At 64.0% G+C, this 57,529-nt stretch carries 49 protein-coding genes, 1 tRNA gene and 1 pseudogene; 24 read left to right on the plus strand and 27 right to left on the minus strand.

The features are described 5' to 3' along the window. The 5 genes from FHS75_RS04640 to FHS75_RS04660 all read right to left on the minus strand — a co-directional run. A partial coding sequence (locus tag FHS75_RS04640; RefSeq protein WP_218845145.1) for a hypothetical protein occupies positions 1 to 505 on the minus strand: 505 nt, incomplete at its 3' end. A 51-nt stretch (positions 506 to 556) separates the two neighbouring features. After that, a complete protein-coding gene (locus FHS75_RS04645) occupies positions 557 to 1,453 on the minus strand; it encodes a hypothetical protein (RefSeq protein ID WP_179406585.1) in 897 nt (298 codons plus the stop codon). Between the two features lie 201 nt (positions 1,454 to 1,654). Next, on the minus strand, positions 1,655 to 3,796 hold the full coding sequence (locus FHS75_RS04650) for a hypothetical protein (protein ID WP_179406586.1): 2,142 nt from the start codon (positions 3,794 to 3,796) through the stop codon (positions 1,655 to 1,657). 372 nt (positions 3,797 to 4,168) lie between these two features. Beyond that, a complete protein-coding gene (locus FHS75_RS18235; RefSeq protein ID WP_425325957.1) occupies positions 4,169 to 4,567 on the minus strand; it encodes an HNH endonuclease signature motif containing protein in 399 nt (132 codons plus the stop codon). Positions 4,568 to 6,025: 1,458 nt separating this feature from the next. Next, positions 6,026 to 6,304 carry an integration host factor subunit beta gene (locus tag FHS75_RS04660; protein ID WP_179406588.1) on the minus strand — a complete coding sequence of 93 codons (279 nt, stop codon included), beginning with the start codon at positions 6,302 to 6,304 and terminating at the stop codon, positions 6,026 to 6,028. Between the two features lie 272 nt (positions 6,305 to 6,576). On the opposite strand from FHS75_RS04660, the gene FHS75_RS04665 reads away from it, so the two are divergent. The 4 genes from FHS75_RS04665 to FHS75_RS04680 all read left to right on the plus strand — a co-directional run bounded on the left by FHS75_RS04665 (position 6,577) and on the right by FHS75_RS04680 (position 11,745). Next, on the plus strand, positions 6,577 to 8,157 hold the full coding sequence (locus tag FHS75_RS04665) for a peptide MFS transporter (protein WP_179406589.1): 1,581 nt from the start codon (positions 6,577 to 6,579) through the stop codon (positions 8,155 to 8,157). Positions 8,158 to 8,222: 65 nt separating this feature from the next. Further along, positions 8,223 to 9,602, plus strand: a complete 1,380-nt coding sequence (locus FHS75_RS04670) for an amidohydrolase (protein WP_179406590.1) — start codon at positions 8,223 to 8,225, stop codon at positions 9,600 to 9,602. Further along, entirely contained in the window at positions 9,599 to 10,981 is a 1,383-nt protein-coding gene (locus FHS75_RS04675; protein WP_179406591.1) for an amidohydrolase family protein, read from the plus strand. The genes FHS75_RS04670 and FHS75_RS04675 overlap by 4 nt, the downstream gene beginning before the upstream one ends. Before the next feature lie 80 nt (positions 10,982 to 11,061). Then, positions 11,062 to 11,745, plus strand: a complete 684-nt coding sequence (locus tag FHS75_RS04680) for an NnrU family protein (protein WP_179406592.1) — start codon at positions 11,062 to 11,064, stop codon at positions 11,743 to 11,745. An 11-nt stretch (positions 11,746 to 11,756) separates the two neighbouring features. On the opposite strand, the gene dxs is transcribed toward FHS75_RS04680, so the two are convergent. From dxs to rpe, 7 genes are all read right to left on the minus strand, one after another. Next, the gene (gene dxs / locus FHS75_RS04685) at positions 11,757 to 13,679 is read right to left on the minus strand and encodes a 1-deoxy-D-xylulose-5-phosphate synthase (RefSeq protein WP_179406593.1); all 1,923 of its coding nucleotides are present in this window, start codon (positions 13,677 to 13,679) and stop codon (positions 11,757 to 11,759) included. Positions 13,680 to 13,755: 76 nt separating this feature from the next. Continuing rightward, positions 13,756 to 14,220: a Fur family transcriptional regulator gene (locus FHS75_RS04690; RefSeq protein ID WP_179406594.1), complete on the minus strand. Its 465-nt coding sequence runs from the start codon at positions 14,218 to 14,220 to the stop codon at positions 13,756 to 13,758. Positions 14,221 to 14,260: 40 nt separating this feature from the next. Further along, positions 14,261 to 14,935, minus strand: a complete 675-nt coding sequence (gene msrA / locus FHS75_RS04695; RefSeq protein WP_179406595.1) for a peptide-methionine (S)-S-oxide reductase MsrA — start codon at positions 14,933 to 14,935, stop codon at positions 14,261 to 14,263. Next, positions 14,932 to 15,087: a hypothetical protein gene (locus FHS75_RS04700; RefSeq protein WP_179406596.1), complete on the minus strand. Its 156-nt coding sequence runs from the start codon at positions 15,085 to 15,087 to the stop codon at positions 14,932 to 14,934. Before FHS75_RS04700 ends, msrA begins: the two co-directional genes overlap by 4 nt. Positions 15,088 to 15,230: 143 nt before the next feature. Continuing rightward, on the minus strand, positions 15,231 to 16,823 hold the full coding sequence (purH, locus tag FHS75_RS04705) for a bifunctional phosphoribosylaminoimidazolecarboxamide formyltransferase/IMP cyclohydrolase (RefSeq protein WP_179406597.1): 1,593 nt from the start codon (positions 16,821 to 16,823) through the stop codon (positions 15,231 to 15,233). Positions 16,824 to 16,903: 80 nt separating this feature from the next. Further along, entirely contained in the window at positions 16,904 to 18,784 is a 1,881-nt protein-coding gene (locus tag FHS75_RS04710; protein WP_179406598.1) for a heparinase II/III family protein, read from the minus strand. Between the two features lie 5 nt (positions 18,785 to 18,789). Then, a complete protein-coding gene (rpe, locus tag FHS75_RS04715; RefSeq protein ID WP_179406599.1) occupies positions 18,790 to 19,449 on the minus strand; it encodes a ribulose-phosphate 3-epimerase in 660 nt (219 codons plus the stop codon). Between the two features lie 339 nt (positions 19,450 to 19,788). Between rpe and FHS75_RS04720 the strand changes: the two genes are divergently transcribed. Next, positions 19,789 to 20,280 carry a DUF2141 domain-containing protein gene (locus FHS75_RS04720; protein ID WP_179406600.1) on the plus strand — a complete coding sequence of 164 codons (492 nt, stop codon included), beginning with the start codon at positions 19,789 to 19,791 and terminating at the stop codon, positions 20,278 to 20,280. 3 nt (positions 20,281 to 20,283) lie between these two features. On the opposite strand, the gene FHS75_RS04725 is transcribed toward FHS75_RS04720, so the two are convergent. From FHS75_RS04725 to FHS75_RS04740, 4 genes are all read right to left on the minus strand, one after another. After that, on the minus strand, positions 20,284 to 21,189 hold the full coding sequence (locus FHS75_RS04725) for a hypothetical protein (RefSeq protein ID WP_179406601.1): 906 nt from the start codon (positions 21,187 to 21,189) through the stop codon (positions 20,284 to 20,286). Continuing rightward, entirely contained in the window at positions 21,186 to 22,223 is a 1,038-nt protein-coding gene (locus FHS75_RS04730) for a diacylglycerol/lipid kinase family protein (protein ID WP_179406602.1), read from the minus strand. Before FHS75_RS04730 ends, FHS75_RS04725 begins: the two co-directional genes overlap by 4 nt. 74 nt (positions 22,224 to 22,297) lie before the next feature. Beyond that, the gene (locus tag FHS75_RS04735; RefSeq protein WP_229735656.1) at positions 22,298 to 23,635 is read right to left on the minus strand and encodes a lipopolysaccharide biosynthesis protein; all 1,338 of its coding nucleotides are present in this window, start codon (positions 23,633 to 23,635) and stop codon (positions 22,298 to 22,300) included. Between the two features lie 119 nt (positions 23,636 to 23,754). Continuing rightward, positions 23,755 to 25,233, minus strand: a complete 1,479-nt coding sequence (locus FHS75_RS04740) for a hypothetical protein (protein ID WP_179406604.1) — start codon at positions 25,231 to 25,233, stop codon at positions 23,755 to 23,757. A gap of 147 nt (positions 25,234 to 25,380) precedes the next feature. Here FHS75_RS04740 and FHS75_RS04745 point away from each other — a divergent pair, with 147 nt between their 5' ends. The 4 genes and pseudogenes from FHS75_RS04745 to FHS75_RS04760 all read left to right on the plus strand — a co-directional run bounded on the left by FHS75_RS04745 (position 25,381) and on the right by FHS75_RS04760 (position 32,066). Then, a complete protein-coding gene (locus FHS75_RS04745) occupies positions 25,381 to 26,388 on the plus strand; it encodes a D-alanine--D-alanine ligase family protein (RefSeq protein WP_179406605.1) in 1,008 nt (335 codons plus the stop codon). Between the two features lie 19 nt (positions 26,389 to 26,407). Continuing rightward, positions 26,408 to 27,214 carry an NTP transferase domain-containing protein gene (locus tag FHS75_RS04750; protein WP_179406606.1) on the plus strand — a complete coding sequence of 269 codons (807 nt, stop codon included), beginning with the start codon at positions 26,408 to 26,410 and terminating at the stop codon, positions 27,212 to 27,214. 50 nt (positions 27,215 to 27,264) lie between these two features. After that, positions 27,265 to 28,464 (plus strand): M20 metallopeptidase family protein, encoded by a 1,200-nt coding sequence (locus FHS75_RS04755; RefSeq protein WP_179407370.1) that lies wholly within the window; start codon positions 27,265 to 27,267, stop codon positions 28,462 to 28,464. 6 nt (positions 28,465 to 28,470) lie between these two features. Next, positions 28,471 to 32,066: pseudogene (locus FHS75_RS04760) on the plus strand (hydantoinase B/oxoprolinase family protein). 1 nt (position 32,067) lies between these two features. On the opposite strand, the gene FHS75_RS04765 reads toward FHS75_RS04760, so the two are convergent. Next, positions 32,068 to 32,361 carry a GNAT family N-acetyltransferase gene (locus FHS75_RS04765; RefSeq protein WP_179406607.1) on the minus strand — a complete coding sequence of 98 codons (294 nt, stop codon included), beginning with the start codon at positions 32,359 to 32,361 and terminating at the stop codon, positions 32,068 to 32,070. Positions 32,362 to 32,415: 54 nt separating this feature from the next. Here FHS75_RS04765 and FHS75_RS04770 point away from each other — a divergent pair, with 54 nt between their 5' ends. Next, complete coding sequence (locus FHS75_RS04770; protein WP_179406608.1) at positions 32,416 to 33,411, plus strand: threonine aldolase family protein; 996 nt, start codon at positions 32,416 to 32,418, stop codon at positions 33,409 to 33,411. After that, positions 33,408 to 34,331, plus strand: a complete 924-nt coding sequence (locus tag FHS75_RS04775) for a DMT family transporter (protein ID WP_229735655.1) — start codon at positions 33,408 to 33,410, stop codon at positions 34,329 to 34,331. The genes FHS75_RS04770 and FHS75_RS04775 overlap by 4 nt, the downstream gene beginning before the upstream one ends. Here the strand turns inward: FHS75_RS04775 and FHS75_RS04780 are convergent. After that, positions 34,232 to 35,071 carry an SDR family oxidoreductase gene (locus tag FHS75_RS04780; protein WP_179406610.1) on the minus strand — a complete coding sequence of 280 codons (840 nt, stop codon included), beginning with the start codon at positions 35,069 to 35,071 and terminating at the stop codon, positions 34,232 to 34,234. The two genes, FHS75_RS04775 and FHS75_RS04780, sit on opposite strands and share 100 nt — an antisense overlap. A gap of 56 nt (positions 35,072 to 35,127) precedes the next feature. Between FHS75_RS04780 and pepN the strand changes: the two genes are divergently transcribed. From pepN to FHS75_RS04810, 6 genes are all read left to right on the plus strand, one after another. Beyond that, positions 35,128 to 37,779 (plus strand): aminopeptidase N, encoded by a 2,652-nt coding sequence (pepN, locus tag FHS75_RS04785; protein WP_179406611.1) that lies wholly within the window; start codon positions 35,128 to 35,130, stop codon positions 37,777 to 37,779. A 1-nt stretch (position 37,780) separates the two neighbouring features. Beyond that, a complete protein-coding gene (pgeF, locus tag FHS75_RS04790; protein WP_179406612.1) occupies positions 37,781 to 38,551 on the plus strand; it encodes a peptidoglycan editing factor PgeF in 771 nt (256 codons plus the stop codon). 194 nt (positions 38,552 to 38,745) lie between these two features. Then, complete coding sequence (petA, locus tag FHS75_RS04795; RefSeq protein WP_179406613.1) at positions 38,746 to 39,312, plus strand: ubiquinol-cytochrome c reductase iron-sulfur subunit; 567 nt, start codon at positions 38,746 to 38,748, stop codon at positions 39,310 to 39,312. A gap of 11 nt (positions 39,313 to 39,323) precedes the next feature. Further along, positions 39,324 to 40,646, plus strand: coding sequence for a cytochrome b (locus FHS75_RS04800; protein WP_179406614.1), 1,323 nt, complete (start codon positions 39,324 to 39,326; stop codon positions 40,644 to 40,646). A gap of 28 nt (positions 40,647 to 40,674) precedes the next feature. Further along, positions 40,675 to 41,517: a cytochrome c1 gene (locus FHS75_RS04805; RefSeq protein WP_179406615.1), complete on the plus strand. Its 843-nt coding sequence runs from the start codon at positions 40,675 to 40,677 to the stop codon at positions 41,515 to 41,517. Between the two features lie 76 nt (positions 41,518 to 41,593). Continuing rightward, entirely contained in the window at positions 41,594 to 42,130 is a 537-nt protein-coding gene (locus FHS75_RS04810) for an adenine phosphoribosyltransferase (protein WP_179406616.1), read from the plus strand. Positions 42,131 to 42,152: 22 nt separating this feature from the next. Here the strand turns inward: FHS75_RS04810 and FHS75_RS04815 are convergent, their stop codons facing one another. After that, complete coding sequence (locus FHS75_RS04815; RefSeq protein WP_229735654.1) at positions 42,153 to 43,487, minus strand: malonyl-CoA decarboxylase domain-containing protein; 1,335 nt, start codon at positions 43,485 to 43,487, stop codon at positions 42,153 to 42,155. Between the two features lie 203 nt (positions 43,488 to 43,690). On the opposite strand from FHS75_RS04815, the gene FHS75_RS04820 reads away from it, so the two are divergent. Beyond that, positions 43,691 to 43,764, plus strand: a tRNA-Gly gene (locus FHS75_RS04820). Between the two features lie 19 nt (positions 43,765 to 43,783). Here the strand turns inward: FHS75_RS04820 and FHS75_RS04825 are convergent. Both FHS75_RS04825 and panC read right to left on the minus strand, forming a co-directional pair. Next, positions 43,784 to 44,308, minus strand: coding sequence for a hypothetical protein (locus FHS75_RS04825; RefSeq protein WP_179406617.1), 525 nt, complete (start codon positions 44,306 to 44,308; stop codon positions 43,784 to 43,786). A 178-nt stretch (positions 44,309 to 44,486) separates the two neighbouring features. Further along, the gene (gene panC / locus FHS75_RS04830) at positions 44,487 to 45,344 is read right to left on the minus strand and encodes a pantoate--beta-alanine ligase (protein WP_179406618.1); all 858 of its coding nucleotides are present in this window, start codon (positions 45,342 to 45,344) and stop codon (positions 44,487 to 44,489) included. Between the two features lie 95 nt (positions 45,345 to 45,439). Here panC and FHS75_RS04835 point away from each other — a divergent pair, with 95 nt between their 5' ends. The 3 genes from FHS75_RS04835 to pgmG are packed head-to-tail and all read left to right on the plus strand — an operon-like array spanning position 45,440 to position 47,948. Beyond that, positions 45,440 to 46,252, plus strand: coding sequence for a division plane positioning ATPase MipZ (locus FHS75_RS04835; RefSeq protein WP_179406619.1), 813 nt, complete (start codon positions 45,440 to 45,442; stop codon positions 46,250 to 46,252). Then, a complete protein-coding gene (locus FHS75_RS04840) occupies positions 46,249 to 46,548 on the plus strand; it encodes a J domain-containing protein (protein ID WP_179406620.1) in 300 nt (99 codons plus the stop codon). The genes FHS75_RS04835 and FHS75_RS04840 overlap by 4 nt, the downstream gene beginning before the upstream one ends. After that, complete coding sequence (gene pgmG, locus FHS75_RS04845; protein ID WP_179406621.1) at positions 46,545 to 47,948, plus strand: phosphoglucomutase/phosphomannomutase PgmG; 1,404 nt, start codon at positions 46,545 to 46,547, stop codon at positions 47,946 to 47,948. The genes FHS75_RS04840 and pgmG overlap by 4 nt, the downstream gene beginning before the upstream one ends. A gap of 53 nt (positions 47,949 to 48,001) precedes the next feature. Here the strand turns inward: pgmG and FHS75_RS17715 are convergent, their stop codons facing one another. Continuing rightward, positions 48,002 to 49,045 carry a BON domain-containing protein gene (locus FHS75_RS17715; RefSeq protein WP_218845147.1) on the minus strand — a complete coding sequence of 348 codons (1,044 nt, stop codon included), beginning with the start codon at positions 49,043 to 49,045 and terminating at the stop codon, positions 48,002 to 48,004. A gap of 253 nt (positions 49,046 to 49,298) precedes the next feature. Here FHS75_RS17715 and FHS75_RS04855 point away from each other — a divergent pair, with 253 nt between their 5' ends. Next, positions 49,299 to 51,761 carry a ligase-associated DNA damage response DEXH box helicase gene (locus tag FHS75_RS04855; protein WP_179406622.1) on the plus strand — a complete coding sequence of 821 codons (2,463 nt, stop codon included), beginning with the start codon at positions 49,299 to 49,301 and terminating at the stop codon, positions 51,759 to 51,761. A 61-nt stretch (positions 51,762 to 51,822) separates the two neighbouring features. Here FHS75_RS04855 and FHS75_RS04860 read toward each other — a convergent pair whose 3' ends face one another. The 4 genes from FHS75_RS04860 to FHS75_RS04875 all read right to left on the minus strand — a co-directional run bounded on the left by FHS75_RS04860 (position 51,823) and on the right by FHS75_RS04875 (position 54,497). Continuing rightward, positions 51,823 to 52,263, minus strand: coding sequence for an ExbD/TolR family protein (locus FHS75_RS04860; RefSeq protein ID WP_179406623.1), 441 nt, complete (start codon positions 52,261 to 52,263; stop codon positions 51,823 to 51,825). Positions 52,264 to 52,298: 35 nt separating this feature from the next. After that, positions 52,299 to 52,829, minus strand: coding sequence for an ExbD/TolR family protein (locus FHS75_RS04865; protein WP_179406624.1), 531 nt, complete (start codon positions 52,827 to 52,829; stop codon positions 52,299 to 52,301). A 120-nt stretch (positions 52,830 to 52,949) separates the two neighbouring features. Continuing rightward, positions 52,950 to 53,759 (minus strand): MotA/TolQ/ExbB proton channel family protein, encoded by an 810-nt coding sequence (locus FHS75_RS04870; protein ID WP_179406625.1) that lies wholly within the window; start codon positions 53,757 to 53,759, stop codon positions 52,950 to 52,952. A gap of 78 nt (positions 53,760 to 53,837) precedes the next feature. Continuing rightward, a complete protein-coding gene (locus FHS75_RS04875; protein WP_179406626.1) occupies positions 53,838 to 54,497 on the minus strand; it encodes an energy transducer TonB in 660 nt (219 codons plus the stop codon). A 347-nt stretch (positions 54,498 to 54,844) separates the two neighbouring features. Between FHS75_RS04875 and FHS75_RS04880 the strand changes: the two genes are divergently transcribed. Both FHS75_RS04880 and FHS75_RS04885 read left to right on the plus strand, forming a co-directional pair. Continuing rightward, complete coding sequence (locus FHS75_RS04880; RefSeq protein ID WP_179406627.1) at positions 54,845 to 55,699, plus strand: hypothetical protein; 855 nt, start codon at positions 54,845 to 54,847, stop codon at positions 55,697 to 55,699. Positions 55,700 to 55,771: 72 nt separating this feature from the next. After that, the gene (locus tag FHS75_RS04885; RefSeq protein ID WP_179406628.1) at positions 55,772 to 57,079 is read left to right on the plus strand and encodes a homoserine dehydrogenase; all 1,308 of its coding nucleotides are present in this window, start codon (positions 55,772 to 55,774) and stop codon (positions 57,077 to 57,079) included. A gap of 6 nt (positions 57,080 to 57,085) precedes the next feature. On the opposite strand, the gene FHS75_RS04890 is transcribed toward FHS75_RS04885, so the two are convergent. Next, positions 57,086 to 57,499: a hypothetical protein gene (locus tag FHS75_RS04890; RefSeq protein WP_179406629.1), complete on the minus strand. Its 414-nt coding sequence runs from the start codon at positions 57,497 to 57,499 to the stop codon at positions 57,086 to 57,088. Between the last annotated feature and the right edge of the window lie 30 nt (positions 57,500 to 57,529).

Here is a 57,529-nt window from a genome sequence, read left to right on the forward strand (position 1 = left end):
CAGAAGCTGATCCAGTAAATCCTTGTCGATTGCCATATCGATGGTCCTTTCCATTCCATCTATATGGCCTCGCGCACAAAATTACTGACAGGCCCCCCAGCCTTGCCTTGAAGCTCTCTATCATGGTCTCTCTAGCCAAGGCTTCAGCCTCCCTAGGGACTATCAGGCTATCGTGGATCGGAAGGGAAGGAACGTCATGGTCATAGGCCAGGACCTCCATGCTCTCCATCAAGACCTCGCTCTCGATGAACTGACGCTCTCCCCAGCCTACAGCCACACTGCTACCGTCCTCTTGGAGGATGGGAAGACGCTCTAGGATTGCGTCTCCGGTCTTGGTGATAGGGTACTGCTTGCTTAGGTCTATCCCATGCTTGGTCAGGAACTCTTCTCTTACTTCCTTGCGCCAACCCCTGTGACGCTTCCCGTTGTCCAAGGTCATGTTGACCCATCTCTTCACGATTTCCCTCGGTATCCCGTGGACCTCGTAGGGGTCATCCTGTTCCATCACTTCTCTAGGGATATGCCCTAAGCCAGCTAAAATGGTCAGGTGGCTTGCTTAGATGTCCAGCTCCACACTCGGCAGGCCGTTGATGGTGATGGTCTTGCGAACGCCCTTATTTTCAGTCTGGTAGTTGGGTGATCCAGTCGCATAGAACCTACCTCCCTGCTTCCATCCATGATCGTCTCTTAGCTCATCATTCGCGAATATGCGTTGGAGCTGGACCCTAGGCCCGAAGGGTTCGATGGTCTGCCCACGGAGGTAGTCGTTCAGCCTTACCAAGCGGTTGTTCAGCTTCTCAACTTCAGGGTCCTTAAGGTCCACAGGAAGCGAGGAACGCCGCTCCGCTCTTGCCCGTTTCGGAGGCTTAGGCCCCCTGAGGATGAGATGGACCTTACGCTTCCTCTCGACCAACTCGGCAGCCTCAGCGTCCCTGCTGAAATGATCGGCCCAGTTGGTGTGGCTTATCCCCCGCTCAGCGAAGCGTAGACGCAGGCTGTCCGACGCACGGAACCTAGAGGCTCGCTGGCCAGTGACCTGCCAAGTCCCTCCGGTAAACTCGCTCTTCGTGACACGCTGACTACCCCTGTGGAACCAGACAAGGGAGCCATCCACCATCGCCTCTGCGATGAACCTGAAAACATCATAGCCGACGGCTTCTCCCGTGAACCCATTGGGTCTTACAGCCCTGTAGACCCAGCCCCCATCAGGCATAGGGTCTCTGTGCAGGAGGTCGGCTATAAGACCCCCAAACGCCTCCCTTTGCTTGTTTCGTGGCGGTCGGGGCTGCCTGTCCCGTAGGAGGTCAGTCAGTAACTCGTCACACAACGCGATGGCCTCAGGAGACGAAGGGCGGTCCAAGAGTTCAGCATAGGTGGCCAGCTCGTACTGCCTTTCCAGAGGCATGAGAGAAGGCTCAGCCTCAGGGGTCGGAGTGTCGGGTACGGTGGGCATGATTAGAGGGCCTTAATGATAGCACAATCAAAGGGAAAGGCGTTGGGGCGTGGAGAGGTGGCCCCAAGGGATGAGGCATGTAATTGAACAGGCATATGAGGCTCATACACGCCCCTAGGAGGCCGATAGAGGACCCTGAGCTAGTCCGGGTGCCAACTATCGTTCTTCGCGCTCCTAGGGGCCTGTATGGAGCCTTTTAGGCTAGTTCCTGATTTGCTGTACTAGAGGGCTGAGCAAGCTGCGTCCGTATTCCCGGTGATCGTCGCTCAGTCTATCCAGTGCATCGGTCGCAATCGCTTGAGCCTCCGTTCGGCTGGACGTGTTGCCGATGGAAGCGATAGCACTCGCCAGTGTCTCCTTCGCGGCAACGGGCAGCGAGTTGTCTCCCCGGACCGATGACAAGGTGTCCGTAACTCGCTGCTGATTGGCCTTGGCGGTTGCCTCATAAGCCAGAGGGTTGCGGATGGCCTCGTATGCGGGGTCCTGTCTGACTACAAATTGACCCTCGCTAACGAAGGTCTCCGCAGTTGCTCCGGGATTGGCCTTGAAGAATTCTGCGGAGGCTGCGTCCCTAACGTCCTGTGGAACGTCGCTGAGCGTCTCCCAAGGGCCTTGGCGTGTGACAGGTACGGAGACGGCTCTGGCTCCCTGAGGCGAATTGGAGACCGGGGGTGTCCAGTCAGCATCACGCTTGAGCACGCCCTTGTCAGCCATAGACGCAAGACGGTCTATGAGAGCGTTCCCAGCGTTGCCCTTCATGAGCTTGGCAGGGTCATCTAGGTAGGCTTGGAACTGCGAAGGGCTGATAGCCCCGTCAGTAAGGGCCTTCAGTGCCCCAGCGTCCTGTTGAGAGGGCAGGAGGCCAGTCCTCTCGTAGATGGTGCCTCTCCAGCCACCTGAGGGCCTAATGTCATCGCGTGCGTTCGCAATCGAGACTTGGCGACCCTCGTTCGTCAGGAGTTCTGTCTCCCTTTGAGCTGCCTTCTGCGCATAATAGGGAGCGTCCAGCGCATCGGTTGCCATACGGGTGAGGTCTGTAGCGCCCTCTCGCTCAGCTCTCGCGGCCTGTACCTGAGGGAGCTTCTCGAAGCGGGGGGCTTCCTTGGCCAGCGATACTGCCTTGTTACGGGCCTGCCTTGCACTGAGCCACGACATCATGGAGCGACCCATGCTGCCCCCTACAGCGCCTCCAAGAGGTCCCCCGAGCTTCCAGCCTGCCGCTGAGCCTATGGCATCGCCTAGGGTGTCTGAGAGGCGTCCACCGGAGCCATTGCGCCCTTCCGGGACATAGGCCCTCAGGCGACGGGACTTCTCGATTGCATCCGCCACTGCGTCTCCTGCGGGTGTCCCGTCTCGCAGAGCTGAGACTTCGCTATCGGACAACAGGTGGCGCTTGGCCATCGCAGACTGAAGGCGAGACTTGACGGAGGGAGGAAGGTCCATTGCCTTCAGCTCCTTCACGGGAAGATAGGACGCCTCCAGCTCGTCGATGCGACCTAGGAGAGTAGCTCTCTGCGACATGGAGAGCTTTCGCTCTGCGCTGTCCACGAGCATCGTCTGAACGAGCTTGTCGAGGTCCTTGGCGACCTCCGCGTCCGCAACGACATGAGGGTTGGACGATTGGGACCGAGCGAACAGTGCCTGTGAGAGGTCCGGAAACAAGCGCCGCGCTACAGGGCTGAGGACAGCCTGACCGGCCTTCGCTGCCCCGTGAAGCGAAGCGCCCCCTGCGGCTCCTACAGCAGCGCCACCAAGTGCGCCGTCCAGCCGCTCGCTAACCTCGCCTTCATCGGACCCGAAGCCATAGGCTCCGCCGTAGGCAGCGCCAGTCGCTGCGCTGGCTCCCAGTTTCTTCAGGAGGCTTGCGGACTTAGCGGCACGGATAGCGCCGCCAATGGGGACCAGTGCCCCTGCAACGCCCCCAGCGCCATAAGACCAAGGCTCTTGATCTTGCGCAGCGTCCAGCTTCTCACGGTTTGAGGCAAGGTTGTCCCTGTATGCATCCGAGAAACTGGAGCCGTCCCATATGGTCCGCTCATTGCCCCCTAGGATCGTATCGGCAACGGCCCCGGCTTCATCAAGGAAACCGAAAGTCGCTGTGTCTCCGAAGCCTAGAATGCCTGCCTCGGTAGAGTTCGTCCTGGGGGAGGCCGGACCTTGATGCCCCAGTGCGTCTCCTACGGGCACTGGAGCGCCCTCAGAGGTCCTGAGGCTTTCCTGATAGGCAGCCTCCTGATCGGCTATCCAAGTGTCGCTGAAGCGGCCTGTAGAGGCATCGTAGGCGTTTCCTCCGAAGCCGTCAGGCGCATAGATTTCCTCTTGGGTGTCGTCGATAGGCTCCAAGAGGTTGGGCTGCGTTGGGACGGGTGGTGCAGACGAAGGACCGTGTGGGGGACGCTGGGGAGTAGGCTCTGTAGGCGCTTGCTGCTTGGTCCTGTCCCTGCCTCCGTCTAGGTGAGTGACGGGCTTGCCGAACTCTTGCTCAGCTCTTTCCGTAACCTGATCGGGCGTAACGTCATCGGGGGCGTTCTGGTAAATGTGTGTGGTGCCGTCAGCAAACGTGACGGTGATAGCTCTTGGCATCGTGTGTTAGTTTTCCATGCATGGAGGGCTGTGGCCTCTCCCAGCTCGCCTTGCGCCATAGGGGTATGTGCGCACAGTTGGCGCGAGGCGCGGGTGTGAGAGGTTGGGTGAATTGTGGTGTGGCGGTAGGGCCTAAGCGGCGTCAGGGTCTGCCTTCCAGCGGTGTATCCATCGGCGTCCTGTTTCTGAGTGGACCCCAAACTTCCGGCTAAGCTCAGCGGCTTTACAGCCAGTGGCTCGCCAGTGAGAGCGTGCAGCCTCCCGCAGAGAACGCCCTCTTTCCGAGTTAGTCAGTTTACTGTGGTCTGCCGCAGATAGGACCTCAAGGTGGTCACGGTGGCAACATTCCCTGTTGCCGCATCTGTGATGAACCTGACCGCCCGGAGGGATACTGTCTGGACCATATTTCGAGAGATAAGCGAGACGGTGTAAGCCAGTCGATATTCTTGGTCCTTTGCGGGAGCGCATCAGTACATAGCCATCCTTGTCACGGGCGGCGTGGGTAGTCGGAACAATGCACGGTCGGTCCATATGTGGATGAGGAACCCGTTTGAAACCAAGAGGACGGAAGGGCCTTCCCCGCTTCGCGCTGCTCAAGACAGGACCTCCATGCTCTCAGGGTGGTAGTGCCTCAGGAGGCGCTTGGCCCACTTGCGGCGCTGTGTGATGCCACCGGGACCTCTGACGATAGCGAGAGCCTCTGCGGTGGCCTTAGCTCCCTCAGTGTCCTCAGCGGCGATGGTCCCTTCGGCTTGGAGCTTGGAGACGAGTGTCTCCGCTTCGATCCTTGCGGTTGTCTTGGCGACTGCGGCTGACTGGTGATCCCAGCCGCCCTTAGGGGTGCCGGGGCGTTGACAGGTGCGAGCCATGTTCTTGGGGTTGCGTCGGGAAGCCAGTTCCTTGGCGTAGGCTGAGCGTTCCTCAGGGGTCTTCAGGGTGTCCCATATGCCTGCCTTCCGATTGGGACTCCGAGGCTTACGGGCGGCAGGGGGTGGAGGCGTCATCGGCTCGGCTAGGGCCTTCTCGACGAAGCTGGCGATGGTTGCGGGGACCTCGGGGCGTGAGACACGCGGAGGCTTCCGCGAGCGCGTAGGCGCTGCGAAGGATGGTTTTGGCATGATATGAGTAGGTTCTTGGGGTTGGAGCGCAGGGAGACGGACGGGCAGACATGAGGGCCTGACCGTGGTCACACGCGCTGGGGTTGATCTTAAATGAGGGGTTTAGAGGTCAGGCAACAAGGCGAACCCCTTTGTGGGAATATAGGCAGTTTATTCGGAACCGCAGATTTCCGTGGGTTAGCGGAGGGTGCGGATAGGCTCCTTTGAGCCGCGTCTTGTTGCCTCTGTGGGTATATCCGGCTTTTAAACCGCGACTGCCTCTGAGGCAGGCAACAAGACCATCCTCTCTGGGTATATGGCTCTTTTAGTCCGAAAAGTGCCCGAGGCCTCGGTTTTCTGCGGGTTTCAGGCGCTGAGGTCTCAGGCGTCTCAAAGAGGCGTGTTGTTGCAGCTATGGGTAAATATGACTTTTATTCCGCTTCGTAGATCATTCACGGTTGCGGAAGGTCCTGATGCCTTAAGGACGGACACGGGAATATTCAGGTTCGAGCGTTCTTTCCTGAACGACAGAATATTGCCAAAATTCGGCTCTACGGCGTAATAAAGTCCTTTAGGTAGTCCGGGGTCGCGGGGTGGTGTTTTGGGTGAACGCGGGGACCCGAAGGCAGTCCCTGAGGACCCTGAACTGACGGACGCGAGAGGCAATGCGATAGGCAAATGCCCCACCCGAATTGCCCCACCCTCAGTTATCGTTGCCGCTAGTGCCTGAAATTGTCTTGAAACACAGGGGGTTAGGCAACCCGCACGAGCAAGGCTCAAGGGATTTTAAGTCCCCTGCGTCTACCATTCCGCCACGTCCGCGACCGGAACCGGAAAGCTTGCGATCTGGCAGATAGTGTCGGGGCGGGCAACCGCCTCGCACGTCCGGCGCTCACATGTTGAGGCGCTGGCGCATTTCCTTGCCGGGCTTGAAGTAGGGGACGCGCTTCGCCGGCACGTCGACCGTTTCGCCGGTACGCGGATTGCGGCCCTTTCGGGCGTCTCTTTCGCGCGTCGAGAATGCTCCGAATCCCCTGAGCTCGACCCGGCCGCCACTGGCGAGCTGCGCCGCGATCTCGTCGAAAAACGTGTCGACCGCACGCTCGACGTCGTCCGCGCGCAACTCGGGGTTCTCTTTGGCGAGCGCGGCCAGCAGTTCGGACCGGATCATTGGATACCCCCTGTTTGAAGCCCACGCCGTGTTTGAAACGGCAATCGCGTAAGCTTCGACAAGTGCCGACAATGCCATGCAAAAGTAAATTGCGCAATGGCCGATAGGCCTTGATCGCGTGCTGCGATGCTGTCTTCGCCGAGCCCGGCAAGGGCTGCAACAATTGCTTCACATGATGCCATTTGCCGCTAGGTTTCCGCGTCATGACAGGCATTCCTCCGGGCAACCGGTGATCGGAAGCCGAATGAATTGCAAAAGGATCATACGGGTCGATGGCAAGCCAGTACGCCGAGAGCGGCGACGCCCAAGGGACCATCCTGGGCCACCCCAAAGGGCTTTTCGTGCTCTTCTTCGCCGAGATGTGGGAGCGCTTTTCCTATTACGGGATGCGCGCCCTGCTCATTTTCTACCTCACCAAGCACTGGCTTTTCTCGGACGAGCAGGCCGGAATCATCTACGGCGCCTATACCGCGCTGGTCTACATCACCCCGGTGGTCGGCGGTTACCTCGCCGATAAATACCTGGGCCAGCGCAAGGCAGTGCTGTTCGGCGCTGTCCTGCTTACCCTCGGTCACTTCTTCATGGCTTTCGAGGGCGAACCGCGTGCCGGCAATGCCGACAATCCGATCATCTACGTTTTCTGGCTGGCGCTGGCGCTGATCATCGTCGGTTCCGGATTCCTGAAGGCGAACATCTCCGTCATCGTCGGCCAGCTCTATCCGCGCACCGACACGCGGCGCGACGGTGCCTACACGATCTTCTACATGGGAATTAACCTTGGTGCCGCGATCGGCTCGCTGATGTGCGGATACATCGGCGAAACCTATGGCTGGGCGTACGGCTTCGGGCTTGCCGGCATCGGAATGCTGCTTGGCCTCGTCGTGTTCATGTGGGGCAAGCCGCTGCTGCTGGGCCGAGGCGAACCGCCACGCCCGCTTGCGAAAAAGACCGAGTGGACGATGTATGCCGCCGGCATCGGCATGGTCGTCATCTGCTGGCTGGCCATCCAGTTCCAGGACCTCGTCGGCTATGTGCTGGGCGGCTTCGGAGGCGCGCTGGTCCTTTACGTGCTCTACACGGCGGTGGCGAAGCTGCCTTCGGACGAGCGCGACCGCATCTTCGCGGCGATGTTCCTCATTCTGACCTCGATCGTGTTCTGGGCGCTGTTCGAGCAGGCGGGCTCCTCGCTCAACTTGTTCACCGACCGCCACGTCGATCGCGGAGGCGTTCCGGCGTCGGTGTTCCAGTCGATCAACGCGATCTACATAATCCTGCTCGCGCCCATTTTCGCGACGGCGTGGCAGGTGCTCGGTCGCAAGGGGCTGGAACCGTCGGCGCCGTTCAAGTTCGGGCTGGGCGTCGTGCAGGTGGGACTTGGCTTCCTCGTTCTCGTCTGGGGCGCGCGCTCGGTCGGTATCGACGTTCCGACGCCGGTTGTCTTCATCTTCCTGATCTACCTGCTGCACACTACCGGCGAGCTCTGTCTGTCGCCTGTCGGGCTTTCGGCGATGAACCGTCTGGCCCCGGCGCACATGGCATCGCTGATCATGGGCACCTGGTTCTTCGCATCGGCGACCGGCAACTTCGCCGCCGGCCTCATCGCGGCCGCGACAGGAGCCGAAGGCGTAGGGGAGGAAGCGGGCAAGAACGTGGTGCTCGACGTCTACTCGACCGTCGGCTGGGTGGCGATCGGCGTGGGCGTGGGCGTTCTCGTCATCAGCCCGCTGATCAAGAAGCTCATGCACCTCGACACGCTGCGCGACGACAATGTCGGCGACGATCTTCGCGGACAGAGCGAAGCCGGGCTCGAGCCGCAGGAAGCCGGCATGCATCCGGAAACGCGTCCCAGCTGATCCGGTCACTTGAATCCGCGGCGTCCCCATGAACGGGACGCCGCCGTACTGCAGGGGTAGAATCTATGCGGGCAAAGCCCTCGATCGGCAGGATGGCGCCGTGCCTCCTGGCCGCTCTCGCCCTGTCGGCGTGCGCGACGACGGGAACGACGAAGAACAGCTCGGCTGCCACCAACGGCGGTGCACCCTATTCGTCGACCTACCGTGCCTATCCCGGCGCGCCGACCGCGCTTGTCGGAGCCACCGTCTTCGACGGGGCCGGCGGACGCATCGAGAACGGGACGGTGCTTTTCGCAGGCGGTGAAGTGGTAGCGGTCGGCGGCGCGGATCTTGCCGTCCCTTCCGGCTACACGCGGATCGATGGAACCGGGAAGTTCGTCACTCCCGGAATAATCGATGCGCACTCGCACCTCGGCGACTATCCGACTCCGTCGGTGGACGCGCATTCCGACGGCAACGAGGCGACAAGTCCGACGACGCCAGAAGTCTGGGCCGAACACAGCGTCTGGCCGCAGGATCCCGGCTTCAGCCGCGCGATGGCCAACGGCGGCATTACCAGCCTGATGATCCTGCCCGGTTCGGCGAACCTCATGGGCGGGCGTTCGGTGACGCTGAAAAACGTGCCTTCGCGCACGGTACAGGGCATGAAGTTTCCCGGCGCACCCTATTCGATGAAGATGGCCTGCGGCGAAAACCCCAAGCGCGTCTACGGCAGCCGTCGCCAGGCTCCCTCGACCCGCATGGGCAATTTCGCGGTCAATCGGCAGACATGGCTCGACGCGAAGAAGTACGCGGAGGAAGACAGCCCCGATCGCGATCTCGCCAAGGAGACTTTGGTGGGCGTGCTCGACGGGGAAATCCTGATCCAGAACCACTGCTACCGCGCCGACGAGATGGCGCTCGTTCTCGATATGGCGAAGGAGATGGGCTACAAGGTCGCTGCCTTCCACCATGCCGTTGAGAGCTACAAGATTGCCGACCTCCTGCGCGAGGCCGACGTGTGCTCCGCCGTCTGGGCGGACTGGTACGGTTTCAAGATGGAAGCCTACGACGGAATTCCGGAAAACGCCGCGCTGATCCACAAGGAGGGCGCCTGTGTCGTCATCCACTCGGATAGCGAGAACGGCATCCAGCGCCTCAACCAGGAAGCGGCGAAGGCGCAGGCCGACGGACGCCGCATCGGCATCGACATTCCCGATGCGGAGGTGATTCGCTGGATCACGCTCAATCCCGCCAGGGCAATGGGCATCGATGCGCGGACGGGAAGCCTGCAGCAGGGCAAGATGGCCGACGTGGTGCTGTGGAACGGCGACCCCCTCTCGATCTATTCGCGGCCAGAGAAAGTGTGGGTCGACGGAGCGCTGATGTACGACGCGCTCGACAGGAAGCGTCGCCCGGTCAGCGATTTCGAACTCGGCCAGCCCGGAGAAGGAGACGTCAAATGAGGATCGCGAGCGCTATCGCGTCGGCCCTCGCCGCTCTTTCCCTCGCTTCGGCAGCATCGGCGCAGGACTTCGCCATCACCGGCGCGACTGTCGCGACCGGGGACGGGTCGGAACCAATCGAGAACGGAACCGTCGTCGTTCGCGGTGGTCGGGTGGTCGCCGCAGGGAGCGGTGTCGCGATACCTGCCGGCATCCAGGTCTACGACGGATCGGGGACCTGGGTGACGCCGGGACTCTTCGCTGCCGCCACCGACCTCGGACTGTGGGACGTCGGCGCGGTTGCCGAGAGCAATGACGTTTCGGCAGGCAATGCGCCGTTTAGTGCAGCGCTCGACGTCGCGCCCGCGATCAACCCTGCCTCGCAGCACATAGCGATCAGCCGCGAGGGTGGCGTGACGCGTGCGACAGTCATGCCGGCAACCGGCTCCACGATCTTCGCAGGGCAAGGCGCGGTCATCGATCTCGGAGCCGACATGGATGCCGTGACGCGTCCGCGCGCATTCCAGTTCGTCGAGATGGGCGAATCGGGTGCCCGGCTGGCCGGAGGCAGCCGTACTGCGGCGCATGCACTCCTGCGTAGCGCCTTGCGCGAGGCGCGCGAGTACGGCGGCAGGGCCGGGATCGCGGGCGGCACCGGACGCCCGGCGGAAAGCCGCACGGGCGACGACCTGCCCATCGATCCAAGGCTGGCCGGACGCGACCAGGCGGATCGCAACTCGGACGTGCTGCTGACCCGCTTCGATGCGGCGGCGCTGGTGCCCGTGCTCGAAGGATCGCAGCCGCTCTACGTGCACGTCGAGCGTGCGGCCGACATTCGCTCGGCACTGGCGCTGACTCGCGAATTCCCGGGGCTCGACCTGGTGCTCGTCGGGGTGAGCGAGGGTTGGTTGGTGGCACGCGAAATCGCGGCGGCGGGGGTGCCCGTCATCACTATGCCGCTCACCGACCTGCCCGAGCGGTTCGAGGAACTGGCGGCGACCCAGTCGAACGCGGGCCGTATGAAGGATGCAGGCGTCAAGGTGGCGATCGGCCTTCTCATGGGCATGAACCAGCCACGCTTCGCGCCCCAGCAGGCGGGCAACCTCGTCGCATTGAACAATGTGCCGGGCGCGACCGGCATGACCTGGGGCGAGGCGTTCGCCGCGATCACATCGGTGCCTGCCGAAATCAGCGGCATGGGCGGGCGCGCAGGCGTGCTTCGCGCGGGCGCGATGGGCGACGTCGTCGTGTGGGACGGCGATCCGCTTGAAGTGAGCTCCGCCCCGGTGCGCGTGTTCATCGACGGGATCGAACAACCGCTCGACAACCACCAGAGCCGCCTTGCCGAACGGTACCGCGACCTCGACGAGAGCGACCTGCCCAAGGCCTACGACTGGTAGGAGCGGTTCGAACCCTCAAATCGCTTGTCGAAAAGACCGGTTTATGGCTTCCTTGTCCTTCCATGGAAGGGAGGGAAGCCATGGCCGATCCGACAGTTTCGCTAGCGCTCGCCAATGCGGGCTTCGTAGGCACGCATTTCCTGATGTCCCATCCGCTGCGCGCCGGGATGGTCAAGACACTGGGCGAAAAGGGCTTTCTCGGCGTCTATTCGCTCGTGAGCCTGGCGTTCCTGGTGTGGGTGGTCCTTGCATTTCGCGCGGCCGAGCCGTTCCCACTCCTCTGGAACGGGCCGAACACCGTCATCTGGATCGTCGCGAGCCTGCTGACGATCCTTGCGCTGGTCCTCTTGCTCGGGTCACTCAGGGGAAATCCCGCACTGCCCGAAACGACAGACAGCGCCGTCGCCAGTGCCGAAGCGACCGGCGTCTTCAAGGTGACGCGTCATCCGATGATGTGGGGTTTCGGCCTGTGGGCGCTGTCGCACATCCTCGTCTGGCCAAGCCCTCGAACGCTGATCACGGCCAGTGCGATGGGCGTACTCGCCCTTGTCGGCGCGCACCTGCAGGACCGCAAGAAGGAACGGCTGCTCGGCGGTGCATGGCAAGGCTGGGAAGCGAAGACGAACTTCTGGCCGAAGATCGGCGAGCTCGGTTCGATAGGCTGGCGCGCGTGGCTGCACGGGATAGCCGCTTGGCTCGTCGTCACCTGGTTCCACGGCTGGATCGGCAACATGCCGGTCGGCGCATTCCGCTGGATCGGCTAGCGGAGGGGCGCTCAGGCGCGCGCTTCGCGAACGCCCGCACTGTTGTGGCGCAGGGCCTTGAGCACCGTTTCGATGATCTGCGGACTGTTGAGACCGGCGGCATCATACTGCTTTTCGGGCTTGTCCTGATCCTGGAACAGATCGGGTAACCGCATGGTTCGGATTTTCAGCCCGGCGTCGGTCAGCCCCTCGTCGCTCGCCATGGTGAGGACGTGCGCGCCGAGGCCGCCGATCGAGCCTTCCTCGATGGTCACGACGACCTCGTGGCTGGTCATCAGCCGGCGAATCAGTTCCTCATCCAGCGGCTTGGCGAAGCGCAGGTCCGCGACCGTCGTCGAGAGGCCCTTGGCGTCGAGTTGATCGGCAGCCTTGATCGCCTCGCCCAGCCGCGTGCCGAGCGAAAGAAGGGCGATCTTCGAGCCCTCCCGCACGATCCGCCCCTTGCCGATGGCGAGCCTTTCCGGGTTCTCGGGAAGCTCGAGGCCAGTTCCCGAACCGCGCGGATAGCGGAAAGCGATCGGGCCGCCATCGTAGTGGGCGGCGGTATGGACCATGTGGACCAGTTCCGCCTCGTCGGCGGCGGCCATGACGACGAAGTTCGGCAGCGTCGAAAGATACGTGACGTCGAAAGAGCCTGCATGGGTCGCGCCGTCCGCTCCGACAAGGCCTGCGCGGTCGATGGCGAAGCGCACCGGAAGGTTCTGGATCGCAACGTCGTGTACGACCTGGTCGAATGCGCGTTGCAAAAAGGTCGAGTAGATCGCGCAGAACGGTCGCATTCCCTGCGCGGCAAGGCCGGCGGCGAACGTCACCGCGTGCTGTTCGGCGATTCCGACGTCGAAAGAGCGATCCGGGAATTCGTTGGCGAACTTGTCCACGCCGGTTCCCGAAGGCATCGCCGCCGTGATGGCGCAGACCCGCGTGTCGGCGCGCGCCTCCTTGATCAGCTGGCCGGCGAAGACGTTCGTGTAGCTTGGCGGTCCGCCCGCGCTCTTGGCCTGCTCGCCGGTGACGACGTCGAACTTCTGGACGCCGTGATACTTGTCAGCGCTTTGCTCGGCCGGACCGTAACCCTTGCCCTTCTGCGTCACGACATGGACGAGGCACGGGCCTTCCGGTGCGTCGCGCACGTTCTCCAGGATTGGGACGAGTTGATCCATGTTGTGCCCGTCGATCGGTCCCACGTAGTAGAAGCCGAGCTCCTCGAACAGCGTGCCGCCCATGGCAAGGCCACGGGCGTATTCGTCGGTCTTGCGTGCCGCCTTGTGCAGCGGTTCGGGCAGTCGGCGCGAGATCTTCCGGGCGAAGTCGCGCATGTGCAGGAACTGCTGAGAGGACACCAGTCGTGCGAGGTAGGAAGAAAGCCCGCCGACCGGCGGCGCTATCGACATGTCGTTGTCGTTGAGAATGACGACGAGCCGGTTGCCGGCAGACCGCGCATTGTTCATCGCCTCATAGGCCATGCCCGCGCTCATTGCGCCGTCGCCGATCACCGCGATGCCGCGACCGGGTTTGCCCGAAAGCCTGTTGGCGGTGGCGAAACCGAGCGCGGCGGAAATCGACGTCGAACTGTGTGCGGCTCCGAATGGATCGTATTCGCTTTCCGAACGCTTGGTGAAGCCGGACAGCCCGCCACCCTGCCGGAGAGTGCGGATCCGGTCGCGTCGTCCGGTCAGGATCTTGTGAGGATAGGCCTGGTGGCCGACATCCCAGACGAGCCGGTCGTCGGGCGTGTTGAAAACATAGTGAATGGCGACGGTCAGTTCGACGACACCGAGCCCCGAACCAAGGTGCCCGCCGGTCTGCCCGACGGCGGAAATCATCTCGCTGCGCAGTTCGTCCGCAAGCTGGCGAAGTTGGCCGGGTTCGAGTTTGCGAAGGTCGGACGGAATAGCGACCTTGTCGAGCAGGGGCGTTGCCGGATTGGCTGTCATGGTTCGGCTCTACACGGTCCGTCTGGCGCTGTCGACGTAACAGGTTTGCAATAAAAACGAGAGCATTGCGACCGTTTCAGGAACAGTCCGCGCACAGTCCGCGCAGCTCCACGACCGGCCTCACGTCTTCGAAGCCGGCATCATGCGCTGCCTGTACGAGCGAGCCGGTCAGGTGATCGTCATCGAGATGCACTGCCCGGCCGCAGGAGTCGCAGATCAGGAAAATGCAGTCGTGCCTGCAACCCGGATGCGTGTTCACGATGTAGGCGTTGGCGCTTTCCACCTTTCTTGCAAGATTCGTGCGCACGAACAGGTCGAGGATGCGATAGACGCTGTTGGGCGCGACACGCTTTCCCCTGAGCGAGGAGACGCTCTCCGCGAGATCGTATGCTGAAGTCGGCCTTGCGCAGTGCGCCAGGGCCTCGAATACGTCGGCGCGCATTTCGGTCCATTGCTCGTCAGCGCCGGTCAGGGCGGCGCGTGCCGCGGAAATGAGCCGCTCGCCGGAGTGTTCGTCATGCGTATGCTGCTGAGTTGCCATTCCGGTACGATATAGTCACACCGCGCGCGAATGGCGAATCTCAGTCGCGTGTGAAGCTGGCCTTGTAGACGCCGGGATACATTTTCGAGAGCGCCCTCACCTTCGGGGCGTCCCAGCGCACGATGTACCCATGCTTCGGGTTCTTTGCCATGAAGTCCTGATGATAGGCCTCCGCAGGGTAGAATTTGCGCGGGCTTTCGATTTTCGTCACGATCGGCTTGTCCCACAGCTTCGCCGAACCGAGTTGCTTGAGATAGGCCTGCGCCACCTTGCGCTGCTCGGCGCTCAGGGGGACGATGGCGGATCGGTAATGGGCTCCCACGTCCGGACCCTGCCGATTGCGCTGGGTGGGGTCTGTCACGACCGAGAAAAGAATACGGAGTAGCTGGTCATAGCGGATCACGGAAGGATCGTAGACGACCTTCACGGCTTCCGCGTGCTGCGTCATGCCTGACGAAACGACGTCGTACCGTGCCGAAGCCGCCTTCCCGCCGTGATAGCCGGAGACCGCGCTCTTTACCCCTTTGACATGGCTGAAAACGCCTTCGACGCCCCAGAAGCAGCCACCGGCGAAAATCGCGGTGCTGAGCTTGCCGGTCTCCTGCGCCTTCACGCCAGCCACCGGCGCGCGCACCACCTTTTCGGCGGCGACCGCGGGCTGCTGACAGGCGGCCGCCAGCGCGAGGACGGGTGCCAGGAGTGCTGCACGCCTCATCGTGCTTCGACCGTCTCGGCATGGGCGGGTGCGACCATGCCATCGGCAAGACTGCTGCCGATCGAACCATCCATGGTCGTGAAGACAAGGCCCGCTCCCACGGCGAACCCGATGACGAAGAAGCGGTAGAAGTCGGCCTTGAACAGTCCCATGGAAATGATCTTTTCGGTCTGGCGTGTTGTCTCGATGGCCGTCCGTCTCGCAGCAAAGGCCTTTCGCCGCGGTGAATTTCGGAGCCGACCGCGCGCAGTTGCGACGAACGGAAATCAGTGCACGGCGAATCGAGCGGGCAAGATCAATGCCGGAAGTGGCGCATCCCGGTAAACACCATCGCCAGTCCGGCCTCGTCGGCAGCCTCGATGACCTTGTCGTCTCGGATCGAGCCACCCGGCTGTATCACCGCCGTCGCTCCCGCCTCGGCAGCGGCGAGCAGGCCGTCCGGAAACGGGAAGAAGGCGTCGGACGCAACGGCGCTGCCGACGGTGCGCGGCTTTTCCCAGCCGTAGGTTTCGGCGGCCTCGGCGGCTTTCATCGCGGCAATGCGCGAGGAATCGCGGCGGTTCATCTGGCCTGCTCCGATGCCGGCGGTTGCACCGTCCTTGGCATAGACGATGGCGTTGGACTTGACGTGGCGGGCGATAGTCCAGGCGAACAGGCAGTCGCGCAATTCCTGGTCGGTCGGTGCGCGCCGCGTCACGACCTTGAGAGCATCCGCGCCGATCGCCCCGTTGTCGCGCGACTGGACGAGCAGGCCTCCGGTAATCGGCTTGACCATCAGGCCGCCGCGACGCGGATCGGGCAGGTCGCCGGTGAGCAGGAGGCGAAGGTTCTTCTTCTTCGAGAATGCGGCAATGGCGGCTTCGTCGGCATCGGGTGCCACGACGACTTCGGTGAAGATTTCGCAGATGGCCTCGGCGGTGGGCCCGTCCAGCGGCACGTTGGTCGCGACGATCCCGCCGAACGCGGAAACCGAATCGCACTGCAATGCAGAGGTCCATGCCTCGAGCAGGCTGCTGCCCTGCGCGACACCGCAAGGGTTGGCGTGCTTGACGATCACGACGGCCGGGTCCTGACCGCCGAATTCCGCGGCGAGTTCATATGCAGCGTCGGCATCGGCGTAGTTGTTGTACGACAGGGCCTTGCCCTGGACTTGCCGTCCCTGCGCTATGCCCTGCGCATGCGGACCGACCGGCGTGTAGAGCGCGGCCCGCTGGTGCGGGTTTTCGCCGTAGCGCAGTTCCTCGACGCGCCGTCCGTTCACGCTCAGCATCTCGGGGAACATTTCGCCCTGATCGGCGAAGGCGAACCACTGGCTGATCATCGCATCGTATGCAGCGGTCGCAGCAAAGGCCCGCGCCGCCATCCTGCGCCGGAAATCGAACGATGTCGCGCCCTCGCCCGCCTCCAGCTCCGCAAGGAGCGCGGCATAGTCCGAAGGATCGGTCACGATGGTCACGTAACCGTGGTTCTTCGCCGCCGAACGCACCATCGAGGGGCCGCCGATGTCTATGTTCTCGATGATCGTATCGCGGTCCGCGCCCCTCATCACCGTCGCTTCGAACGGGTAGAGATTCACGACGACGAGATCGATCGCGCCGATTCCGTGCGCTTGCATGGCTTGCGCGTGCTCCGGATTGTCGCGGACGGCGAGAAGCCCGCCATGGACCATCGGATGCAGCGTCTTGACCCTGCCGTCCATCATCTCCGGGAAACCCGTCACGTCCGAGATGTCCCGCACGTCGAGGCCGGCATCGCGCAGCGCCCTGGCGGTGCCTCCGGTGGAGACGAGTTCCACACCGCGTGCCGCCAGCGCCTTGCCCAGATCGGCCAGGCCGGTCTTGTCCGACACCGACAGGAGAGCGCGGCGAACTGGAACGGAATCGGTCATGGGAAAGCGGCCTCGGCTGTAAGGTGATGGGCGTCCCTATAACCGCAGATGCGGACGGGCAACCCGCGGCGAGGCCGCGCTCAACCCATCTTCTTGAGCAGCCAAGAGAACGATCCGCCACCGCGCGATATCAGGCCCTGCAGGACGATCTGCTGGATCGGGACGGGTCGTGCGCGTCCATCGACCCAGATGCTGTCCTCGACCGATACCTCGCCAGATCCGGCCCTGAATTGCCACAGGCTGCCATCGGGAAGGGCAAGGCCGACGCCCTGACCGTCTTCGGACAGGCCGGTCTCTATGCCGGGGCCGAGATGGAACCGGATCGCGTAACCTACCTTTCCGCGCTTGCCCTTGCGCCCGGCGGGAACGAGCAGGTCCTCGCCGCGTAGTTCGGTGCCGTCGTCTCGCATGATGAGAATGCGACGATGGGTGAGGCCGTAGCGAGCGGCGTACCCGTTGTGACTGCCTTCGAGCCTGGTCGCTCCCTTGGAGGCATCCCCGGCCTCGACGGTGCGCCGGTCGACGTCGACTTCGGAAACGCCGCTACCGATCGCGCCGTTGATCTGGATTGCCGTGGAATTGGCGTCGTCGAGCACGAGCGTCGAGTGCGCCGCGGTTACGCGCAAGCCTTGTTCGAGTCGCACCGGGACGAGGCCGCCCGCGCACGCGGAACCGCCGCAGTTGACGATCAGGCGCTGCCCTTCGTGCGACATCTCGAACGCAAGTGTCGAGGCGCAGCCATGCCGGGCATGGCGGGGCATCGGAGGCGGGGCGGCGTCGAACTGCAGCACGCTCTTCTGCGCGACGATGCGCTGGTATCCCCACTGGCGCACATCGCGCAGCGGGCGCGTCCTGACGCCACTTGCCTCGACGAGCGCAGCGACTTCGGCAGCATCGATGGCCCAGCCGCCTTGCCAGCTACCAAGCGACCCGTCGCCGTGGGTCAGCGCAAGCAGCGGCGGAACGAGCAGTCCGAGCATCGTATCGACCGCCTCGGGCGGATCGCGCCGGGTCGCGCGATAGCAGGCCGAAAGCTTCACCAGCAGCGCGATTGCTTCCATCTGGGCAACCGGGCTGCGCGAGAGGACACCGCCGTCGTCGCCGACCAGTTCGCCCAGCGCGCGCATCAGGCCGGCTTCTCCGAAAAGGCGGCGCGGCCGTCCGTCGGGAAGGAGCAGTCCTGCCGCCACGATGCCGCACCAGCCCGCAACTTCTGCCAGCCCGTCCTCGGCCTTGCCGACGTTCCTGTCGAGCCAACGCGCGGTCTGCGAGATCGAGGAAAGCGCTCGGGACCGCACGCCCTTGTCGATTCCCGACAGGACGAGCGGTGCATGGACGAGCCAGTGAAGCAGGCGCGAACCGGTATTGCCGATGCTCCATGCCGGACCCTTGCCGGGGCGCGCAGGCGGCGTTTCGTTGGCTTGCAGCCACTCTGCAAGGATGCGCTCGGCGATGGGGGCGCCCTGTTCGCGCGGCGCACAGGCCTCGACATCGGCAAGCCATGAAAAACTGTGGACCACGCGCTCGAGCGGCGGCGTCATTCGGGCGGCCCCGCCGAACTCGACTTGTGCGATCGGCGTCTTCGAACCGTGCACCAAGAAATGGCCGGCGCGCAACGCGGTTCCTGCGACGCGGTCTCCGGGCAGCGGATTCGAAACCGTGGCCAGCAGCCGTGTTTTTACCCTGCGGCCCATCGGCGAGGTCAGCATCGAGGACGGCACGCCCATTCGGTACGCGAGCCTTATGAGCCTTTCCCCGGCTCCAAGCGAGGGCGGCGCGAAGTCGGCGAGCGCCAGCGCGCGGCCCGGCTCAATCGATTGCTGCGGTGAGGGCTGCGTTTCGGCAGGCTGCGGATCGTTCAACGCGGTGTCCTCGAAGCCCGGACCGAGCGGGACTGCCGGTGCAACGAATTCGTCCGGTTCGTGATCGGTGATGCGCTCGCGCTGGTAGGCATCGGCCATGTTCCCTAGCGTCCCTTCAATGCGGCTATGTTCGCGGCGTAGCGATCCGGCCCGCCCTTGAATGTCGCGGACCCCGCGACGAGCACGTCGGCCCCGGCATCGACGCAGAGCCTGGCGGTTTCGGCGTTCACCCCGCCATCGACTTCGAGATGGATGTCGCGCCCCGACTTCTCGATCATCTTGCGCACCGCCTCGATCTTGCGGAGCTGGCTGGAAATGAAGCTCTGGCCGCCGAAGCCCGGATTGACGCTCATGACGAGGACCAGGTCTATCTCGTCGATCAGGTAATCGAGCATCTTGGCCGGCGTCGCCGGATTGAGGGAAATCCCGGCTTTCTTGCCTAGTCCCTTGATGGCCTGCACGGTGCGATGGACATGGGGGCCGGCCTCGGGATGGACAGTGATGATATCCGCCCCAGCCTCTGCGAACTCCTCAAGGTACAGGTCGACCGGCGAGATCATGAGGTGGACGTCGAAAGGCTTCTCCGTATGGCGTCGCAGCGCCTTCACGACTGCCGGCCCGATCGTGATGTTGGGCACGAAATGCCCGTCCATGACGTCGACGTGGACCCAGTCCGCACCCGCCTCGTCGATCGCGCGCACCTCTTCGCCGAGCCGGGCGAAGTCGGCGGAGAGTATCGAGGGCGAGATCAGCGGTTGTGCCATGCAGGGGGCTCCTTTCCCTGCGAATACGGCAGGCCCGGAGCCGCCCGCAAGTCGCCTGCGCGCGTTTATCCACACGCGCAAGAAGGGCCGGTTCCGACGACCAGCGGGATTTACGTAGACCTTGTTGCCAATTCAGTCCCTATTCACGGAATTTGCCGCATAACGTCTTTCGACAAGGGAACAATTTCGTCGCGATGCTGGCTTGGCGACGGACCGTCTGGCTGTTGCGAAGCGGGGACAATCTCACCATTTTCGACCTCCGCACGGCGACTGCGTGCGCGTCATGGCATCGCAAGCCAGTAAATTCGCAGGGCCATGGCCCGAAGGAGTGAGCTAGGAATGAAGAAGATCGTATCGGCAGCGTCGGTCGTGGCAATCGGAGCCGCAATGGCTACCGCCGCACCTGCCGCCGCCCAGTACCGTCAGACGATTTCGAACGACCTTGCGCAGTGCGCGGGAACATCGCGTCCTGCTGTCAAGGTCATCGTGACCGGCGTCGAATCGTCGACCGGCACGATCCGGGTCCAGAGCTATCGCGGGACGGCTTCCGACTGGCTCGAGAAGGGCAAGTGGATCAACCGTATCGAAACCCCGGCCCGTGCCGGGATGATGACCTTCTGCATGCCCTTGCCGGCCGCCGGGACGTATGGAATCGCGGTTCGCCACGATACCAACGGCAACGGCAAGACCGAGATTTCGCGCGATGGCGGCGGGATGTCGAACAATCCGTCAATCAACATCTGGAACCTCGGCAAGCCGAGCTACAAGAAGACCGCTTTCCAGGTCGGCAATAGCGTGAAGTCGATCCAGATCCAGATGAAATACATGTAACCGTCAGCGGTGTCGCATCCTGCGGCGCCGTTCCCTCCAGACCGAAAACAGCACACCCGGTGCCGCCAGCACCGGGTGTTTTTCGCGCCAGGGGGTCAGCTTTACGGGTACACCGCTATGGCGCTCCACCTTCCATGCGCCGTAGCGTGCCGCGCCCTCGAAGGTCGAAGCGGCGCGGACGAGCCGGGCGAGGTTGAGCGGCTTGCCCATGCGTTTGCGCTTGCGCCACCAGCGGAGGACACGCAGGCGCTCGCCCTGCGCCATGTGCGGGCTCAGCCGTTTCCCGTTCCGTTCGAAGTCGATGCCGGCCGCATCGAGCGCCAGTGGCAGGAGGCCGTCGAAATGCCCGGCATTCACTTCGATGATCGATTTCGCGCGGCTGGCGGTCTCGATCCGGAACTCGGCGCGGTAGGTCTCCTCGAAAAGCGTTTGCCAATAGGTCTCGGCGGTTCCTTCGGGCGGCCCGAGCGCGACCGCGAGGCGCGCCGCCGTCCGGCAGGCTGCGCCGACCGCGTCCACCACCTGCGTTTCCGTTTCGCCCGATCGCGCATGGACGAGCGCGCTCGGCTGAACGAACCGAGCCCAGATCGTCGTGTCGAGGAGCGTTCCTTCAGCCGCTTCACGAAACCGGGCGAGCGTCATCGTGGCAACCTTGGCGCGCAGCGTGACGCCTGCAAGATCGCGCTCGTGGTAGCTGACCCTCGGCCAGATTCCCCTCTCGGGCCGACCGTCTGTCAGCACGTAATAGTCAAGCACGCCTTCAAGCGAGCCGGTGCGCAGGTTCGAGCCGTAAAACAGGACGGCCACGGCATCGGCCTTGCGTGCGAGATGTTCGGCGAATTCGCGGACATCCGGGGAAACCGGGGCGGAAAGGCTTGCCGCGATGCGCTTTGCCAGCGCCGCGCTCACGGCACCACGAAGTCGAGTGCGGGACCCATGCTCAACTTGTACCGGCCCGGCGGGAAGCCTTCGCCGTCCAGGATGAAGGGATCTTCTAGCTCAAGCACGAATTCGCCGCTGCTGCCCTGGTGCACGCCGAGTTGCTCGGTCGTTTCGTCACCCCCGCCGCGCGCGATGCGTGCCGCGCGCAGCATCGTCCGGCGCGTCGGCGCGTCGACGGCGATGTAGCCGATCTCGTTCGGCTGGCGCTTGAACGGGTGCATACCTGCCGGGAAGCGATCCAGCGTGGACATTAGCGCGATGTAGCGCCCCTGTCCGTCCCACATGCCGCTGTGCGGCACTTCGATCTGCTCGGGGCCTGCGAGAATCCGCATCCCGAATTGCCGGCGCCAGCGGTTCTCGCCGATACCGAACAGGGCGCTCAGTACCGCGAACGCGGTCGTAGCACCGACAGCAAGGCTCTGGAACGCGCCGAGCCTGTGCGCGACCTGTCCTGCGGCGATAGCGGGATGGAACACCCCGGCGCCGAGGATGAAGCCCTGCGCCCTGTGTCCTGCCGCATCGAGCGGTTCGACGTGGATCGGGCGGCGAACGGTCACGCTGCCGGCGCGTACCGCGTCGAGGGCGTCGGCGACCGGCCAGTGCGTCGGGAGTCCAAGGTCGACGCACAACGCATTGGTCTTGCCCTTGGGCAGCACGAGAATGCGCGGCCAGCGGTCTTCGAAGATCGCTGCACCGCGCGTCAGGACGTCGCGTACCGTGCCGTCTCCGCCGTCGATGACGATCAGGCCGACTCCGCGATCAGCGAAGTCGCGCAAGGCATGCTCCAGCTCGAGCTTGCTGTGCGGAGCGACGACTATTGCATTGTGGCCGAAATACTCGGCCTTTCTTGCGCGGTTGCGGTGACTGCGCGGATTGCGCACGACCCCGGTGAGCGGCAGCGCGCCGAGCTGCGCTGCCGGTCGCTTGGCCCGGGAAGCCGTCCTCTTGCGCGCGTTCGCGCCGGTATCGACCCCTCCCAGATAGGGCGAAACTGTTTTCATCCTTATGTTCTTACCGGGGATGAGTATGGTTAAGCCAGCATTTTCCGCCATTTCCGCAGCTTTATCACAGGAATTCAGCCCGGTTTCGACTCGGGGGGGCGCTCGTTGACCAGCTTTCTCAGGATCAGGCCAAGAAGTATGGCCTGGGTCACGGCATAGGCGAAAACCGCGGCCGCGACGCCGTCTGCGCCCATCAGCGGCTCGAGAAGGAATGCGCCGCCGACCATGATCGCCGTCCCGGCAAGCCTTGCGTAGAATGCCAGGTGGGCGCGGTGCGCGGCCATGATGCTCGGCTCGAACGTCACGACGATAAGGTCCATGCATGCGGCGGCGGCCAGCCATAGCAGGCTGTAGTAGGCAATGCCGAACTCGTCGCCACCTACTGTTTCAAGGACGGTCTGGCCGATCAGCGACACCAGTGCGAGAACGACGAGGCTGACGACCAGGGCCACGCGGATCGTGCGCATGATGATGCCGGACAGGCTGCCGACGCCCATGTTGCGAACGGCGCGCACGATCTCGGGGAATGCGGCCTTCGCGATGAGCTGCGACAGCGTCGTGAGCGCGCGGCTCAGTTGCGCGGCGAGGCGGAATGCGCCGGCAGCGGCGGTGCCGGTGAGGCCGCCCACAAGGAAAATCGGCAGCTGCTTGGCCGACATGCTCAGCGACTGGCTGAAGTTCGTGGTGAGAGCGTAGCGCAAGATGCCGGGGTTGTCGTCGAAGACGCGTCTGACCTCGTGCCCGTCCTTCATGATGAGCTCGAAGTCCCCGACTTTCTTGACTCCCCACCAGTGCGCGGCTGCCGTCAGCAACTCGGCTATGGCCCATGCGATCAGGAACGCCTGCAGCGTCGGATGGACGATCCCCACGATCACCGCCCCGACAAGGCGAAGGGTCGGGGTCGCGCTGTCGGCGACGGCGGCGAGCGAGAACCGGTCGCGCAAGCGCATGATGCCGAGCGGAGTCGACCGCAACGACAGCAGCATGATGATGTTGAAGATCAGCGTGGCACGCGCGAGCGTCGGTTTGAGACCCAGCGCATCGGCGAAGAAGTGCAGGATGATCGCGGCCATCGCGATGCCCGTGACCGCACTGACGATGTCGAGCAGGATGGCGCTGCGATAGAGGCGCGCGAGCTTGTCGCGGTCCCCGTTCTCGATGTGGTTGACGCCGTACTGGACGATGACCTGCCAGGTCTGGAAGGCCAGCAGGTTTGCCAGCAACTGCGCCGCTCCGGTAATCAGCGCGAACTTGCCGAAGCCCGAAACGCCGAGCGACCGGGTGACGATCGCCAGGTAGATCAGCGAGAAAACGGCGGCCAGACCCCGACTCGCGAGCATCCACCCGAAGTTCCGGGCGACCGCGACGACGGCCTGGGGTGCGTTACGCAAACCTGGGAATTTTGCGCTCACGGCGCTCCTACAGCTCCCGACCCTTCCATGCCGTCCGCGACTTGGACCAGCCCCGCTGGTAGCACAAGGGTAACCGGCAGGGGCCCGGTGATCGGTAGACGCCTGTCCATGAACCCCGGCTAGACGCAGGCCCCGCTCGCCAGGGCAAGGGCGAGTTGCGCGCCGATCCGTTCCATCGCGGACCCGAGCCATGCCTCCAGTGCGTCGTCGTCCAGCGTGTCGAGCATGACGATCTGCGGCATCGAGAGCCCGACGCGCAGCGTCGCGCCCCATTCGCCGTTGGCCAGTTTGACGCAGCGAACGGGCTGTCCGAGCCGGATGCCGCTTTCGATCAGACGCCTGTTGATCGCCGCTGCTGCCGCAAAGTCCAGCGGTCGCTCGCGCAGGCCGTCGCGAGAATGGCTGAGATCGAGGGTCATCAGTGTCAGCATCTCGATCGGATGCTCGGCCGGGGCCTCGCCCAGCTCGCCGAGGGGGGCACTGGCGACTTCACGGATGTCGAGCCTGCGCATCAGTGCCGCAATTGCGCGGCAGAACGCGAAGACGATGCGCTCGACCCGTTCGAAGGGAAGCGCCTGAAACCGCGCGAGCTCGAAAAGCGAAGCGGAAAGGCGTAAGGCCAGGCCCGGATTTCCGATGTCCGCGCATATCTCGCGACCCGGCCAGTCCGATGGCACTTCGGCGCGGGCGAAGATATTCGCCATCCCGGGCGGGACGGGGACGGCATCCCGCGCCACGCCGGATGGGAGAAGGGCAAAGCCGCTGAACGGAGGGCCACCCATGAACTTGGAGCCGGTAATGAAAACGATCATTCCGCGGTCGAGGTACGCCCGGATGGCGTCCGCGGTGATTCGCGCCTGACAGGCGTCCACGACGAAGCCCACATCGCTGCCGAAACGTTCGCGCAGGCGATCGACATCGTCGAGTTTCGGCAGCACCAGGCCGGTCTTCGATCCGTGCACGACGTGGACGAGCGGGAAGCAGTCGCGGGCAAGTGCATTGGCGATGTCGCGCTCGATCGCATCGGCGATGGTGTCGCTCTCGAAGGCTATGCCCTCGGCACACCGTACGGGCTCATCGCGCATGTCGATCGGGGGCAATCCCTCGACCGGCAGGTCGGGCCTCACCGGGATATCGAGCGCCGTCTCATTCGCGAAATAGCATCCGGCAGCGCTGTAGATGCAGCCCGATCCGACTTCGTCGGCTCCCAGGAGAATGTTGACGATCCCGCCGGATCTGCGCCCTGCAACGCTCAGCAGGCCAACGTATTCGAGATCGGTGCCAGAAGGAGCGAAAAAGATGTCGGTCGACGTCTCGAGACCGTAAGCGAGTGCGATCGCGTCGCGAAGCTCGTCGAGAAATTCGCCGTACCGCGTACCGTCCTGAAGGTGACCCACGCCCGAGGGGAAACGCGCTTCCAGATGCGCCATGGCGTCCGCGCTCAGATCGTTGGCGGTCGACGAAGCGAACGCCAGGACCTCGCCCGGCCTCGGCGCGCTCGAATAGCGGTTTAGCCCCGTCGCGGGGTCGAGGAATATTCGGGCGTCCCCGCCGCGAGTCATCCAGTCGGTGAGAATTTCGGTAAGATTTCGGGTCAAGAGGCCCTGCCGGTCGCATGTCGATGACGCCCGCCCTATAGCGCCGCGCGCGCAAAAGGAAATTGCGAAGATCGCCAAAACGGCTAATGGGAGCGGCCTTGTCATCCAGCGGTGCCCGGCATCGCCATTCCTTTCGATTGTCCGTCGATGCATCCCGAACCCCTGCGACTACCTGCCAGTGCCCGCCGCGACCTCAAGGTGCTGTTCATCGCCAAGCACGCGCTGAGCGGCGGCGGCCTCGATGCGGTGGACGGAAACCATTCGCCCTACCACCACGAGATGCGCGTGATCCTCGAAGGACTGTTCGAGCGTCTGCGACTGGCCTCGACTTACGATGTGCTGTTCGACGATCCGGAGGTCGATTTCGTATTCCCCCTGCTCAATCGCGGAGGTTTCTTCAATTCGGAGATGCTGTGCCCCCTGCTCTGCAACCGGCTCGGGATACCCTATCTGGGCGCCAACCCGATCCTGCGCGGGATTGCCGACGACAAGCACCTGACCAAGCTCGAAGCGCGCGCACGCGGCGTCCGCACCTGCGACTGGGCGGTCTACCGCGCCGGAGCGCCAGTCGAACGCGCTCGCTGCCCCGATGCCGAGCGCTGGGTGATCAAGCCCAACAATTCCTCGGCGAGCTGGGGGCTCGGCGACGCGACCGACTGGCAGGGCGTCGAAGCCGCAGTCCTTTCCATCCATGCCGAGGGTCACGACGCGATCGTCGAGCCCTTCATGTCGGGCAGCGACGTCGAAGTTCCGGTTCTCGAGATGCATGGCGTGCCGCACATCATGCCGCCGATGCTGTTCAGGCAGGCAGATCCCACGCACCTGCGCACGCACGAGGAGAAGCGCGATCTCGTCGACCGTTCGCAGAAATACGAGCTGGTGCCGTTCGAGGCCGCCGATGCATGGCCGCAGATCCAGGCGATGACCGGGAAGCTCGTGGAGATCTTCCGGCCCTTCGATTACGGCCGGTTCGAATTCCGCTTCGACGAGCGGACGGGCGAAGCGAATCTCCTCGAAGTAAACCTGCAATGCAACCTGTGGTCGCAGAAGGTCTACGGCCGCTCCGCCGTCCTGATGGGCTGGTCGCAGGAAGACCTGATCGAATCGCTTATGGCCGAAAGCCTGCGTCGCCACGGCCTTGTCGACCTTCGATGAACGACGCTATGACCGGGCAATGGCCAGCATAGCTTCGCACGACTGCACGATCATCATCCTCGCCGCCCAGCGCACGGGCGTAGTCAACCCGCTCGCCCTGCGCGCGGGCGTTAGCCACAAGTGCATCGTCCCGATCTGCGGAAAGCCGCTGATCGTTCACGTGATGGACGTGATCGCGGCGCTTCCCGTCAGGCCAAAAGTACGCATTTCGGTGGAGAAGGATGCGCATCCCCAACTCGGCGAAATCCTTGAGCCCTATCGCGAAAAGGGGCTGGACATCGATTTCCTGCCGTCGTCCCCGAACATCGCGGAAAGCGTCATCCTCGCGGCCGAGGACCAGCCCGCCCCCTACATCGTAACGACCGCGGACAATGTGCTGCTTTCGGGCGAGGTGATCGAGCATGCGCTGAAGGAACTGAAGCGGGCAGATGTCCTCGCGACGCTGACGCGTGACGAGTCGGTCCGCGCGGTCCATCCGGAAGGGCAGCGCAGGTTCTACAAGTTCAAGGACGGCGGATACGCCAATTGCAATGTCTACGGCATCGCCGGGCCGCATGCCCTGCGCGCGACCGAGGCGTTCCGTGAAGGCGGCCAGTTCATGAACAATCCGAAGCGGCTGGTTAAGGCCTTCGGGATCGTCAACATCGCACTGTTCAGGGCGGGCTTGCTCTCGCTTGAAGGCGCGATGAAGCGCCTGTCGAAGCGCTTCGGAGTGACCGTCAGGGCGATCGTCCCGTCCGACGGCGCGCAGGCGATCGACGTCGACAACGAGCGGACCTTCGACATTGCCGAGTTCGTGATGAAGGAGCGCAAGGGCAGTTCCTGAGCCTGCCTTCTCGGCTCGACAGCGCGCTAGCCGGGCGTATCATGCGGCGTATGCCCCATGAAAAGCTTCTAGACGACGCGCGCGCCATCTCGGATGACATCGTAAGACTTCGCCGCGCGATCCATGCCGAGCCCGAACTCGGGCTCCAGACGCCGAAAACCAGCGCCAAGGTCCGTGAAGCGCTCGCGCACCTGCCGCTCGAATGGCATGAGGGTACGTCGACGACCGGTCTCGTCGCGATCCTGAAGGGCGGAGGCGGCGAAGGGCGGTCGGTCTTGCTTCGCGGCGACATGGACGCCTTGCCGATGCCTGAGGAAACCGGGCTCGATTTCGCCTCGCAGGTTCCCGGCGTGATGCACGCGTGCGGCCACGATGCGCATACGGCCATGCTGGCGGGGGCCGCCGAATTGCTTTGCCGCCGCAAGGACGCGCTCAAGGGCGAGGTGCGCTTCATGTTCCAGCCGGGGGAGGAGGGTCATCACGGCGCGCGCTTCATGCTCGAGGACGGGCTGCTCGATCCGTTGCCCGATGCGGCCTTTGCACTCCATGTCTTCCCCAACGCGCCACATGGCATGGTGGGCGGTCGCCAGGGTCCCCTCCTCGCCGCCGCGGACCAGTTCGTCGTTGCCGTGAAGGGCAAGGGCGGACACGCCTCGCTTCCGCACGAAACGATCGATCCCGTGCCGGTCGCCTGCGAGATCGTCACGGCGCTGCAGGCGATGGTGACCCGCAAGTTCAGTGTGTTCGATCCGGTCGTCCTTACCGTCGGGCGGGTCAGCGGCGGGACCACCTTCAACGTCGTTCCCGACCACGCCGAAATCGAGGGGACGATGCGTTCGCTGTCGCCCGAAAACCGGCAGAAGCTGCGCGACGGTCTCGTACGGATGGCGGAAGGGATCGCAGGCGCGCACGGCCTTTCCGCAGATGTGCGCATCGTCGAAGGCTTCCCGGTCACTATCTGCGCTGGCGCGGCGGTGGATTTCGGCGAGGCCACTGCCCGCCGCCTGTTCGGCGAGGGGGCGTTCCTTCGGCTCGACGATCCGATCATGGGTGCCGAGGATTTCGCTTACGTGCTCGAGCAAGTGCCCGGCGCGATGTTCTTCCTCGGCGTCAGTCATGAGGGCGAGGACTGGACGCAATGTTGCGGTATCCACTCGACCAGGATGATCGTGGACGAGACCGTGATGCCGCAGGGGGCGGCCTTCCTCGCGGGGCTTGCCGAAGCATTCCTCGCAAACGGTTTCGACTGACGCAGCATGACCGCACGGCGCTGGCGCTTCTGGGTCGATCGCGGCGGCACGTTCACCGATGTCGTGGCGCGTTCGCCCGACGGCCGGGTCGAGCGTCTCAAGTTGTTGTCCGAAGATCCGGACAGCTACGACGACGCCACGATCGAGGCGATGCGACGATTGACCGGCGTACATGAAGGCGACCTGCCCGCCGCCGAGCTTCGTCTGGGCACGACCGTTGCCACAAATGCCCTGCTCGAACGCAAGGGCGAGCCGACGCTGCTCGTCGTCACGCGCGGATTCCGCGATGCGCTGCGCATCGGCACGCAGGAGAGACCCGAAATCTTCGCGCGGCGGATCGAACTGCCCCCGCCGCTTTACGCGGATGTGGTCGAGATAGCCGAGCGAGTCGGGGCGAGCGGCGAGATCGTGATGCCGCTCCGTTCCGATGCTGCGCAGCAATTGCTGCAGCAAAAGTTCGACGAGGGCTATCGGTCGGTCGCCATCGCGCTGATGCACGGCTATCGTTTTCCCGAACACGAGAGGAAGCTGGCAGAGATCGCGGAGTCCATCGGTTTCATGCAGGTTTCCGCCAGCCACGAGGTCGCCCCGCTCATCAAGATGATTGCGCGCGGCCAGACGACTGTCGTCGATGCGTACCTCTCGCCCGTGCTCGACCGATACGTCCGCAAGCTGGAGGCAGGGCTGGGTCCGGCAGTCGACGCGCTCTACATGCAATCGAGCGGAGGCCTCGCGGCAGGCGAGGCTTTCCGCGGCAAGGATGCGATACTTTCGGGACCGGCGGGTGGCATCGTCGGCATGGTTGCAGTTGCGCGCGAGGCAGGCTTCGAGGACGTCGTCGGCTTCGACATGGGAGGAACATCCACGGACGTCTCGCACTTTGCCGGAAGGTACGAGCGCGACAGCGAAACGCGCGTGGCCGGCCTGCGAATTCGCACGCCTATGATGCGCATCGAAACGGTCGCGGCGGGAGGGGGGTCGGTCTGCCAATTCGACGGCGGGCGCTTCCTCGTCGGGCCGGAGTCTGCAGGCGCGATCCCGGGCCCGGCATGCTACCGGCGCGGAGGGCCTCTGACGGTCACGGATTGCAACCTCCTTCTCGGGAAACTGCGGCCCGAACACTTTCCCGCCGTTTTCGGTCCCGATGGCAATCGGCCGCCGAGCGAAAATGCTGCGCAGCAGGCGCTGCAGCAAACTCTCGGACAGATCGAGAGCGCTATAGGACGCCGCATGGATGCGCGCGAAGCGGCGGAGGGCTTCCTCGACATTGCGGTCGCCAGCATGGCGAATGCGATCAAGGCCGTGTCGCTGCGACGGGGACACGATGTCTCGCGCGCGGCGCTGGTGTGCTTCGGGGGCGCCGGCGGGCAGCATGCCTGCCGCGTTGCCGATGCGCTTGGAATGCACGAGATCCTGCTCCACCCGCTCGGGAGCGTGCTCTCGGCCTACGGCATGGGCCTGGCGCAGCGCAGCGCGTTGCGCGAAAGGACGCTGGGCTTGCCGCTCGACGAGGAAGGGCTGGCAGCGATCGACTGTGCGGTGCGAGCACTTTGCAGGGAGACAACAGGCGATCTTTGCGGACAGGGGGTCGGCGCCAATTCGATCCGGCACGAGGTTCTCGTCGCGCTGAGGCCTTCGGGGAGCGAGAATGCCATCGAGGTGGCACCGGGTTCCAGAGAAGCAATGCTGCGCGCATTCCGGTCGGAATGGCGCGAGCGCTTCGGGTTCGATGCGACAGGAGACATCGTAGCCGAAACGCTCATCGTCGAAGCGATGTCGCAGGATCGCGATGCCGGCGGATCGACGGTCGCGCTTCCCGAAGTATCGGGTGAGCCGCTGGGGCAGGTTGCGATCTTCACGGGCGGGAAGGAACATCGGGCCCCGCTTTACGATAGGAGCGCCCTGGCCGAAGGGTTCGCAGCCGATGGTCCGGTCCTGATCGTGGACGAAGTCTCGACGACCGTTGTCGAGCCCGGCTGGCGGGTTGGTGTGGACAAGCTGGGCAATCTCATCCTTTCGCGCGTGGATGCGCGCGCGCACCGGGCCGTCGGACCAGAGCGCGATCCGGTCCGGCTGGAGATCATGAGCGCATTGTTCATGTCAATCGCCGAGGAAATGGGCGCCGCGCTGCAATCCAGCGCGCGGTCTGTGAACATCAGGGAGCGGCTGGACTTTTCCTGCGCGCTTTTCGACAAGACCGGCGGCCTCGTCGCCAACGCTCCGCACATGCCGGTGCATCTCGGTTCGATGGGTGAAAGCGTGCGCACGATCCTTGAACGTCGCGGAGAAGGACGTGACGGACGCGGCATGCTGCCGGGCGACGCCTATGTCCTCAACGCTCCATACGACGGCGGCACGCACTTGCCCGACATCACCGTCGTAATGCCCGTATTCGCCTGCGACGACGATGCAGTCCCGGCATGGTTCGTGGCAGCGCGCGGGCACCACGCCGACGTCGGGGGAATCAGTCCGGGCTCGATGCCGCCCGTCAGCGGGACACTGGACGAAGAGGGTGTCGTCATCGACAACGAACTGCTCGTCGACCGCGGCGAGTTTCTCGAGCACCGTATCCGGGTGCTGCTCGGTTCCGGGCGCTGGCCGGCGCGTAACGTCGATCAGAACGTTGCCGATCTCCAGGCGCAAGTCGCCGCGTGCGCGCGGGGAGCGAACGAATTGCGGCGCATTGCCCGTGAACAGGGGCGTGAGGCGGTCGACGCCTACATGGCCCATGCGCAGGACCACGCCGAGGCTGCGGTGCGAAAACTCGTCGGCAATCTGTCGAACGGCGGGTTCACGCTGGCGATGGACAACGGTGCGCGAATCCGCGTCTCGGTGAGCATCGACCGGGTCGAGAAAAGCGCCGTTGTCGATTTCGCAGGGACGAGCAGCCAGCTTGCCGACAATTTCAACGCGCCGCTCCCCGTCGTCCGCGCAGCGGTGCTCTACGTCGTCCGGCTGCTGATCGACGAGCCGATTCCGATGAACGAGGGATGCCTCCGCCCGTTCGCCATTCGCGTCCCTGCCGGATCGATGCTCGATCCCCGGCATCCTGCTGCGGTGGTTGCCGGCAATGTCGAGACCAGCCAGGCTATTGTCGACGCGCTGCTCGGCGCGCTTGGCGCGACGGCGGCATCGCAGGGCACCATGAACAATTTCACGTTCGGTGACGATAGCCGGCAGTACTACGAAACCATTGCCGGAGGTTCGGGAGCCGGTCCGGACTGGACGTCGTCCAGACGCACATGACCAACAGCCTCCTTACCGATCCCGAGGTGCTCGAGGCGAATTTTCCGGTGCGGATCGAAGAGTTCGCGATCCGCGAGGGTTCTGGAGGACACGGCCTGCACCGCGGCGGTAATGGGGCGCTACGGCGCATCCGGTTTCTCGAGCCGATGTCCGCGGGCATATTGTCTGGAAGGCGCGTCCATGCCCCATTCGGACTCCTTGGCGGAGAAGACGGTGCGCGCGGTGCGAACCGTATCGAACGCGCGGACGGTTCGGTCGAAACGCTTGGGCCCGTCGCATCGGCAGAGCTCCAACCCGGGGATGCCTTCGTGATCGAAACGCCCGGCGGCGGCGCCTTCGGCCGGGAGGAACGCTAGATCAGGCGCGAATGTCCGCCCAGTCGGGGTGCTTGTCGAACGCGGCGACGACATAGCTGCAGACGGGCTTGATCTTGAAGCCCTCCTCGCGCGCATCCTCTACCATGCGCTCGACCAGCCGGGCAGCCACGCCCCGGCCGCCGATGGCGGGCGGGACGATCGTGTGTTCGGCCACCCTCACGCCGTCGCGCTCCACCCAGGTCAGGCGTCCGGTCTCGTCATGGCCTTCGAGCCGGGCGTGGTATTCACCGTGTTTTCCCTCATCGTGCGTAGTGATCGTGACTTTGCCGGTCATGCGTGTTCCCTTGATTGCTTGACGGTGAACGCGTGCGTCATCATGGCGGTTCCGATGCAGTTTCTCTCCGACAATGCCGCTCCGGTCCACCCTGCCGTATGGGAGGCGTTGCGGGCCGCCGACGAGGCTGATGCGCCTTACGACAACGATTTTCTCAGCCGCCGCCTGGACGAGGCTTTCGGCGGGCTGTTCGGGTGCGAGGTCGCCGCCTTGTGGGTTGCCACGGGGACAGCGGCGAATTGCCTGGCGCTTGCGCCGATGGTTCCGCCCCATGGCGGCGTGGTCTGCCACCGCGAAGCGCACATCGAGGTCGACGAGGCGGGCGCGCCCGGCTTCTACCTCCACGGCGCGAAGCTGATCCTGGCCGAGGGCGAGGGGGCCAGGCTGACGCCCGGGGACATCGAAGCCGCGATCGACCCGATCCGCGACGACGTCCACCAGGTGCAGCCCCACGCGCTTTCGGTGACGCAGACGAGCGAGTACGGCCGCGCCTACTCGCCCGGCGACATGTCCGCACTGGCGAGATTCGCCAGGGAGCGCGGGCTTGGCTTCCACGTCGACGGCGCGCGTTTCGCCAACGCCGTTGCGCATCTGGATTGCCTGCCGCGCGAGGCCTGTGCCGGTTCCGACGTGTTGTCCTTCGGTTTCGTGAAGAACGGCGGGATGGGAGCCGAGGCGATCGTCTTCTTCGATCCCGCGCTTGCAGATGTCGTGCGTTACCGGCGCAAGCGCGCGGGGCACCTCCAATCGAAGGGGCGGTTCCTCGCCGCGCAGATCCTTGCGATGCTCGATGACGATCTCTGGCTGCGCAATGCCCGCGCCGCCAATGCCGCCGCGGCCGAGATCGCGGGCGCATGCGGGTCGCGGCTTATGCATCCTGTCGAGGCAAACGAACTGTTCGTGCGTCTGTCCTCTTCCGAACGCGAGTGGCTGCGCGCATCGGGCTTTTCGTTCTACGACTGGGGTGAGGATGCCGCGCGGTTCGTCACGGCATGGAACACCCGCGCCGAGGACGCGGCGGCGCTCGCCAAGGCGATCGCGGAGCTGTGAGCGATCCCGCGCCGCATGCGCTGCTGAGGCCGCGCATAGCGCTGCCCTTCCTGCTGGTTGCGACGATCTGGGGTTCGACCTGGTGGGTGATCACCGACCAGATCGACGGTGTGCCCGCGCCATGGTCCGTCGTCTGGCGTTTCTCGATCGCGATGCCCGCGATGTTCCTGCTCGCCCGCGTCATGGGCAAGCCGCTGGGGATCGGGCGGCGGGTGCATTTGCTTGCGATGGGGATCGGCCTCACCCAGTTCTGCGGCAATTTCAATTTCGTCTACCATGCCGAGATGCACCTGACCTCGGGCATCGTGGCGCTTCTTATCGGTATGATGCTGGTGCCCAATGCGATCCTGGGGAGAATCTTCCTCGATCAGCCGGTCACGCCGCGTTTTGTCTTCGGAAGCGCGGTCGCGATCACCGGGATTGCCCTGCTGCTGGTCCACGAATGGCGCGAAGAAAGTCTCGGCGGCAACGTCGGGCTTGGCATCGTGCTTGCCGTGGCGGCCATGCTCTGCGCCTCGGTGGCGAACGTCGCGCAGGCGAACACCACGGGTCGCTCGGTCCCGATGGTCAGTTTGCTGGCGTGGTCGATGCTCTACGGCCTGATTTGCGACGTGGTCTTCGCGGCGGCCGCGGTCGGCGCGCCGGTCCTCCCCGACAGGCCCACGTACTGGCTGGGCACGGCGTACCTCGCGCTCGCAGGTTCGATCGTGACCTTTCCGCTGTACTTCACCCTCGTGCGCGAACTCGGACCGGGTCGCGCGGCCTATAACGGAGTGCTCGTGGTCATCATCGCCATGATGCTGTCGACGCTGCTCGAAGGCTATGTCTGGTCGCCGCTGGCGGGGCTGGGCGCGGCGATGTCGCTTGCCGGGCTGATCGTCGCCCTGAGGGCGCGCAAGCCGGTGGCGAAGTCGGGATAGGCGGGACGCCAGCCGAGCATTCGTTTTGCCTTTCCGTTGGCGACGCGGCGGTTCTCGGCATAGAATCCGCGCGCCATCGGCGACAGTCCGGCCTGCTCTATGGTCTGCAACGGTGGCGGCGCGACGCCGAGCATGGCGCATGCCGCCTCAACCAGCGTGTTTTGCGAGCAGGGCAGATCGTCCGACACGTTGTAGGCTCCCGGCGGCGCGTCACCGTCAAGCGCCGCCAGCACCGCACCGGCAATGTCATCGACGTGGATGCGACTGAACACTTGCCCCGGCAGGTCTATCCGGTGCGCCCGCCCCGTCGCGACACGGTCGAACACGCTGCGGCCCGGCCCGTAGATGCCGGGGAGCCGAAAGACGCTCGCGCCGCGTTCCATCCACTGGGCGTCGCATTCGGCGCGGACGGTGCGCCTGCCGGTGCCGACAGGCGCGCTCTCGTCGACCCACGAACCCTGCGCGTCGCCGTAGACACCGGTCGAGGACAGGTAGCCGAGCCACTTGCCGGCAAGGGCATTTCCGTAGCGCTCGAGTACCGGGTCGCTGCCCTCGCCGGCGGGGGGGACCGAGGACAACACGTGCGAGCAATCGGCGAGCGCCATGCGGACCGTTCCCTCGTCGTCGAAGGAAAGAGTGCCGTCCCGGCCCGTCGACACGACCTCCCAGCCGCGTCCTTCGAGGTGGGCGGCGATGCGCTTGGCGGTGTAGCCGAGGCCGAAGATTAGGATCCGCTGCATGCCGCAACCCTAATGCAAGTGGTGGCAATCGGAAGAGGAACGTCTACTTAGGCACGATGGATATCGCCAGCAGACCGTCCGAGCCCGTCGAGAACCCCGAAACCGCCGATGCAGCTCCTCCGCCGCATGCGCCGACGGTCATCCGCCGCGAGGACTATCGACCTCCCGAGTGGCTTGTGCCCGAAACCGCGCTCGACTTCTCGCTGGGTGCCGGAGAGACGACGGTTCGCTCCATGCTGAAAGTCGCCCGCAACCCCGACGGATCGGGCGACAAGACGATCCGCCTCAACGGCGACGGGATAGAGGCCCGTTCGGTCTCGGTCGACGGCAAGCCCGGCAATGGCTGGCGCATGGACGGGCCGGACCTGCTGATCGACCTCGACGGCGACGAGCACGAGATCGCGATCGAAACCGTGCTGAAGCCGGCGCAGAACAGCCAGCTCATGGGCCTTTATGCATCGAACGGCATGCTGTGCACCCAGTGCGAAGCCCAGGGTTTCCGCCGGATCACGTTCTTCCCTGACCGGCCCGACGTGCTATCGAGCTTCACGGTGCGCATGGAAGGGCCGAAGGATGCCTTCCCGGTCCTGCTTTCGAACGGCAACTGCGTAAAGGAAGGCGAGGACGGCGGCACGCACTGGGCCGAGTGGCACGATCCCTGGCCGAAGCCGAGCTACCTTTTCGCGCTCGTCGCCGGAGAACTCGTCTCCAATCACGACACCTTCACGACGATGAGCGGACGCAAGGTCGACCTCAATATCTGGGTGCGGCCCGGCGACGAGGACCGGACCGGACACGCGATGGAATCGCTCAAGGCATCGATGAAGTGGGACGAGGAAACATTCGGTCGCGAATACGACCTCGACCTGTTCAACATCGTCGCGGTGTCCGATTTCAACATGGGCGCGATGGAGAACAAGGGCCTCAACATCTTCAACACGCGTTACGTCCTTGCCGATCCGGAGACCGCGACCGACGCTGACTACGATGCGATCGAAGGCGTCATCGGCCACGAATACTTCCACAACTGGTCGGGTAACCGCGTCACCTGTCGCGACTGGTTCCAGCTTTCGCTGAAAGAAGGCTTCACCGTCCTGCGCGACCAGCTGTTCAGCGCCGACATGGGTTCGGAGGCGGTCAAGCGGATCGAGGACGTCCGCATCCTCCGTTCCGCCCAGTACCCCGAGGATTCCGGCCCGCTTGCGCACCCGATCCGGCCCGACAGCTATGAGGAAATCTCGAACTTCTATACTGCCACGGTCTACAACAAGGGTGCCGAAGTCATCCGGATGATGCGCACCATGGCCGGTCCCGAACGGTTCCGCGAAGGCACCGACCTCTATTTCGAGCGCCACGACGGCGAAGCCGCGACCTGCGAGGATTTTGTCAAGGCGATCGAGGACGGCGCGGGGCTCGACCTCGGACAATTCCGTTTGTGGTATTCGCAGGCCGGCACCCCGCAGGTAAAGGCGAAGCTGCTGCACGAGAACGGCTTCGCGACCGTCAGGCTGGAGCAGACAGTGCCTGTCACGCCGGGTCAGCCCGAAAAGCAGCCCATGCCGATCCCGCTCAAGCTTGCGCTTTTCGAGCGCGAGACCGGGAAGCACAAGGGCGAGGCGCTCGTCGTCCTCGACAAGGAGAGCGCCGACTTTTCGTTCAAGGGGCACGAGCGTCGCCCGGTCCTGTCGATCAATCGCGGGTTTTCCGCGCCGGTCGCGGTCGAGATCGACACCACCTCGGAAGACCTCGTGTTTCTCGCGGCGAAGGACGACGACGCCTTCGCCCGTTACGAAGCGATGCAGAGCCTTGTCGTGCGCCACCTGATCTCGGCCATCGGCGGTGGTCTTGGCGAACGCGAGCGCGATCTCGAGCGCGACGCGGTCAGCCAGGCCATCGAATCGGCGCTTTTCGACGAGGACCTCGACGACCTGATGCGCGGCGAGCTGATGATCCTTCCCGCCGAAGCCTATCTTGCCGAGCAGATGCTGGTCGCCGATCCGGGCGCGATCCATGCCGAGCGCGAGGGCTTGCGCGCCTGGCTCGGCGAGGAACTTCAGGAAGACTTCGAGGACCTGCACGACCGGGTGAGCGAAGTGCCGTACGGGCGCGACGCCGCGTCGCGAGGGGCGCGAAAGCTGAAGACGCAGGCACTCCTCTATCTCGCCGCCGGAGCGCCCGAGGAAGCCGCCGAGCGGGCCGCGCGTCAGTACGCACTCGCTGACAACATGACCGACCGGCAGGGCGCCCTGATGGTTCTGTGCGGCCTGGACGTCCCGGAGCGCGACAAGGCGCTCGCCGATTTCCGCAAACGATACGAGGGCAACGCGCTCGTCCTCGACAAGTGGTTCGCGTTGCAGGCGGGATCGCTGCACCCCGACGTGCTCGAACACGTCAGGGAGCTTGCGGGGCATCCAGATTTCACTCTCGGCAACCCGAACCGCGTGCGCTCGCTCTACATGGCCTTCGCGATGAACCCGGCGGCCTTCCATGCGGAAAGCGGCGAAGGCTACCGTATGATTGCCGACCTTATCCTGAAGCTGGACCCGATCAATTCGCAGACTGCTGCCCGGTTCGTGCCGCCGCTCGGTCGCTGGCGCCGGATCGAGCCGGTGCGGTCCGACCTGATGCGCGGGGAACTGGAGCGGATCGCCGCGACGCCCCATCTGTCCCGCGACGTGCGCGAACAGGTGACCAAGAGCCTTGGCTGACATGTGCGGACAGTCCGTCGAGGTGCTGCGGGCCAGCGCGCTCGACGGTGTGCCGCACGGGTTTTTCGGACGGCGCGGCGGCGTCTCGACGGGTGAAGTCGCTGGCCTGAATGTGGGCTATGGATCGGGCGACGACGCAGCGTGCATTTCGGAGAACCGGACGAAAGTCGTCGAGGCGGTGGCTCCCGGCGCGACGCTGGTCACGGTCTACCAAGTCCACTCACCGCAATGCGTGAGGGTGGATCGCCCATGGGAAGAGGACAATAGGCCGGAGGCGGATGCGCTGGTGACCGATCGACCCGGCGTGCTCCTGGGAATTCTTACCGCCGATTGCGCGCCCGTGCTGCTCCTCGACCGGCAAGCCAACGTCGTCGGCGCGGCCCATGCGGGCTGGAAAGGTGCCATTGCGGGCGTTACCGACGCGACAATCGCCGCGATGGAAGCTCTCGGCGCAAACCGGGAGCGGATCGCGGCGGCGATTGGTCCCTGCATCGCTTGGGGGAGCTATGAAGTCGATGACGCGTTTCGCGAGCGCTTCCTTGCCGAAGCCGAACGCAACGATGCCCATTTCTCCGGCGGTCGGGCGGGACATTGGCAGTTCGACCTCGAAGGCTACGTTGCCGCCCGTCTTGCATCACAGGGCATCGCCACTGTCGAGTGTCTTGGCGAAGACACCTGCGCGCAGCCCGGTCGGTTCTTTTCCTACCGCCGCGCGACGCAACGGGGCGAGGCGGCATACGGCCGTCAAATCTCGGTCATAGGTCCCGCCTGAGCGGCCGACACGAAATCGCCAAAAAGGCGGTTGGCACGTGTGTTTTTCGCGTCTATCAGGCGCGCCAAGCCGGAACCTGCCCGAGTGCCCTGCTCGTGTGGGAAACGGTCTTCCGGGGGGTCGGGCTCGTTTTCGATGACGCAACGCCCGTATCGACCCGGGTAGAAACGGTTTAATCCAGGCAAGGGTCGATCATGGCAGAAAATGCGGTCACTGGCACTCCGGAGGAAATGTCCGGGGATGGGGTGCGGCGGCGCGATTTCATCAATATCGCGGCGGTCAGCGCGGCGGGCGTCGGCGGCGTGGCCGTGCTCGTGCCGCTTATCAGCCAGATGGCCCCTTCTGCGGACGTGCTGGCGGCATCCTCGACCGAAGTCGACATCTCCTCGATCCAGCCCGGACAGGCGGTCAAGGCCGTGTTCCGCAAGCAGCCCGTCTTCATCAAGCACCTTACAGCCAAGGAAATCGCGGCGGCCGATGCGGTGAATGTCGGCTCGCTTCGCGACCCGCAGTCGCTCGACGAACGCGTCAAGGAAGGTCATCGCGAATGGCTCATCACGATGGGCGTTTGCACTCACCTCGGTTGCGTTCCGCTCGGTGCAGGCGAAGGCGAGAACAAGGGCGAGTACGGCGGTTATTTCTGCCCGTGTCATGGTTCGCACTACGATACCGCCGGCCGCATTCGCAAAGGTCCGGCGCCCACGAATCTCGAAGTGCCGGAATACGAGTTCACGTCAGACACCATCGTCCAGATCGGTTGAGGTAAGAGATCATGAGTTTCCCCTGGGCCAAGGAGTATCAGCCGTCCCATCCGACGATGCGGTGGCTTGACGAAAAACTCCCGCTGCCGCGTCTCGTCTACAATGCTATCGGTGCTGGTTATCCGGTTCCACGCAACCTCAACTACTTCTGGAATTTCGGCGTTCTCGCCGGGTTCTGTCTCATGCTGCAGATCGTCACCGGAATCATCCTGGCGATGCATTATGCGCCGAACGCGCTGGTCGCCTTCGATTCGACCGAGCACATCATGCGCGACGTCAACTGGGGCTGGATGATGCGCTATGCGCACGCTAACGGTGCCTCGGCGTTCTTCGTGGTCGTTTACATCCACATCTTCCGCGGCCTGTTCTTCTCGTCGTACAAGGCTCCGCGCGAGATGATCTGGCTGCTCGGCGTCGTTATCTTCCTGCTGATGATGGCGACCGCCTTCATGGGCTACGTGCTTCCATGGGGGCAGATGAGCTTCTGGGGCGCGAAGGTCATCACCGGCCTGTTCTCCGCGATCCCGCTCGTCGGTGAACCGTTGCAGACCTGGTTGCTCGGCGGATTCGCGCCGGACAACGCGGCCCTGAACCGTTTCTTTTCGCTGCACTACCTGCTGCCGTTCGTTATCGCGGGTGTGGTCATCCTCCACATCTGGGCGCTGCACATCCCCGGCTCGTCCAACCCAACCGGCGTAGAGGTGAAGACCGCTGCCGACACGGTGCCGTTCCATCCGTACTACACGGCAAAGGACGGTTTCGGGCTGGGTGTGTTCCTTATCCTCTACTGCGCGGTGCTGTTCTTTGCGCCGAATGCGCTCGGCCACCCGGACAACTACATTCCGGCCAACCCGATGAGCACGCCTGCGCACATCGTTCCCGAATGGTATTTCTGGCCGTTCTACGCGATTCTTCGCGCCTTCACGCAGGACTTCCTGTTCATCCCGGCCAAGCTGATGGGCGTGATAGCGATGTTCGCCTCGATCCTCGTGTGGTTCTTCCTGCCCTGGCTCGATCGCTCGCCGGTTCGCTCGGGCATCTATCGCCCGCTGTTCCGCAAGTTCTTCTGGTTCGGCCTCATTCCGGCCATGGCGGTGCTGTTCTACTGCGGTGGCGCTCCGGCAGAGGAGCCCTTCGTGATGCTCAGCCAGATCGCGTCGCTCTATTACTTCGCGCACTTCCTCATCATCCTGCCGATCGTCTCCGCTATCGAGCGGCCCGATCCGCTACCTTACTCGATCACCGAGAAGGTGCTGGGCGAGGACGAGAACTCTGCGCTGGCGCCTTCGGCGGTGCCCGTCGAGAAGTCCGACGCCGCTCCGGCAGCATCCTGACAACCCGAGAGACGGAAAGAAAAAAGACATGATCCGCATCATTTCCATTCTCGTCGGGCTGTTCTTCGGCGTGGCGCTCGCCTGGTCTTTCGTTGTCGGCGCGGTTACCTTCGCGCAGGAAGGAAAGCCGGAAACGGCAGAACACGCCTTCCACGAGTATCCCAAGGACCTGCACCTCGCCAGCGACGGCGCGTTCGGCAAGTTCGACCGCCAGCAGCTCCAGCGCGGTTTCCAGGTCTACAAGGAAGTCTGCTCGGCCTGTCACGGGCTCAAGCACGTTGCGTTCCGGAGCCTCGAGCAGCTCGGCTATACCGAGCCCGAAGTGAAGGCGATCGCCGCCGGGTTCCAGGTCCCAGGACTCGACCCGAACACCGGTGAACAGACGACGCGTCCGGGCGTCCCGACCGACTACTTCCCTGCGCCGTTCGCGAACGACATCGCGGCGCGTGCAGCCAACAACAACGCGATCCCGCCCGACCTTTCGCTCATCACGAAAGCCCGTCATGACGGCGGCGCGTATGTCTACTCGCTTCTGACCGGATACCAGGATCCGCCGGCGGCTCTCCTGCAGGAGTTCCCCGAAGCTGCTCCGGGGACGGGACTCTACTACAATCCGTATTTCCCGAACCTCAATCTGGCGATGGCACCGCCGCTCATGAGCGACGGGCAGGTGACTTACGGCGACGGTACCGCCGCTACTGTAGAACAGATGTCGAAGGACGTTTCGGCGTTCCTCGTGTGGGCCGGTGAGCCGACCCTCGAGAAGCGCAAGCAGACGGGATGGCCGGTACTGGGCTTCCTGCTTTTTGCCACCGTCCTCGCCTACCTCGCCTACCGCAGCATCTGGGCACACAAGAAGGCCAAGCACTGAGGTTGGCGATCGAGATCGCAAATCCTGCGCCCCTCGCGACAATGTCGCGGGGGGCGTTTTGCATTGGGGAGCAGGCGTGACACCCGATGATCTTAGAAAGCTTATCCGCGACATCCCCGACTTTCCGAAACCGGGCATTCTCTTTCGCGACGTTACCACGCTAATCGGCAATGGACCGGGATTCGCCGCGGCGGTGCGGCTCATGACCGATCGGGTATCGAGGTCGGGCGCGACCGCAGTAGCCGGGATCGAGGCGCGTGGCTTCATCTTCGGTGCCGCCATCGCGGCGAGGCTCGAATTGCCGTTCGTTCCCGTGCGAAAGCCCGGCAAGCTGCCAGTGCCGGTGCTGGCGATGGATTATGCGCTGGAATACGGCACCGACACGCTCGAAGTCGATCCGGGGGCGGTCGCGGATGGCGCGTCGGTCGCGCTCGTCGACGATCTCATCGCCACGGGCGGCACGGCGAAGGCCGCGCTCGATTTGCTCCGACAGGCGGGGGCCGACGTTTCACGCGCACTGTTTCTGGTCGACCTCCCCGATCTGGGCGGCGCCGAAAAGCTCCGCGCGAGCGGCGTCGAGGTGGAAGCGTTGATCGCCTATGCCGGTCATTGAAGGGCAACGTCGCCGCGTTCGTTCAGGCGGCGCGATTTCGCTTTTTGCCTTCTCTGGGCTGCGATCCCTCCGCCAGTTCCATCACATCCTTCGATGCCACGACCGTCCCGAGCTCGGTCAGCGCGAAGTGGTTCGCTTCGATGTCGGCGAGGTCGTAGACGTAATTGACCATGATGCCGTGCGACTGCTTAATTCCGTTCTGCGATCTATCCGCCTCGGCGTGAATGGCTTCCAGGCGCGCACCGTTGCCAAGGTGGAACCTTGCAACCGGATCGTGCGGCAGCCCGGATCCGGAGCGCGCGCCGACGAGATAGCGCGCCGCCTCCCGGCGTAATTCCTCGCCTTTGGGAGGCCCGGCTTCGGCACCGCGCTCGCCCGCAAGCCATTTCGCGAACCTCGGAACCGGCGAGAGTGTCGCGAAGGTCGAAAGATGGGGCAGTTCTTCCTGCAGGAGGCCAACGACCCGCTTGATCAGGAAGTTACCGAAAGGGATGCCTCGCAGCCCTTCCTGGCAATTCGAAATCGAGTAGAAGATGGCGTGGCTGGCCTCGCGCGCGCCCGTCTCCTCTCGCTCGGGGCCGATGATCGACCCGATCGAGTCCGGCAATTGCCGGGTCAGGGCCACTTCGACGAAGATCAGCGGGTCGTCGGCCATCTGCGGATGGAAGAAGCCGTAACACCGCCGGTCCGCGGGCTCGACCCGCCGTCGCAGGTCTTCCCACCCGTCGATGGAATGCACCGCCTCGTACCGGATGATGCGCTCGAGAAGTCTGGCGGGAGAATCCCACCCGATCTTCCGAAGTTCGAGAAAGCCGGCGTTGAACCACGATGCGAAGGCGGCTTCCATTTCCTTGTCGAGGATCTTCAGACTCGTCGTTCGCTCGGGTGCGCTCAGGAGATCCGATCGCATCGCGATAAGTCGCTGCGTCCCTTGCGGCGCGAGATTCAGGATGCGGATGAGTCGCTGGGTGCGCGATTCGGTCGCCTCGTTCAGCGCATGGGCCGAAGCCTCGTCGCGCCGTTCGAGCCATTGCGCAATCGCACTGTCGATCGCCTCGCGATTGCGGGGATGAAGGTCATGGACCCTGGCTAGGAACGCGTGCCGGTCAGCAAGGTCGCTCGCCTCGTACAGGTCGAAGAAGGCCGATGCGAGCGCCGGCCCCGATGCGCGTCCCCGCAGCGAAAGGATTGCGCCTGCAAGGTCGAGCAAGCTTTCGCTGCTTTCAGGCCGGGGCGCGATTCCTAGTTTGGTGAGTGCCTTGCCGATACCGGACGACATCAGCATGTCGAGCGGATTGAGCCGCCATGCGCCACCGCTGCCTTCAGCTCTCTGTTTCGTCCGCGACGTGTTCATCATGCCTCACCGTCATTCGCTCTGATGGCAGCGCGGGGGACGCGCACCTGTTTCCACCGATATGGGCATTTCTCATCGGATTGAAATTGGGAGCATGCTTTCCGATCCGCGAAAGCGGCCTGAAGTGGCCGGCCCATGTCGGGCAAGGCCGCAATCGCGATTGACGCGCCGGTCGTTTCCATGCAATCCGAATGTGGCTCGGCGATGCGGGTATAGCTTAGTGGTAAAGCCCCAGCCTTCCAAGCTGGTTATGCGGGTTCGATTCCCGCTACCCGCTCCAGCCGCCCTTCCGCCAGCACTCAGTAGACGTTGAACTTCGTGTGGTACTCGGCGTAGCTGTTCTTGACCGCGCGGCCGTATTTTTTCCGCCAGTCGCCTTCGCAGGGCCTGATGAAGTTCGGGTCGTTGAGCCGCTTCTTCTCGTAATCGAACCCGCTCTCGTACCATTCGAGGAATTGCGAGGTCGCCGTCCGGTGCGAGGGATGGCTTGCGGCGTTGCCGATCTCGAGAACCTCCAGCGCTGCCTTGCGGAAATTGGTGTCGCGCGATCCCTCGCAGTATTCGACGTGGGCATCGAAACTGCCGATCGACTTGGCGAATGCGCCCCGGCTGTACGTATGCATGACCTTTCCGGTCGCGCTTCCCGAATAGCCGTGGGAAACCGGCGTATCCTTGCCGGACGATGTTCCGGTCGTCCCGTCTATGGCCTTGTCGACTTCCTTGTTCGCCTTGCCTTCCAGCTTCTTCTGGATCTTCTTGGCGGTGTTGTCGAGAAAGTCGAACGGACCGGCCGAGGCGGGGCCGGAGACAAGAACCAGCGGCATAATCAATGCCGTGGATCGCAATAACAGGCGTGAACGTGTCATCTGCACCTCCCCGAATGGTGCTCGGATGCAGAAAGACTGACCTGCTCTGCCTTCGAGTCAAGCCGCGCTGACCTTGACCCGGCCAAAGCGCTTGTGACGATTACAGAAAAATTTCGGACCGGCGCTCTCTAGTCCTTCATGCAGGCGCAACGGCCAAGTTGTCGATCAGCCGGGTTCCCCCGATTCGTGCCGCAACGAGCAATCGGGCAGCTCCTCCCCGGCTTTCTCCGACGCGCAATAGCGTTTCGGCATCGCGCAACTCCGCATAGTCGACCGAGGTGAAGCCATTCTCGGTCAGGCGATAGGCAAGGCGCGCGAGGGCCCGCGAAATATTGTCACCCGATTCGATTTCGCGCACCGCCTCTTCCATCGCTCTCGGGAGCGCGGCAGCCTGCTTTCGCTGTTCCGGCGAGAGGTAGGCGTTGCGCGAACTCATCGCGAGGCCATCGGCCTCTCGCACGGTAGGCACCCCTACGATGTTGCCGGGCTGCGGAGCGACGAGGTCGAGATCGCGGGCCATCCGGCGAATGACGGCAAGTTGCTGCCAGTCTTTCTCGCCGAAGACCGCGATGTCGGGCCTGACCTGGTTGAAGAGCTTGCAAACCACGGTCGCAACGCCATCGAAATGACCCGGGCGCGCGCCCCCGCACAGGCCCTGACTGACCCCCGATACGGAGACGTTGGTGGCATAGCCCTCGGGATACATCGCGTTTCCGGTGGGTGCCCAGAGAAGCGCGACTTTCTCCGCGGCTAGGAGCGCGGCATCTTCGGCCAGCCTCCGGGGGTAGGCATCAAGGTCCTCGCCGGCCCCGAACTGGCGCGGATTGACGAAGATCGACACCACGACGCTTTTGGCCAGCCGCGTCGCTTCCCGCACAAGTGTCAAATGGCCTTCATGGAGTGCCCCCATCGTCGGGACGAGCGCGACCCGGCCGTCTCCGCGCATGGTATCGACGACGCTGCGCAGTGGATCGATCTCGTGGATGGTTTGCATGGGCCCTGCCCCTCCGATAAGACCTTTCGCACAGGCCTGCTCGTGCCTGCCTAGCGTCTGGACGGCGCGCGCTGCAATAGATCGGGAACCGCATAGTGCCTGCACATCGCATCGTCTTCGCCAACGAGAAGGGTGGCACCGGCAAGTCGACCACGGCCGTCCATGTCGCGGTGGCACTGGCCTATCAGGGCGCGCGTGTGGCGGCGATCGATTTGGATCCCCGCCAGCGCACCATGTTCCGCTATCTCGAGAACCGGGTCGACACCGAACGGCGCCGCGGGATCGGCCTTCCGGGAGCCCGCTTCGCGGTCTTCGATGGCGACAGTACCGAGGACCTCGATGCGCTGTCCGAGGAAATCGCGGAAGGACAAGACTTCCTGCTCTTCGATACGCCGGGTCGTGACGACACCTTGGCGCGCCATGTCGCGACCACGGCCGATACTCTCGTCACGCCGCTAAACGATAGCTTCGTCGATTTCGACCTCATCGGCCAAGTCGAGGGGGAGACCTTCAAGGTTCGCAAGCTGTCGTTCTATGCCGAACTTATCTGGGAGGCCCGCAAGAAGCGAGCGATGTCCACGATCCGCGAAAAGCGGCGCGAGATGGATTGGGTGGTCGTGCGAAACCGGACCCAGCATGTCGAAGCGCGAAACATGCGCAGGCTCGACGGTGCGCTGCACGAACTGTCGCAGCGGGTCGGGTTCCGCGTGGCCAAGGGCCTGTCCGAACGCGTCATCTATCGCGAGCTGTTTCCGTCTGGACTGACCCTGCTCGACAAGGGGCAGCTTGGCGAGCTTGGCACCAGTCACCTGGTCGCGCGGCAGGAATTGCGCGGGCTGGTAGCAGGGCTTAAGCTTCCGATGCCCGAACGCGCGCAACCCGAGCTGGCTTACGCCGGACAGGCATGAAAGTTCTCTGGATCATCGTGCTGGCGATCGTCGCTTGGCGGCTTGTTGCCGGACGCTGGCCCTGGCAACCGAAAGCCATGACCGTGCGTTCCCGGTCGCGGGACGAAGCTCGCGCCCTCCTTGGCCTCGGCAAAGGGGCGGGCAAGTCCGAAATTGTCGAGGCGCACAGGCGCCGTGTCGCCGCGGTACATCCGGATCGCGGAGGCAGCAACGAGGCGGTCCACGAAGCCAATGCGGCGCGCGACCTTCTGTTGAGCGACATTCCAGATCACCGGGAGGAGCACGAACGAGCATGAGCCACGATTTCCACCCCACCGTGCTGCGCGAATACGACATACGCGGCATTATCGGCGAAACGCTGGGTCCCGATGATGCACGTGCCATCGGTCGCGGGTTTGCCGCCCTCCTTCGCGACGAGGGGGGATCGAAGGTTGCGGTCGGCTACGACGGACGCACCAGTTCTCCGGTACTTGAGGAAGCCCTCGTCGAAGGCCTGACCATGTCTGGGGTGGATGTCGTTCGAATCGGCATGGGACCGACCCCGATGCTCTACTATGCCGAAGCCTCGGCCGAAGACGTGCACGGCGGCATTCAAATAACTGGCAGCCACAATCCCGCCAATTACAATGGCTTCAAGATGGTATTTAAAGGCCGGCCCTTTTTCGGGCGGGACATCCTCACACTCGGCAAGATCGCTGCAGAGGGTGCCTGGATCGACGGAGAGGGCACGGCGGAAAGCCGCGATGTCCTCGGCGCTTATGTCGACAGGCTCGTGGAAGGACTCTCCGGCATCGATCGGGAGAGCCTTTCCGGCCTCCGAATCGGTTGGGACACCGGCAACGGAGCTGCCGGACCCGCCGTCGAAATGCTCACCGCTCGCTTGCCCGGCGAGCATCACCTTCTGTTTACCGAAGTCGATGGTACGTTTCCCAATCATCATCCAGATCCAACTGACGAAGCGAATCTTGCAGACCTGAAGGCGCTCGTCGCGGAGAAGAACCTCGACTTCGGAGTGGCTTTCGACGGAGATGGCGACCGAATCGGCGCGATCGACGGGCAGGGCCGGGTGATCTGGGGGGATCAGCTCCTGATGATCTATGCGGAAGACCTGCTGCGGGACGTTCCGGGTGCCACGATTATCGCCGATGTGAAGGCATCGCGTGCTCTGTTCGACAGGGTCGGCGAGCTGGGCGGCAAGCCGCTGATGTGGAAAACCGGCCACAGCTTGATTAAGTCCAAAATGAAGGAAACCGCTTCACCGCTTGCCGGCGAGATGAGCGGACACGTGTTCTTCGCGCACGAATACTACGGTTTCGACGACGCGCTCTATGCTGCGGTTCGCCTTATCGCGGCGAGCGCCAGGCTCGGGCGGTCGGTCACCGAAATGCGGACTGCGATGCCGGACATGATCAACACGCCGGAGATGCGCTTTCAGGTCGACGAGGAGCGCAAGTTCCCGGTGATCGAGGAAGTGCGCGAACGCCTTGCCGGAACCGATGCAGACGTCAACGCAACCGACGGCGTACGCGTGACGAACGAGGACGGTTGGTGGCTGCTGCGGGCATCGAACACGCAGGACGTTCTTGTAGCAAGGGCCGAGAGCGACAGCGAGGCCGGCCTTGATCGCCTGATGGCGCAGGTCGACGATCAGCTCGCCAGATCCGGACTGAAGCGCGGGCCGCAGGCGGGGCACTAAAAAAGGGAGCCCCTGGCGGGGCTCCCTCTCTTTTGCGTCGATCAGTCCTGTCCTCAAGTCGTTTCGCGGGTGCGCGAAGCTGTCGTACCGGCACTCCTGCCAGTCGTAGTCGCCGAGCGTGAAGTCGTCCGTTCGGTGGAATCCCCGGAAGTCCGGTCGGACCTGTCCATCTCGCGTACGCGGAGATTGTTCTGGACGTGTCTCACCCCAGAAATGCGGTCGATGCAATCCTCGGCGTGGCGCTTGGCGCGGCGGCTGTCGACATGTCCGTCGAGCGTGATCTCGCCATTGCGCACCGACACCTTGACGTCGCTTGCGTCGACGTAGCGGTCATGCGTCAGATTGTCACATGCATCTTCGTGAATCCGTTCGTCGGACCTCGTGTATTCGGAGGGCCCACGTCCCGAATGGTCCATTTCTCGGTGTCGTTCCGCATCCTCGTCCCCGAACCAGCTGGCGACCTCGTCGCCTGCCCGCTCGAGGAATCCGCGATCGTGATCATAGTCACGACGGTGGCGCAAGCCGTAGTCGTTTCGGTTGCCCTCGGCATAACCGCCGCCGAAATCGCGCGATGTCGCGCCATATGAGGTCGCCATGCCGGGAGCATAACCGCCCTGTTTCCCATGCGAGATGAAATCGCGTCCGCCGTACCGCTGGTTGAAATTGCTGAACCCGGATCCGTCATCGAATCTATGTGATCCGTAACCGCCGGAATATGGATCTCCGCCATATGACCGCCGGTTGCCCGATTCTTCGTAGGCGTACTGGCGGTCCCGGCGGCTATCGTGGTCGTAATCGTACCGGTCGCTTCGGTTGCGACCGTACCCAGCTTCGCCGCGCGAATAGCGATAGGGTTCATCTCGCTGGTCGGAGTAACCGCCCATCTGGCCACGGCTCTGACCGAGCTGTTCGCGATCGCCATATCCGGTGTTGCCGAAATCCCCGCCCGGCTGCCGCGTCGTTATCCATTCGTCCCCTGCCTGGCTGGGCCCGGCGTGAAACTGATGTTGCTGGCGATTCCCGGAACGATAGTCTTCGCGCTGGTCATAGCGTGTCGGATCGTTCAGGTCGGAATTTCCTCGATTGCGCTCGCTCATGGTAGTCTCTCCACGTTGCGCTGCCTTTCAGGGTTTCCGGCTCCGTGGCGGCTGACAGCCGGCCGCACGCGCCGCCCCCGCTGCCCATACGTCAGTAAAACGGGTGGACCCTGCCGAGAGTTTCGCAGCTCGACGCAAGCGAAAGACGGACTGGCGTTTGGCCAACGCCTTGATTTGCATATGTTTCGGTACGATGACCAGGCTCTCCGCGAGCAGGGTTTCACAAGCCGCCGATTCAGGGCATCCCGATGCCATGGAAGGCGATTCCGCAGCGATTCCCGAATGCATTCAATCCTGGTTTGCGGGTCGCGGCTGGCGCATTCGCCGTCATCAGGCGGAGATGCTTTCTGCCCACGGGCGCGGGAAGCATGCATTGCTGGTTGCCGATACGGGGGCCGGCAAGACCCTGGCCGGGTTCCTGCCGACCCTGGCCGATTTTGCGCAGCACGGCGATTGCGGACCAGGCGCTTCCGAAGGCCTGCACACCCTCTATGTTTCGCCGCTCAAGGCCCTTGCGCACGACGTCCAGCGCAATCTCGTGACGCCAATCGACGAGATAGGCCTGCCGATCCGCGTCGAGACACGCAGCGGCGATACCCCTTCGGACCGAAAGGCGCGCCAGCGCGCCAGACCGCCGCACATTTTGCTGACCACCCCGGAATCGCTTTCGCTTCTCCTGAGTTACCCTGAAAGCGTGACCTTGTTCGCGGACCTGAAGCGCATCGTCATCGACGAGGTCCATGCTTTCGCCACCGGCAAGCGGGGCGACCTGCTGGCACTGGCGCTGGGACGCTTGCAGGCGCTGGCACCGCAAGCGCAACGTGCCGGGTTGTCCGCGACCGTTGCCGACCCCGAAGCGTACCGGGGCTGGCTGGCGCCGTGGGGAGACATCGACTCCGTCGAACTCGTCGAGGGAGAGGCGGGTGCCGATCCTGACCTTTCTATCCTGCTGCCCGAGGAAGAACGCATTCCATGGAGCGGTCACGCCGCAACATGGGCCATTCCGCAGCTCTACCGGGAAATCCGCGAACACCGGACGACCCTGATCTTCACCAACACGCGGTTCCTCGCCGAATATATCTTCCAGTGGCTCTGGGACGTAAACGAGGACGCGCTGCCGATCGGTATTCACCATGGTTCGCTTTCGAAGGAAGCACGCCGCAAGGTCGAGGGTGCGATGGCACGTGGCGATCTGCGCGCGCTCGTGTGCACGGCGAGCCTCGATCTTGGTGTCGACTGGGGCGACATCGATCTGGTCGTCCAGATGGGCGCGCCTAAGGGTTCCTCGCGCTTGCTCCAGCGCATCGGAAGAGCAAACCACAGGCTGGACAGCCCCAGCAAGGCGCTGCTCGTTCCCGGTAACCGGTTCGAGTTCCTCGAGGCGATGGCGGCGGCAGAGGCGGTGGCCGAAGGACAGCGCGACGGGGAAGACTTCCGTCCCGGCGGGCTCGATGTCCTGGCCCAGCATGTCATGGGCAGGGCCTGTGCCGGGCCTTTTCGCGAGGAGGTAATGCTGCGCGAAGTCCGCTCGGTGCTGCCCTATGCATGGGTTGACGAAGAGGTATTCGAGCGTGTCCTCGATTTCGTTGCAACCGGTGGTTATGCGCTGCGCTCCTACGACCGGTTCCGCCGCATCGTCCGCGAAAAGAACGGAACGTGGCGACTGACACACCCGGAAAATGCCGCACGGCACCGCCTCAATGCCGGTATTATCGTGGATGCCGACATGATCGAGGTACGTTTCCGCAACGGTCGCTCGCTCGGGAAAGTCGAGGAGAGTTTTGCCGCCGGCCTGTCGCCGGGGAACACCTTTCGTTTCGCCGGCATGGATCTCGAAGTCGAGGCGCTGAGGGATCTCGAGTTGATCGTTCGCGCATCGAGGACGGCGGCCGCGATTCCCAGCTATACCGGCCTGCGCCTTCCGCTGACGACGCACCTGGCGGATCGCGTCAGGACGTTGCTGAACGACAGGGCTGGCTGGGCCCGGTTTCCCGAGGACGTGCGCGAATGGCTGGAAGTTCAGGACTGGCGGTCGCACCTGCCGGCGCCGGGACGCCTTCTGGTCGAAAGCTTTCCGCATCGCGACCTTGCCTACACGACCTACTATACCTTCGAGGGCTGGAATGCGAACCAGTCGCTGGGGATGCTGGTGACGCGCCGGATGGACGATCGGGGGCTGGGCCCCCTCGGCTTCGTGGCAAATGACTACGCGCTCGCCGTCTGGGGCCTGAAACCGGTCGACGATCCGGCTGCGCTGCTGTCTCCCGACATCCTGTCGCACGAGTTCGTCGACTGGGTCCAGCAGTCGCATCTGCTGCGCAGGGCGTTTCGCGAGGTGGCCGTCATCTCCGGGCTGGTCGAGAGGCAGCAGCCGGGCAAGAGGAAGTCCGGCAAGCAGGTCACGTTCTCGACCGATCTGATCTACGACGTGCTGCGCAAGTACGAGCCCGACCACCTCCTGATCGAGGCGGCGTGGGCGGACGCGCGGGCGCGCATGACCGACGTTGCCCGCGTCGGCGACGTGCTCGACCGGGCAGCGAGCGAGGTCGACCATGTGAGGCTCGAGCGGATCAGTCCCCTTGCGGTCCCCGTGCTGTCGATCATCGGCCGGGAAAATCTTCCCGCCGGCGCTGCCGACGATGAACTCCTCGAAGAAGCGGAAAGCCTCGCCTCGATCGCGATGCGCACCGAAACACTGCCCGGGGAAAGCGAATAGCGCGCAAAAAAAGGGGCGGATCGCTCCGCCCCTCGTTTTCTTCGACTGCCTGACGTCTCGTTTATTCGGACTTGCCGAACTCGGAGAACTTCTCGTTTCCGACGAAGCCGAATTTCGTGACCTGCGATCCCTTGATGATGTTGAGCACGCGGGCCGAGAGGTCGTAGCTGGCATTGGGGTCCGGCTCGAACTGAAGTTCGGGTTCGACGGGATAGCGAAGCGTCTCTTGCAGCAGGCCAAGGAGCTGGCCGCCGGTGACCGCTTCTCCGTTGAAGAGGATTTCGTTCTGCGGCGTGAGGACGATCTTGTTCTTCTCCGTATCGGGGGGCGGGATGTCCGGCGGACGGTCCTGCGAAACGGGAAGGTCGATGTCGACCGAGTGGGTCGCGACCGGGATGGTGATGATGAACATGATGAGGAGGACGAGCATGACGTCGATAAGCGGCGTCGTGTTCATTTCCATCATCGGTGAGCCATCGTCCTTGCCACCTGACATTGCCATGGCTGATTACTCCTAAGTCTTCTGTCCAGTGCCGATCAGCCGTTCGGATCGACGGGGTTCGAAATGAAGCCCACGGTCGGATAGCCCGAGATCTGCACGTTGTAGATAGCACCGGCAATGCAGCGCCAGGGGGCGGCCACGTCGCCGCGGATATGCACCTGCGGGATCGCGTCCGGGTTTTCCTTCAGAGCTTCGGGACCGCCTTCGCGCTTCACGATGGCGTCGAGGCGCTTGAAGGCCTGATCGCGCAGTTCTTCCGAGTTTACCGGCGTGATGTTGTTGAAGTACACGCGGCACTGGCCACTGCGGCTCGCGCCTTCGTACCCCGGGTCGCCGGCACTGCGGCCCGCGTCGTCTGTCGTGGTCACCGTCAGGAGAAGGTTTTCGACCTTGTCCTTCGATTCCACGGACTCGAGGATGGGGATGCGCAGTTTCTCGATCGTCTGGATCGCGACGGGAACCGCAATCAGGAAGATGATCAGGAGAACCAGCATCACGTCCACGAGAGGCGTGGTGTTGATGTCGGACATCGGGGTTTCGGCACCCCCGCCAACCGCTACCGCCATAGCTCAATCCTACTCTTTATATTTCTTGGGAGGGTGGCGGCGAATTCGCATGCCGCAATCCGCCGCCCCTTCCCTCGATTGCCTGACCGGGGAACTTCGTTGTTCTCCGCAGGGCTCATATCAAGACTTCGTGGTCGTCGTGGTCGTCGTCGCAGCAGCCGGCTTCGCTGCGGTCGTAGCGGCAGGCTTGGTGGCCGTCGCAGGCTTTGCGCCGGGGACCTGGTAGGTCGGGCGAACCGCGCCACGCGAGCTGATGTTGGCAAGAACATCGGTCGAGAAGCCGGTCAGCATCTCGGCGATCCGCTTGTTGCGCGACTGGAGGTAGTTGTAGGCAAGAACCGCGGGAACCGCCACGAGGAGGCCGAGAGCGGTCATGATCAGCGCTTCGCCGACCGGGCCCGCGACCTTGTCGATCGAAGCCGAACCGGCGAGACCGATGTTGATGAGCGCGCGGTAGATGCCGACGACGGTGCCGAACAGCCCGACGAACGGAGCGGTCGCGCCGACGGTGGCGAGGAACGGCAGGCCACCGGCCAGCCGGGCATTGATGGTTGCTTCCGAACGCGCGAGCGATCCGTGCAGCCAATCATGGGCCTCGGTCGAGTCGGTCATCTTCGAGGCCTGTTCGTCGGCCATGATGCCATCGTCGACGATCTGGCGCCATGCGCTGTTCTTGTCGAGCTTTGTAGCGCCTTCTTTGAGCGAGTTGGCTTTCCAGAAGCTCGCGCGCACGTCGCGATACTGGCGCATGACCTTCGCCTGCTCGAACCACTTGGTGAAAAGAATGTAGAACGAACCGAACGACATGATCGCCAGCGTGATGAATGTGAACCAGGCGACTGCGCCGCCCTGTTCCATGGCTTCCCAGAAACCGAATTTGTTCTGCGGTGCCGCTTCGCCGGCAGCAGCAAGGATGTCTACGATAAGCATGCGATAAGTCCTCTCAGAATGAAAAGGCAGTCAAAAGTGCGGCCGCCCGCGCGCGGCGGGCCCGACCCGTACGAAAAGCTATTCCGGGATCTCCCAGCGGACACGGCTTGAATAGGAATTGCCGTAACCGTCGCTAGGCCTCTCGAAGCGCGCGCGGCGAGTCACGTTCTTGCAGGTCGCGTCGTCGAGGTCCGAATGACCGCTGGACGACGTAATCGAGCAGCTCGCGACGCGACCATCGGGCGAGATCGAGACGCGGAAGCCGGTCGTTCCCTCGCGCTCTTCGCGAAGCGCGCGCGACGGATAGTCGTTCGGCGTCGCCCACGTGCTCGGGTTGTTGCGCGGCGTCGCCGGCTTGGGCGGCGGCGGCGGCGGTGGAGGCGGCGGCGGCGGCGGCGCGACGGGCGCCTTCGGAATCGAAAGGACGGGCGGCGCCGGGGGAGGCGGCGTCACGGTCGTCGTGATCTGGGGAGGCGTCGTCGAGACGTCGATTTGCACCGGCGGCGCGACTGGCGGCGGCGGCGCGATATCCTCCTTCTTCTCGGGCGGTGGCGGAGGTTCTTCCTCCTTCTTTACCTCCTCCTCGATATCAACCGTCGTCACGCGCTTGATAACCTTCTTCGCCGCGTCGTAGGCAAGACCGGTAACAAGGACATATCCGAGCAGAATATGGATCACGGCAACGATGATCAACGCGGTAAGCTTGTTACCGCTCATCGATTGGTCAGCGTAGGCCATTCAGTTGCATCACTCCATTACTACGTTCCGGACAAATCCCCGGACTGCCCGGAGCGAACAGATTGTTCGCCCAAGGCAAACTTTAACAAACCACCCTGACGGACTTTATGACGGTCCGCCGGTCGGGCGCATGCCTGACAAGGCAAACCGCGGGGCTCTTCTCGCAAAACGGCCCCGTTTTGCGGCAGCTTTAACCGTGAAGGCCAAGCCACGCAACGCCTTATCGCCACGCTCCCGGGTTAACAAACGATTCAGCCCGGTTAATGTCCAATGGACTGCGAAACCCGTCAAGCTTCCCCGCGTTGGGTAGGAAAACGACGAAAAAGCATCCGGAGACGCCGACCATCATGACCCCCATTAAGGCCGCGGCAGGTATAGCGCTGCTGGCAATTTCACCAGTCTTTAGCGCCTCGGCAGCGGCGCAGCCCGCAGCGACCGAACCTGCCGGCGGACGCGTCGCGCCGACGTTCGCGGACCTTGCCGACCTTTCGGACAAGGCCGAGCTCGTCGTCCGGGCGCAGGTGCGCAAGCTGGCGCCGGTCGAGCGGGAGCGCGCTCCCGGTCTGCGGCCGGGCTGGGGGCGCTATTACGTCAAGGCGCGAACGCAGTCGCTGCTGACCGGCAGCGTGCCCGTGGGCGAATCGCTCGTCTATCTCGTCGACCTGCCGCTCGACGCGCGCAACGATCCTCCCGACCTGAAAAAGCGCGACGTCGTCCTGTTCGCTCGACCGGTACGCGGCCGTCCGGGCGAATTGCAACTCGTCGCGCCCGACGCGCAGCTTCCCTGGACGCCCGAGCTTGAAGGGCGCCTGCGCCCGGTCCTTTCGCAGACCATCGCCCCCGATGCCCCGGCCGAAGTGACGGGGGTGCGGGAACTGATCCATGTGCCGGGCACCCTGCGCGGCCAGGGCGAGACCCAGATATTTCTCGATACGGCTGACGATTCGGCTGCCTCGATAACCGTTCGTCACGAGCCGGGGCGGCCGCCGCAGTGGGGTGCATCGTTCTCCGAACTTCTGGCGGACGTCGGAAACCCGCCTCGCGAAGGCTCGCTCGCATGGTACCGGCTCGCCTGCAATCTGCCGAACAGCTTGCCGCGCGATGCCAACCTTTCGGAGACCGCGACCGCGCGGCGACAGGCCGAGGCCGATTACCGCATGGTGCTGGGCGAACTCGGAACCTGCCGCCGCAACCGGTCATAGCAGGGCTTTCTGCACAAGCCTCTGGCGTTTTGTGCTTCCGATTGGCTAAGGCGCGGCGCGAAAGGGGATATCATGGCAGAACCGCTCAGGATCGCGCTTGCGGGACTCGGAACCGTAGGCACCGGCGTCATCCGCCTGATCGAGACGAATGCCGAGCTGATCGCGCGCCGCGCGGGCCGGCCGATCGCGATCACCTCGGTCAGCGCCCGTGACCGCTCGAAAGACCGGGGCGTCGACCTTTCGCCCTATGCCTGGGAAGACGACCTCACCTCGATGGCCAGCCGGGGGGATGTCGATGTCGTCGTCGAGCTTGTCGGGGGTTCGGACGGGCCTGCCCTGACACTGGCGCGCAACACCATTGCCGGGGGCAAGGCGCTCGTCACCGCCAACAAGGCGATGGTCGCCCACCACGGCCTCGAGCTTGCCCGGCGGGCAGAGGATGCGGGCGTCGCGCTCAAGTTCGAGGCTGCGGTCGCGGGCGGCATCCCCGTCATCAAGGGACTGAGCGAGGGCGCGGCGGCGAACGCGATCGATCGCGTCTACGGAATTCTCAACGGCACCTGCAATTACATCCTCTCGACGATGGAGGATACCGGCCGCGACTTCGCCGACGTGCTCTCCGAAGCGCAGATGCTCGGGTACGCGGAGGCCGACCCGACCTTCGACATCGAGGGCGTCGATGCCGCGCACAAGCTGGCGATCCTTGCATCCATCGGCTTCGGCGCGCGGCTCGACTTCGCGTCGGTCGACACCGCGGGCATTTCGCGGATTCTTGCAGCCGACATTGCGCAGGCGGCGGCGCTCGGCTTCGTCATCCGGCTGATCGGGATGGCGGAGCTGGAATCGGCGGACGGTTCCTGCCGCCTGTTCCAGCGCGTCCAGCCGCACCTCGTGCCGGTCGACCATCCTCTGGCCCACGTCGACGGGGCGACCAATGCTGTCGTCGCGGAAGGCAACTTCATGGGACGTCTGCTCTTCCAGGGCGCGGGCGCAGGCGACGGTCCGACGGCGAGTGCCGTGGTGGCAGACATCATAGATATCGCCCGAGGAGAGAAGGGCGCGACCTTCTCGATGCCGGTCTCCGAACTGGAAGAGATGCCGCGTGCTCAGTCAGGGCATCGCCGCGGTCGCAATTACATCCGCTTCATCGTACCCGACAAGCCGGGCGTCCTGGCCGAGATCACGGCGGCGATGCGCGATGCCGACGTCTCGATCGAGAGCCTGATCCAGAAGGGCCGGGCCGAGGCCGGCGGCGAGGTGCTGCTGGCGATGGTGACGCACGAGGGCCCCGAATCGGCGGTGACCCGCGCTCTCGAACTGCTCGATGGATCCGACAGCCTGGCCCAGCCGCCGCTCGTCATGACCATCGTCGGCAAGTAGCCCGGTTCACCGCGCGCGCATCTGGCCCTTGGCGACCTTGTCGGCATCCGATCCCGGCGGCGGTTCGGGAATGGCCTTCAAGTCGATCATGTAGACCGGCGGCGGTGCCCACCCGCCGGTGATGCAGCCGAACTCGCCCTCGCACGATCCGCCGCTGAAGTCCGGTGCATGGAGCCGCCCGTCGTCGAGCGCTTGCGGAGATTTCGGATCGGCCTCGGCAGAGGACAGTGCGCGAAATTGCGAGTCGTCCTGCGCGCAGACGACGATCTCGCCGTCACTTCCCGGCTTCCCGCAATTTTTCGCCCGCTGCCTTTCCGACGTTACCGCCGGAGTGCTCAGGAGTCCCCGCGCAATACGCGAATCGGAAGCATCCGGTGCCTCCTTACCGTCAGCAAGGGCCGGGGCATCGGATACGATCATGGCGAGCGCCAACAACAAGGGGGCAGTGCT

Source organism: Novosphingobium marinum, from assembly GCF_013408095.1.
Lineage (GTDB): Bacteria > Pseudomonadota > Alphaproteobacteria > Sphingomonadales > Sphingomonadaceae > Novosphingobium > Novosphingobium marinum.

Coding starts and splice junctions, on each gene's coding strand:
- FHS75_RS04645 (WP_179406585.1), bottom strand. CDS start 1,453: ATGCCCACCGTACCCGACACTCCGACCCCTGAGGCTGAGCCTTCTCTC.
- FHS75_RS18235 (WP_425325957.1), bottom strand. CDS start 4,567: ATGGACCGACCGTGCATTGTTCCGACTACCCACGCCGCCCGTGACAAG.
- FHS75_RS04660 (WP_179406588.1), bottom strand. CDS start 6,304: ATGATCCGGTCCGAACTGCTGGCCGCGCTCGCCAAAGAGAACCCCGAG.
- FHS75_RS04665 (WP_179406589.1), top strand. CDS start 6,577: ATGGCAAGCCAGTACGCCGAGAGCGGCGACGCCCAAGGGACCATCCTG.
- FHS75_RS04670 (WP_179406590.1), top strand. CDS start 8,223: ATGCGGGCAAAGCCCTCGATCGGCAGGATGGCGCCGTGCCTCCTGGCC.
- FHS75_RS04675 (WP_179406591.1), top strand. CDS start 9,599: ATGAGGATCGCGAGCGCTATCGCGTCGGCCCTCGCCGCTCTTTCCCTC.
- FHS75_RS04680 (WP_179406592.1), top strand. CDS start 11,062: ATGGCCGATCCGACAGTTTCGCTAGCGCTCGCCAATGCGGGCTTCGTA.
- dxs (WP_179406593.1), bottom strand. CDS start 13,679: ATGACAGCCAATCCGGCAACGCCCCTGCTCGACAAGGTCGCTATTCCG.
- FHS75_RS04690 (WP_179406594.1), bottom strand. CDS start 14,220: ATGGCAACTCAGCAGCATACGCATGACGAACACTCCGGCGAGCGGCTC.
- msrA (WP_179406595.1), bottom strand. CDS start 14,935: ATGAGGCGTGCAGCACTCCTGGCACCCGTCCTCGCGCTGGCGGCCGCC.
- FHS75_RS04700 (WP_179406596.1), bottom strand. CDS start 15,087: ATGGGACTGTTCAAGGCCGACTTCTACCGCTTCTTCGTCATCGGGTTC.
- purH (WP_179406597.1), bottom strand. CDS start 16,823: ATGACCGATTCCGTTCCAGTTCGCCGCGCTCTCCTGTCGGTGTCGGAC.
- FHS75_RS04710 (WP_179406598.1), bottom strand. CDS start 18,784: ATGGCCGATGCCTACCAGCGCGAGCGCATCACCGATCACGAACCGGAC.
- rpe (WP_179406599.1), bottom strand. CDS start 19,449: ATGGCACAACCGCTGATCTCGCCCTCGATACTCTCCGCCGACTTCGCC.
- FHS75_RS04720 (WP_179406600.1), top strand. CDS start 19,789: ATGAAGAAGATCGTATCGGCAGCGTCGGTCGTGGCAATCGGAGCCGCA.
- FHS75_RS04730 (WP_179406602.1), bottom strand. CDS start 22,223: ATGAAAACAGTTTCGCCCTATCTGGGAGGGGTCGATACCGGCGCGAAC.
- FHS75_RS04745 (WP_179406605.1), top strand. CDS start 25,381: ATGCATCCCGAACCCCTGCGACTACCTGCCAGTGCCCGCCGCGACCTC.
- FHS75_RS04750 (WP_179406606.1), top strand. CDS start 26,408: ATGGCCAGCATAGCTTCGCACGACTGCACGATCATCATCCTCGCCGCC.
- FHS75_RS04755 (WP_179407370.1), top strand. CDS start 27,265: ATGCCCCATGAAAAGCTTCTAGACGACGCGCGCGCCATCTCGGATGAC.
- FHS75_RS04765 (WP_179406607.1), bottom strand. CDS start 32,361: ATGACCGGCAAAGTCACGATCACTACGCACGATGAGGGAAAACACGGT.
- FHS75_RS04770 (WP_179406608.1), top strand. CDS start 32,416: ATGCAGTTTCTCTCCGACAATGCCGCTCCGGTCCACCCTGCCGTATGG.
- FHS75_RS04780 (WP_179406610.1), bottom strand. CDS start 35,071: ATGCAGCGGATCCTAATCTTCGGCCTCGGCTACACCGCCAAGCGCATC.
- pepN (WP_179406611.1), top strand. CDS start 35,128: ATGGATATCGCCAGCAGACCGTCCGAGCCCGTCGAGAACCCCGAAACC.
- pgeF (WP_179406612.1), top strand. CDS start 37,781: ATGTGCGGACAGTCCGTCGAGGTGCTGCGGGCCAGCGCGCTCGACGGT.
- petA (WP_179406613.1), top strand. CDS start 38,746: ATGGCAGAAAATGCGGTCACTGGCACTCCGGAGGAAATGTCCGGGGAT.
- FHS75_RS04800 (WP_179406614.1), top strand. CDS start 39,324: ATGAGTTTCCCCTGGGCCAAGGAGTATCAGCCGTCCCATCCGACGATG.
- FHS75_RS04805 (WP_179406615.1), top strand. CDS start 40,675: ATGATCCGCATCATTTCCATTCTCGTCGGGCTGTTCTTCGGCGTGGCG.
- FHS75_RS04815 (WP_229735654.1), bottom strand. CDS start 43,487: ATGATGAACACGTCGCGGACGAAACAGAGAGCTGAAGGCAGCGGTGGC.
- FHS75_RS04825 (WP_179406617.1), bottom strand. CDS start 44,308: ATGCCGCTGGTTCTTGTCTCCGGCCCCGCCTCGGCCGGTCCGTTCGAC.
- panC (WP_179406618.1), bottom strand. CDS start 45,344: ATGCAAACCATCCACGAGATCGATCCACTGCGCAGCGTCGTCGATACC.
- FHS75_RS04840 (WP_179406620.1), top strand. CDS start 46,249: ATGAAAGTTCTCTGGATCATCGTGCTGGCGATCGTCGCTTGGCGGCTT.
- pgmG (WP_179406621.1), top strand. CDS start 46,545: ATGAGCCACGATTTCCACCCCACCGTGCTGCGCGAATACGACATACGC.
- FHS75_RS17715 (WP_218845147.1), bottom strand. CDS start 49,045: ATGAGCGAGCGCAATCGAGGAAATTCCGACCTGAACGATCCGACACGC.
- FHS75_RS04855 (WP_179406622.1), top strand. CDS start 49,299: ATGGAAGGCGATTCCGCAGCGATTCCCGAATGCATTCAATCCTGGTTT.
- FHS75_RS04860 (WP_179406623.1), bottom strand. CDS start 52,263: ATGGCAATGTCAGGTGGCAAGGACGATGGCTCACCGATGATGGAAATG.
- FHS75_RS04865 (WP_179406624.1), bottom strand. CDS start 52,829: ATGGCGGTAGCGGTTGGCGGGGGTGCCGAAACCCCGATGTCCGACATC.
- FHS75_RS04870 (WP_179406625.1), bottom strand. CDS start 53,759: ATGCTTATCGTAGACATCCTTGCTGCTGCCGGCGAAGCGGCACCGCAG.
- FHS75_RS04875 (WP_179406626.1), bottom strand. CDS start 54,497: ATGGCCTACGCTGACCAATCGATGAGCGGTAACAAGCTTACCGCGTTG.
- FHS75_RS04880 (WP_179406627.1), top strand. CDS start 54,845: ATGACCCCCATTAAGGCCGCGGCAGGTATAGCGCTGCTGGCAATTTCA.
- FHS75_RS04885 (WP_179406628.1), top strand. CDS start 55,772: ATGGCAGAACCGCTCAGGATCGCGCTTGCGGGACTCGGAACCGTAGGC.
- FHS75_RS04890 (WP_179406629.1), bottom strand. CDS start 57,499: ATGATCGTATCCGATGCCCCGGCCCTTGCTGACGGTAAGGAGGCACCG.